Source organism: Acrocarpospora pleiomorpha (assembly GCF_009687885.1).
Lineage (GTDB): Bacteria > Actinomycetota > Actinomycetes > Streptosporangiales > Streptosporangiaceae > Acrocarpospora > Acrocarpospora pleiomorpha.
On the sequence record NZ_BLAF01000027.1, the window covers coordinates 85099 to 142240 of the forward strand.

Below are 57142 nucleotides of genomic sequence, written 5' to 3' on the forward strand. Positions count from 1 at the left end.
GGAACCGCCGCCGCTCCTGCCCTTCCTGCGCGGTCACTTTGATGACCTCGATGCCGCGCACCGCCTGGCTCAGCCCCGCGTTCAGGTCGCCGAACTGCTCGCGCATGCGGGTCGCCACCGGGTTGAGCTGCCGCATGTAATGCCAGAGCGAGAAGGCGAAGGCGACCGCGAAGACTGTGGGCACCAGCAGGAGGCGCGGGTCGATCACGCCGATGAAGAAGAAGGGCACCAGGCCGTTGAGCCCGGAGTCGACGATCAGATCGGCGCCCGGCGTGACCATGATGGAGAGCTGCCGGATGTCATTGGCGGCCCGGGCCATGAGATCGCCGACCCGTTGCCGGTTGTGGAAGGTCTGGCTCTTGCCCAGCAGGCTCACGTAGAGCTCGTCGCGGGCGTCACGCTCCAGCCGCTTGGCCAGAACCTCACTCGACAGCCGCGCGACGAGGTCGAACAGGCCACGAGCCGTCACGATCGCCAGCAGCCCGAGCGCGATCAGGCCCAACGCGGACGACGGCTCCCCCCGCTCTCCCAGCACGGCGTCGAAGGCCGCGCCGGTAAGCTGCGGAACCGCGGCGTTGAGCACCACCATGACCAGCGACCCGCCAAGGAACCCGACCAGATGCATCGGATGGCGGCGCAGATGCGACCAGAGCCACCGCACCGGCCCACGCCGGTCATACGACGGACCCGAAACGGAGAACTCCGAGCTACCGGTCGTCACAGCACGGCTCCCCTCGGCCACAGGTCAGCGACAACATCGAACCTGTTTTCTATCACCGACCCCCGACAGTTTCCCAACGGGTTTCCCGGCCCACGCCCCTAGCGGCTCACAAGGACGCAGGAGTCCCGCCACACCGCCAGCTGGGCGGGGTTGTCCAGCAGGTTGCGTACCAGGCAGGTGGTGGTCTCGCCGCCCGCCGCCAGCGGCAGGCTGACGAACGACTTGATCGGGGTCCTTCATGGCGCGTTCCACGTCGGCGTACTGGCTGATGATGTAGCTGCCGTGGCCTCGTGCCCGAGCAGGGAATCTGGTCAGGTGGGAACGGCACTGGTTCAATTGCCTCGCATCACGCACGCTCGGTCCATCAGGCCCAGCTGAGAGGCGTTTGAATGATCACGGGACGGGCTGGGGAACGCGAGGCGCTCGATCTTCTCGTGGCCCGGTTACGCGAGGGCCTGAGCGGGACCATGGTCCTGCGGGGGGACGCCGGCATCGGCAAGACCGTCCTGCTCGACCATATCGCCGCCCACGCGCCCGGCGTGCGCGTGCTCCGGGTGGCCGGAGTGAAAGAGGAGGCGGCGTTCGCGTTCGCCGCGCTGCACCGCCTGCTCCTGCCGCTACTGAAAGAGCCCAACGGGCTCGCCCCATCGCAGCGTACGGCCCTGCGGGTGGCCTGCGGCCTGGCCGACGGGCCGCCGGCCGACCGGTTCCTGGTGGGGCTCGGCGCCCTGAACCTGCTGGCGGAACTCGCCGCGCGGGAGCCGGTGCTGTGCTGTGTGGACGACGCCCAGTGGCTGGACGAGGAGTCGCTCGGCGTGCTGGCCTTCGTCGGCCGCCGGGTGCACGCCGAGGGCATCGGCCTGGTGTTCGCCGCCCGCCCCGACTTCCACGGGCTGGCCGGCCTGCCGGCCGCCGAGATCACCGGCCTGGCCGAGACCGACGCGCTGGACCTGCTGAACTCGGTCGTGGGCGGGCGGCTGGACGCCCGGGTGGCGGCCCGGATCGTGACCGCGACGGCCGGCAACCCGCTCGCCCTGACCGACCTGGGCCGGGAGCTGTCGGCCGACCAGCTGAGCGGCGGACTGTCGTTGCCTGACCCGCTGCCGGTGGGCCTCCGGCTGGAGGAGCACTACTTACGTCAGGTACGTGAACTGCCGCAGGCCACCCAGACCTGGCTGCTGCTGGCCGCGGCCGAACCCAGCGGGGACCTCGGTCACATCACCGGCGCGGCCCGGCGGCTGGGGATCGACGCCGACGCCACCGGACCGGCCGAGTCCGCGCGTCTGGTGGCGCTGCGGACCGCCGCGGAGTTCCGGCACCCGCTGATCCGTTCGGCGATCTACGGCGGCGCCACCAGCGTGGCGCGCAGGCACGCCCACAGCGCGCTGGCCGCCGCCACCACCCGCCCGGCCGACGCAGACCGGCGGGCCTGGCATCTGGCCGCCGCCTGCATCGGGCCCGACGAGAGCGTCGCCGCCGCGCTGGAACGCGCGGCCGACCGGGCCGGCGGTCGCGGCGGATTCGCCGCCCGCGCGACCTTCCTGGCCCGCGCCGCCGAGCTGACCCCCGAGGGAGCCGACCAGGACAGGCGCCGGATCACGGCGGCGGAGGCCGCGTTCAACGGCGGAGCGCCGCTGCAGGCCCAGACGCTCCTGGAGGCGCTGGACTTCGATTCGCTCGACGACGTCAGCCGGGGCCGGGTGCTGATGGTGCGGGCGACCGCGCCCATCTCCCTGGGCGCGCCGGGCGCGTTCGGCCAGGCGCCGGCATTGTGCCTGGCCGCCGCGAAGGCCTTCGCCGGCCAGGCGCCGGGGCTGGCCAACGACGCGCTGGTCAAGGCCGCGGAACGGGCCGTGACGGCCGAGCACCTCATCGAGGGCACCACGCTGGCGGAGATCGCCCAGGCCGGGCTGTCGCTGGTCGAGGCGGATCCGGTCATGCGCGCCTTCTCGGTGCTGATCCTCGACGGCTACGAGGCGGCCGTGCCGCATCTGCGGCAGGCGGTCGCCGCGCTGCTCGACCCGATCACCTCAGACGAGGAGCTCCTGCAGAAGTTCTCACTGGCCGTCACCATGGCCATGGTGCTGTGGGACGACGACGCGCAGTCCGCCCTCATGCGTAAGGCCGCGGAGGTCGCCCGCCGTACCGGGGCGCTGTTCTACCTCGACATCGCGCTGTACTGCTGGTCGATGCACGAGACCATCCTCGGTGACCTGGCGACGGCGGACGCGCTGGTGCGGGAGGACTACCACATTCGCTCGGCGATCGGCGCGACCGCCGACATGTGGGAGATCTACCGGCATCCGGAGCTGCTGGCGTGGCGGGCCGAGAACGACACGGTCCCGGCGGCGCTGCGGCGGTCGATGGAGGCGGCCACGCTGCTGGGCAACGGCGCGGTGGAGGCGATCGGCCGGATCGGCCTGAGCATTCTGACGCTGAGCCGGGGCGACTACATCGAGGCCAGCGCAATCCTTCAGGGCCTGGTGGGCAAGGACCGGATGGCCATGCACACGCGGTTGCTGCCCGACCTGGTGGAGGCCGCCGTCCGCGTCGGCGACCGGGTGCTGGCCGAGTCCGCCGCCGGCACGCTGGCGACTCGGGCGACCGCGAGCGGCTCGGCACGCGGGCTCGGCGTGCTGGCCCGCTCGCAGGCGCTGCTCGCCTACGGTGAGCACGCCGACGCGCTCTACCGCCAGGCGATCGGCCTGCTCGGCCAGGTCAGGGCACCCGGCGAGCTGGCCCGCGCGTACCTGCTGTACGGCGAGTGGCTGCGCCGGGGGAAGCGGCGCAGGGACGCTCGCGACCAGCTGAGCTTCGCGCTGTCCATGTTCGAGGAGATGGGCGCGGCCGGCTTCGCCGAGCGGGCCCGCCAGGAGTTGCTGGCCACCGGAGAGCGCGCCCGGGCCCGCTCGCCCGAGACGGCCAACCAGCTGACGCCGCAGGAGATGACGATCGCCGGGCTGGCCCGCCGGGGCGCCACCAACGCCGAGATCGCCGCCCAGCTGTTCATCAGCGCGAACACGGTCGACTACCACCTGCGCAAGATCTTCCGCAAGCTCGGGGTGACCTCCCGGCGCCAGCTCGCGCAGGCACTCGGCGACTGAGCCGATTCACGACTACGCGCTTCACGGGATTCGACGGACCGCCCCGCGGCTGAGGATCGAGCCCGTCCGCTGGTTCCGCAGACAGGAGCGCTCATGTCGTTCGTCACCGCCGCCGACGGCGCGCAGATCTTCTACAAGGACTGGGGGGCGGGGCGTCCGGTCGTGCTCAGCCACGGCTGGCCGCTCAACGCCGACAGCTGGGAGGCGCAGATGCTCTTCCTGGCCGGCCACGGCTACCGCGTCATCGCCCACGACCGCCGCGGCCACGGCAGGTCGTCCCAGACCTGGGACGGCAACGAGATGGACACCTACGCCGACGACCTGGCCACCCTGATCCAGACGCTCGACCTGCGGGACGCGACCCTGGCCGGGTTCTCCACCGGCGGGGGCGAGGTCGCCCGCTACGTCGGCAGGCACGGCACTGGACGGGTACGGCAGATCGCCCTGGTGTCCGCCGTGCCGCCGTTCATGCTGCGGACCGAGGACAATCCGGGCGGGGTGCCGATCGACGTCTTCGACGCCATCCGCGCCGGGTCGCTGGCCGATCGCGCCCAGCTCTACCGCGACCTGGCCGACGGGCCGTTCTTCGGCGGCAACCGCCCCGGCGCCGACCCCTCCCAGGGGATGCGCGACGCGTTCTGGCGGCAGGGCATGCAGGCCGGGCACCGGAACGCGTACGAGTGCGTGGCGGCGTTCTCAGCCACCGACTTCCGCCCCGATCTGGACGCCTTCGACGTGCCCACGCTCGTCATCCACGGCGACGACGACCAGGTGGTGCCGTTCGAGGTGGGCGGCAAGGCCTCGGCCGCGCGGATCAAGGACGCGGTGCTCAAGGTCTACCCGGGCGCACCCCACGGCATCACCGACACCCACAAGGAGCAGCTCAACGCCGACCTGCTCGAATTTCTCCGCTCCTGAGCCCGTCACCAGCGAACCCGGCCGCCGCGACCGCGGCGGTTCCGTCCGCGCACGCCGTCACCCGATAAAGGAGTGCCAATGAAACCCGACACGATTGTCCTGATTCACGGCTTCTGGGTTACCCCTCGCAGCTGGGAGCACTGGGTCACCCACTACGAGGCCAAGGGCTTCAAGGTGTACGCCCCCGCCTACCCCGGCTTCGAGGTCGAGGTGGAGGCGCTCAACGCCGACCCCACCCCGATCGAGCAGGTCACCGTCCCGCAGATCATCGAGTCGCTGGAGACGCTCATCGGCGGCCTGGAGACCCCGCCGATCATCATGGGCCACTCGGCCGGCGGCGTGTTCACCCAGATCCTGCTCGACCACGGGTACGGCGCGGCCGGCGTGGCCATCAACTCCGCGCCCACCGAGGGCGTCAAGGTGATCCCGCTGTCACAGATCAAGGCCACGTTCCCCGTGCTGAAGAACCCGGCTAACCGTCACAAGGCGGTCGGTTTCACGTACGAGCAGTGGAAGTACGCCTTCACCAACACCTTCCCCGAGGACGAAGCCCGCGCCACGTACGAGCGCTACCACATCCCCGCCTCCGGCAACATCTTCTGGGGCAGCGCGCTGGCCAACATCCACCCGGGCAAGGACGACAACTGGGTGAACTACCACAACGACGACCGCAAGCCGCTGCTGTTCATCGCCGGTGAGAACGACAACCTGATGCCGCCGAGCGTGCAGCGCTCCAACACCAAGCACTACAAGTCCAACACCGTGACCGAAGTGATCGAATACCCCGGCCGGGCCCACCTGATGCCCGCGGAAAAGGGCTGGGAAGAGATCGCGGACCGCGCCCTGGCCTGGGCTCTCGACCACTCCTGAGCTGGACTGGAGATCGAATCCCCGGAACGTCCCGGGGATTCGATCTCCATCCCCGACCCCCACCGGAGATGTTCCGTGACGACGGTCCGGTTCACCCACATCGGCGGCCCCACCGTGCTCATCGACGTCGGCGGCTGGCGGCTCCTGACGGATCCAACCTTCGACCCGCCCGGCCGTACCTACGCGTTCGGCTGGGGGACCTCCTCCCGCAAGCTCACCGGTCCCGCCGTCGCCCCCGCCGACCTGCCGCCCATCGACGCGATCCTGCTCACTCACGTGCACCACGGCGACAATCTCGACGACGCCGGCCGGGCCCTGCTGCCCACCGCCGGGGTGATCGTGACGACCCGCTCGGGCGCACCGGCCATCCCCGGCGCGGCCCGCGGCCTGCGCGCCGATGAGACGACACGCCTGGAAGCCCCCGGGCGGCCGGCCATCGACATCACCGCCACCCCGTGCCGGCACGGTCCCCCGCTGAGCAGGCCGATCGTGGGCGACGTCATCGGCTTCGCGCTCACCTGGCCCGGCCAGGCCCATGGCCCGCTCTGGATCACCGGCGACACCGTGTACACCCGCGCCGTCCAGGCCACGGCCACCCGGCTACGGCCCGGCACGATCCTGCTCCACCTGGGCGGCGTCGGTTTCCCGCTCACCGGCCCGCTGCGCTACACGATGACCGCCGAGCAGGCCGTCCGCCTCTGCGAGACGATCACCCCGCACACCGTGCTGCCGATCCACTATGAAGGCTGGCAGCACTTCCGGGAGAACCGCGAAGGCGTCCAGCGAGAACTGGCGACCCGCCCATCCGTGCTCCGCGACACCCTCACCTGGCTCCCCATCGGAGACCCCCTGGACATCACGGTGTGACCGGCTGCGCCTCAGCAGTCGCGGAGGCGGCCCATCACGTGGGCGTCCATAGGTCCAAGCGCAGGTAAGGCAGGCGATTCCATTACCGGCGGCTCCAAGTTGCTGCTTCCCATCTGGATGCGGTCTCACGTACGGTCAGGCCCGCCCGCTGGGCCGAAGGCGAGGCGGCCCAACGATGTTTGTCGCGCTGCACGATCTCCTCAACGGCGCCGCTGGCACATCTCGAGACGGGACAATCAAGCGTGAGGAAACTGGTCGCCTGCGTCGCACTGGCATCGCTAACGTCCTGCGGGCACAGCGAGGAACGCATCGTGCCCTCCCTCGCCGAGATGGAGCAGGTGGCCCGGACGGCCGGCCCGGACGACGGCACAACAACTCGGCCGCAGGAGATCGGGGGGATCGAGTTTCAGGCCATCTACCGAGAGGGCGACCGTGTCTATTTCCAGGTGGACGAAAACGGGCCCGGCGTGGACCCCTACGGCTACGTCTGGAGCCCTAAGCACGCACCGGTCGACGACTCCAACCCGTCGGTCGCTTCGTCTTTCGAGCACATCCAGGGTCCTTGGTATCGCTGGAGCGACAGCTACTGAGCCTTCCATCCTGATGGTTCGATCATCAGAAGGCTGAAGAGCGGTGCCGGAGGAGAAGAGGCTTCTGGCCGTCGGTTGTTACAACTTGTCAGCCACGGCCAGATCGGCCATTTGTGCTGCCTGCGAACACATCTCCACCCTTCAGCAGGGCCCACCATGCGGTCTGTCGACCAGGCACAGTGTCAACGCCAGGCGCCTTTCATGGTGTCCGGGTCAAGGTCGAGTTCCATGCTCATCATGTCGGCCGGCATGCGGCGGCTCGCGCCCTGCTCGGCGACCCGGGGCAGCGCCGCGTTGACGGTCGTGACCTTGCTTGTCGTGCCCAACTCGTCGGCGGCCGGCGCCAGGGCTTCGTCATCGATGTCGATCACTGTTTCTCACCTGCTGTCCAACTCTCCGCTACTGGGCGGATGCGTTGCGCCCTAGTATTCCGCGGTCCAGGCGCGTAACTGGTTCGGCACGTGAGGCTGGCGCTCGTTCACGGCGCGTTTTCCTGGTCGCGGTCGCCGCGAGGAGTCAGGCCGGTCGTCGTGCGGCGGGACTTGCGGACATGGTCGGCCGGTGCCGGGCTCAGGGCCATTGACGTGCCTTTGGGCGGCCATAGATGGCGGGGCGACGCCAGCGTGCCCACGTACGGGATCTCGTAAGTCCAGCCCTTGGCGGTGAGGCGGGTCAGAATGCCCCAGGCAGTCGCTTTGGAGATGCCGTGTTCGGTCATCAGCTGGCGCTGGGTCGTGACCCGCTCGTGTGCGGCGATCTTGCCGGTACGGATCATCTCGGCCAACTCCGTGGCGATCTGGGTGATCTGATCCTGCACCGACACACGCGGCGGCAGAACCGGCCCCGTGGGAACACCGACCACGAAACCGACACCAGGCACATTGTGTATCATTCGTCGATTTCGGAGCTCGCGCTGGATTCGTACAGCGGTGCTCCGGGGGATGGCATAGGCGATCATCAACTGCTGGACGCTGGGCATTCGCGCGCCCTCGCGTAGCTCGCCGCTGGTGATCCGCGTCGCCAGGATGTCGATGATCTCCCGTCGGCGGATGGCGAGGAGGGCTCCGCTGGGGCCGCCGGTCTTGCCGGATGGGACGACCCGCAACGCGGGAGCCGCACGCGATTCCGGCGCTTCAGTCTCGCGAGCGTCGTGCGAAATCATCTGCGCCGCACGACGCCGCTCGAATTCTGTCCGCGTATCCGTCATCTCTCTTTCTCCTCTTGAGTGAAGTACGACTTTCGGCGAGCACGCTTCACGCGGATTCCGCGAGCTGGAACCACACCACCTGGCCCGTCATCCCCTCATGCCAGCCCCACATTGAGGCGATTCGACTCACCAGCCACAGTCCTCTGCCCGCGCAGTCCTCTTCATCGAGATCCGTGACGACCTCGGGCTTACTGGTGGGCGCCCCCTGATCGATCACCTCCACCCGGACGATCCCCGCCTCCCGGCACACCACCACGGACACCGAGCCGCCCGGTTCACGCCCCGAATCCGAATGCCGGATGGCGTTCCCCAGTAATTCCGAGGTCAGCAGCAACACGTCATCGATCCGGGTGCACCCCGCGCTCACCAGCACGTCCCGGACGTATCGCCGGGCCAGCGGAACCGACTCCGCCACGCCGGGAAGATCCGCATACCACAGCACGCTCCGCGACAAAGCGACTGACACGCCCATAGGGAAACCCGTCCTCTCCGGCCAGATGTGACGTCACGTCATGTCCGACCCGATCATCTGGTGCATTTGTCGGATTGCTGTCATATCCGCATTGGCAAAATAATTCTGAGGGGTTCCAGATTGGCCAAAGACGCGCTTTATTAGTAGGCGAACACCTCGCACAAAGGTGTCACGAATAAGCCCGGCCGAATGGGGCTGGGTGTCAATAACCGTCAGAATTTGTCAGTACGCGGTGAGCGTGAAAGCAGGGGCGTGCATGGAAAATGATCTCGGTCCGCGACTTACCCCGGCCCAGCGATTCGGAAGGGAACTCTCGCGCGTCCGCAGAGAAGCGGGCCTGACCCAGGCACGTCTCGGCAAGCGCCTGGAATGCTCGTCCTCGCTGGTGGCGCACATCGAGATCGGCGACCGGAATCCCAAACCCGACTTCGCCGCCCGGTGCGATCAGATATTCGGCACGGGCAATCTTTTCAGCCAGCTCTGCCGGAACATCACGTCTCCCACCGGCCCGGAATGGTACGTCCGCTGGGCCGAACAGATCGAACCCGGCGCGCGCGTCCTGCGCAGCTGGAATCCGCTGCTGGTTCCCGGCCTGTTCCAGACCGAGGCGTACGCGCGGGCGGTCTTCCGCGGCGCCCTGGCCACATCGGAGCAAGAGGTCGAAGACGGCGTCAGCGCCCGCCTGCGCCGCCAGCTGATCCTGGAAAGGGAGAAAGCCCCCTCGGTGTGGGCGCTCATGGACGAGGGCGTGCTACGCCGCCTCATCGGAAGCCCCGAGATCATGTACGAGCAACTCGACCGCCTGGCGTCACTGGCCACCCGCCAGAACATCTTGATCCAGATCCTGGCCCCCGAAGCTCCCTGTACGGCGGGCTGGGCGTCGGCCTTCAGCATCGCCGAGTCAGTCAACGCTCCGACCGTGGCATCGGTTGAATCGGCAGGCCGTGGCGAGGTGTCAGCGGAGCACGAGTTCGTCTCCATGATGTGGAATCGATATGACAGGATACGAGCAGACGTGTGCCCGTCCACGCAGTCGCTCGACATGATCAAGGAAGCACGGGATCAATGGAAGCAAAGGATGTGATCAGCGTGGATCTCTCCAAGGCCGTGTGGAAGAAGAGCTCCCGCAGCGCCGACAATGGCGGAGAATGCGTCGAGGTCGCTGTCAACATCCCGGGAATCGTCGCCGTCCGCGACAGCAAGAACCCCGAAGGTCCCGCTCTCATTTTCACCCCCGCTGAATGGCGCGCCTTCCTCGGCGGCGTAAAGCACGGCGAATTCGATGCCGGGGTTTCACCGGGGCAATGACACCGCCGCCCGCTCGACCACGGCGGACGAGCATTTCGAGCAGGCCCAGGCGTGCTGCCCGGAACGGGCTGGCGCGTGCTGCGCCTGCCCGCCGGGACGTCGCTGGCTGCGGTCTGGCCGGACGCGGCATACAAGGCGTGATGAGGCTGCCGATCTCGGCGGGGGCTCGCCAACGGAGCCGTCTCGCTTAGCCAGCTGCGGGTGAGCGTCGGCACCCTCGGTTTCCAGCCACACGCTGACCGGGAAGCCCGGGTCGCAGACGTCGGCGGACCGGGACAAGACCAGCCACGATCGCTGCAGACGAAGTCGACCAGAAGTGATTGAACCTCCCGCCGCGCCACCCGAATTTCCGGATGGTTCGGCGGCGAGGTACCAGGAGCCGCCCTTCAGGACGAGACCGTAGGGCGCGCTTCAGGTGACCGCGCGCATGGCGGTGAGGGACGCCCGTGTGCTGGTCCGAGCATTCGTCAGCCGCTGCTCCGCGCCGGCCAGGCCGGGTTCGTCGAGCATCGCGGCGGCGGCCTCGGCAAGCTCGAGCATGGCGGATGCCATCATGCCGGAAGCGTGCCGGCCGTTGGACGTGGTGGCCTCCGCCGACAATGCCGACGCCGTCTGGCTCGTCTTCCTGGCTCGCTTGATCGCATCCTCCAGCCATGCCCGGCGCACCTCGCCCGCCTTGTCCGGCTCGCAGGTGGCGATGGCCTCCACGGTCAGTTCCCCAAGGATGCCCTGGCCGGTCACATACGTGCCTCTGCCGCGTTCTCGCCAGGTCTCCGTTTCGAGAGGGGTGGCTGAGTCTGAGCCGGATGCGGCGCGCGAGCGTGATCGGCTCGCGAAGATGATCAGGCCCACGATCACGCCGCCGACAACTATCCATTCCACCAGGCTCACTATTACTCTCCGTCGAGAACGGCCGCGGTTCCGCTCTTTGCCGCGGGTGCTTTTCATTGGGCCACGTCGAGCATGTCGGCCAGTGTCGCCACTCTCTTTCGCGCGTCAGTGAGGGCGATTCGTTCTCTCTCGACCTCGGCCAGCCCTCCATGCACGGTCTGGATCGCGTTGCGGTATAGGGAATTGATCCGTTCGCCTTGATCCTGGAGATACTTCAACAACGCGTCGACCCGGGTCTGAAGAATTGTCCTCGCTTGCTGGGCGTAGCGGTCAGCCAGTTGGTCGGCTTGACCGTCATTCCCGACAACCGCCGTCCACACCATCAGGCAGGCGTAGTTCTCAAGCAGCTTGTCCAGGGCCTCGCGGGAGTCGGCGTCCGATCCGAGCACCGTCAACGCGAGCTGCGTGAGCTTCTCGAAGATCTCCCTCCATATCTCCCCGGCCCATCCGCCAGGAGGGCCAGACGACCCCGTCAACGCCTGGCTGAAGATCTTCCGCAGCTGTGCGTGGATGCTGTCCAGCACCAGGATGACCACTCCCACCGGTCGCAGGTTCAGCGGAAGCTCCTCCCAGCGAAGATCGAGAAGCTCGTCGATTCCCGGATCCACGATGTTGAGGTTGGGCGGGGTCGCTCCGGTTCCGGCAAGGAGCTCCTGCCACGTTCCGTTGAGCTCCTGTTCGAACTTCTCCAGGTCGGGTAGGACGAGACCCCGAATGGTCTGGAGCCGCTGCTTGATGATCGGAAACACGTCATTCTCACTCCACCGCGTCATCTCCTGGCTCAGCCGATCGGTGAGTTCTTTGGAGATGAGCATGATGCGGGCGGTTGTCGCCTTTGGCATGATGCGGGCGGCTCTACTTCCCGGGGCAGGTGGCCGCGTGCCGCGCTTCTGCTTGGCCCAGATCGCGAGGCGCGCCTGACTATCTTGGAAATGGTCCAGCGCAAGGTCCCTGACTGGTTTGTCGAGCGACGTCAGGATGCTGCTATAGGCAACCTGTTTGATGCTGGCCGTCAGTTCTCGCAACTTGTCCACGGATTCGTCGATCGTGTGCTTGTGTGCCGTCAGGTCCGCAGCGTCGGCATCCAGCAACTTGTTCTGGTCGACGATGGTCTGGGTGAGGTCGTGAAGACGGCGGAGCAGGATCTTGCGGGGACGGGCGAGCTTCTTCTCGATCAGGTTGCCGTCGGCCAAGGATGCCAGATCCTGTTCGAGCCGGGCGAAAGCGTGCACACCAACGTAGCTTTCGCCGCGTCCGAGTCGGTCCTGGAGCGTGTTGTACGAGTCGATGAAGTAGACGCGCCCGCGCAGCAGGTCGATCACTTCAGCGGGTAGGTCTAGCGAACCCAGGAACCGCTCCCAGCGTCGGGGGAATCCTGTGTCGAGTTCTTCCTGCTGCTCGGGCCGGAGCGAGCCGAATTTGTTGACGGCCACGAACACGGAGCGGTGCTCCAGATCGAGGAGGGCATACCTCAGTCGTTCGCTCTCCACCGAACGCAGTGCGGTGTCCGCGTGGAGCACCAGGATGAGGGCGTCGCAGCTTCTCATGGCATCGTCGGCGATGGCATCGTGCGACATGAACCCAGCGCTGTGTCCGGGCACATCAATGTAGGCGATGCCGAAGCTGAGGATCTCCCGATCGGACTCGAGGATCGCCTTCATGTAGTCGATGTCGGGGGCGGCGGGTTCGTCGGCGTCCTCGGCGCTCTTCAACTTCCTGTTGCGTTCCAGAAATTCCTCGTGCGTGATTTCCTGCCGGTCACCCGCGGACGTCTCGATGATGATCCGCGGTGAGACCCCGTAACGAATCTCCGCGAGTCGGCTGGTCATGGGGTTCACGCCGGCGGGCAGCAGATCTGAGGCGAGCATGGCATTGATCAAGGTGCTTTTACCGTTGCTGAAGTCGCCGACCACGCCGATTCGGAAGGTGTGGTCGTCAAGAGATTTCGTGGCGCGATCGAGCGCCGAGAAGTCGGTACCCGACCGCACCCGCTTGGCGATCGCCTTCGCCTCCTCCACGGCCCTTTCGATCTCTTTGCGCGCATGCTCCCAGGCAGCCCAGTTGTTGGGGCCGCCGATCGGTGCATCGGGCGCGGGATTGTTCATCCAGGTCTCCAAGCTCTTTTGAGAATTCCGGCGAGATGTTCCATTGGCGATGAGCGCACGAGCGGGCGGTGGCTTGCCGCCCCGGCTATCTCGAGAGCGCGATGCGCGGCGGCCAGGCGGCAGGGAGGGCCGCTCTGGCCGCCGCGGCCCCCGACGAGGCGATGATCTGGGCGCGAATGCTAATTGCTCAAATGCCAGTGGTGGGTGGTGCGGAAGTGGTGTCGGGCAAGATTGCATTGGGGATCCGCTTGAATTACCTCCATCAGTGGCTGCAGGTAACGCACCTCTGGAGGAGTCGTTCGTCTATCTAGATGTACATGCGGCCGATGGCGTCTTGTATCCCAGATTTCTGGGATATCTGCGGGCCGGCGCCTAGACTTTGCGCATGAAAGCCGACATGGTTGGGTTCGAACAGAAGCTGGCCCGACAGCACAGTGCTCTTGACGTGCTCAGCGTTACCGCTTCAGAGGTTCTTAACCGGGTACCCGCGGATGTATGGTGCACTGTCCTGCTCGATCCCTCCACATTGCTTGACACTGGTGGCCAAAACGTGGCGGGTTTCCCCGATGAGTACCTCACCCGCCTGTTCGAGATCGAACATTTAGAAGCAGACGATCCGGGTAACCTGCGCGACCTCGCGAATAGCGCCGCTATGACCAGCCTGCTAAGCCGCTCGACGGCGGGTCGGCTCGATGTGAGCAAGTACTACCAGGAAATCCTGCGCCCCCAGGGACTCGGTGACGAACTACGCGTCGTCATGCGCGACGGCCCCCGCATCTGGGGAATGATCGTGATGTGCCGCGAATCCGGGGCGGCACCGTACACGGCCGCGGATGAGGCAGCCGCCGCCCAGGTGAGCCGCCCGGCGACAGTGGCGCTACGGCGCTCTCTGCTCCTGAGCGGGGTGGACGAGGGCAGGATCCCGGACGCACCAGGATTCATCGTGGTCGATCGAGACGCGACGGTCCGAACCGCATCGCGAACCGCGCTTTCCTGGCTTGAACTGCTCCAAGACGGCGCCCCGATTCAGGCCCGCCCCGTACGCGCGGTGATCTCCGCGGCGCGCCGGGCCGGGGTGGCGCGCTCTCGCGCCCTCACCCGGTCAGGCCAATGGGTGGCGCTTCAGGCGTGGTCGATGGATCAGGGCGAAGAGCAACTCGTCGCCATCTCCCTCGGCCCACCCGAACCCGGCGAGCTGACCGCGGTGATTCTCGGCGCGTACGGACTGAGCGAGCGGGAGCAGCAGATCACCCAGCAGGCCATGCGCGGTCACTCCACCGAACGGATCGCCGCGCATCTGAATATCAGCTCCCACACCGTTCAGGACCACCTCAAAAGCGTTTTCGTCAAGACCGGTCTGGGCAGCCGACGGGCACTAGTCGCGGACATCTTCTTCCGCCACTATTTGCCCGCTTTCGGCGACGGCCCGTTGTCGACCGACGGACGACGTTTCGCTTGAGCTTTGAAGCAGGAGGTCAGTGCCAGAGAGTGATCCTGGTGCCCTGCGGGACCTGGCCCACGGGGTTCTGGGCGATCACTCTGCGGCCGCCGACGACCTTGCGGACCTTGACATCGAAGCCGGCGGCCTGGAGTTCCCTGCGGGCGTCGTTGACATCCTTGAAGCGGACATCCGGCACGTTGACGAAGTCGGGGGCGGCGATGGACGGGTCGCGCTCCCAGGGCCAGAACGGGGTGTCGGGCCCTCTGGACACGGTCATGCAGATCTTGGTGGTGGCTTCCATCTCTGCGCCGCCCGCGGGATCCTGAGCGATCACCGTGCCGGCAGCCGCGTCATCGGTGACCTCGTTGACGCAGTCGGTGGGGTAACCCTTGCTGGCCAGGAACTGCTGGGCCTGGTCGCGCATCATGCCGGTCACATCGGGGGCGAGCAGCCCGGCGCTGACGACCAGAATGACCGAAGAACCCTTGCGGACACGCTTACCGACGACCGGGTCAGAACGGACCACCAAGCCACGGGCGATCTTGTCGCTGGCGGTCTTGCGGACGCGGGAGACCGTCAGACCGGCTTCGGAGATTCTCAGCCGCGCGTCGGCCTCGCTGAGGTTCTCGGTCTTCGGCACCGGGACGGTCTCCGGACCGGCCGACGCGATGATGGTCAGGACCGTGTCCTTGTCGACCTCCTGGCCGCTGGCCGGCTCGGTCTCCAGGACGATGTCCTTGGCCACCTTGCCGTCGAACCGGGCTTCGCCGATCTTGACCTGGAAGCCGAGCTTGCGGGCCTGCTGTTCGGCCAGCTTCACGTTCTGGCTGACCAGGTTGGGGACCTTCAGGGTCCGCTCCTGCGAGAAGTACCACCCGCTGAACGCGATCCCAACCAGCATCACCACGGCGAGCCCGGCGATGAACCAGATCGGCCGCGATTTCCTCTTGGCGCCTGGAGCGGCGGCGGGCAGGTCGAAGCTGGGCTGGATGGTCGTGTGCTGGACCGGGGCCTGGATGGCGGGGGCCGTGTGCTGCCCGCTGGTGCGGGCCAGGCCGCGGTGCGCCTCGACGGCCGCGATCAGCATGGCCGCCGCGTCGGCGGGCCGCCGGTCGGGCTCCTTGGCGGTGGCGGACAGCACCAGCTCGTCCAGCGCGGGAGGCGTCTCCGGCGCCAGCTGCGAGGGCGCGGGCACGCTGTCGTGCACATGCCGGTAGGCCACCGACATGGGCGACTCGCCCTGGTACGGCTGGTGCCCGGTCAGCAGCTCGTACAGCACGATGCCCGCCGCGTACACGTCGGCGCGCACGTCCGCGACGCCCGCCGTGACCTGCTCGGGCGACATGTACGCGATGGTGCCGATCATGATGCCGGACTTGGTCTGGTTGCTGGCCTCGATCGCGCGGGCCAGGCCGAAGTCGACGACCTTGACCCGGCCGTCCTCGGTCAGCAGCACGTTCTCCGGCTTGACGTCGCGGTGGATCAGCCCGGCCTGGTGGGCCGCGCCGAGGGCGGCCAGCACCGGGATCATGATCTCCAGGGCCTCCCGGGCGGGGATCCGCCCGCGCTCCCGCAGGACGTCGCGCAGCGTCTTGCCCGGGAAGTACTCCATCGACAGGTACACGTGGTCCCCGTCGGTGCCCTGGTCGAAGACGTGCACCACGTTCGGGTGCGACAGGGAGGCGACGGATTTCGCCTCGCCGATGAACCGCCGCACGAACTGCGGGTCCTCGGCCAGCGAGCGGTGCATCACCTTGACGGCGACCATGCGGTCGAGCCGGACGTCCAGAGCCAGGTAAACGGAGGCCATACCCCCCCGGGCGATCCGGGACTCGACGCGATAACGCCCGTCGAGCGTGTGCCCTACGAGTGGGTCGGTTAGCGTCGTGTCCACGGCCCAGAGTTTACGGGTGATTTGCCACCCCCAGGGCGGGGGAATCCCAAACCGAGACCCATAAAAAGCTTTACTGGCTTTTTGGATCGCTCCGGTCGCGCGCGGGCGAGGACGCTTCAGCGTAGCGGCGGCGGGGGATGCGGCCCGCCAGGCGCGCCCGCCGGCCGGCGCCGACCGCGTCGCGCATGGCGGCGGCCATCAGCTCAGGACGCCTGGCCCGGGTCACGGCGGTGGCCAGCAGCACGGCGTCGCAGCCGAGCTCCATCGCCAGCGCGGCGTCGCTGGCGGTGCCGATCCCGGCGTCCAGGATCACCGGCACCTGGGCCGACTCCACGATCAGCTCGATGTTGTGCGGGTTGCGCACGCCGAGCCCGGACCCGATCGGCGCGCCCAGCGGCATCACCGCCGCGCACCCGGCCTGCTCAAGCCGCCGCGCCAGGATCGGGTCGTCCCCGATGTACGGCAGCACCGTGAACCCGTCCGCGACCAGCCGTTCCGCGGCGTCGAAGGTCTCGATCGGGTCCGGCAGCAGGGTCCGCTCGTCGGCGATGACCTCGAGTTTGACCCAGTCGGTCCCGAGCGCCTCCCGGGCCAGCCGGGCGGTCAGCACGGCCTCCCCGGCCGTGAAACACCCGGCCGTGTTCGGCAGCACCCGGATGTCCCTGGCCCGCAGCACGTCCAGCACCGACCCCTGGGCGGCCGGGTCGAGCCGCCGCATGGCCACCGTGGTCAGCTCGGTCCCGGACGCCACCAGCGCCCGGTCCAGCACCTCCAGCGACGGCGCGCCACCGGTGCCCATGATCAGCCGGGACCCGAACTTCTCGCCACCCAGCACCAGCACGTCGTCAGCCACGTCATCCATGCCCGTCATCCTCCCTGCACCGCCGTCAGCACTTCGACCCGGTCCCCGTCGGCGAGCGCCGTGGCGTCCCAGGCCCCCCGCCGCACCACCTCGTCGTTGACGGCCACCGCCACGCCGCGCGTCTGCCCCGTCAGCGCCAGTACGGCATGCGCCACCGAAGCCCCCTCGGGCAGCTCGTGACCGCTGCCGTTGATCGTCACTCGCATCTGTTTCCTCGATCGAATCGGGCCGGGTCGCAGGCGGCCAGGCTCGGCGGCGGCGGAGCGCCGGTGAGCAGGGCGGCGACCGCGTCGGCCGTGATGGGCGAGAGCAGCACGCCCGCCCGGTGGTGCCCCGTCGCCACATACACCCCGGGCAGGCCGGTGGCACCGATGAGCGGCAGGTTGTCGGGGGTGCCGGGCCGGAACCCCGTCCTGGTCTCGGCGAGCTCCAGCTCGGCGATGCCGGGCACCAGGTCGCGGGCGTCCCTGAGCAGTTGGTAGACCCCGCCCGCGGTGACTCTCGGGTCGAAGCCCTGCTCCTCCATGGTCGCGCCGACCGTGATCTCGCCGTTCTCGCGCGGCACCAGGTAGACCGGCACGCCGTGCACCCAGCCCCGCACGCATCCGGTCAGGAAGCCGCGAGGGCCGTGCAGGCGCAGGATCTGGCCCTTGATGGGGCGGACCGGAAGGCCGGGCAGCAACGCCGCCGACCGGGCGCCCGTGGCGACCACGATCTGCTCGGCCCGGACGGCGCCCTCCGCCAGCCGTACCAGACCGGACTGGACTTTCAACGCCGGTTCCGGGACGAACGTGGCGCGCGCCCGGGCCAGCGCCGCGCACAGGGCGGGGGCGAGCAGGCGCGGGTCCACCCAGGCGTCGTCGCGGGCCAGCAGGCCGCCGCGCACCGACGGCGCCAGCATGGGTTCGCGTTTGCGGCATTCGCGGCCGGTCAGGCGCTCGACCCGCAGGCCCAGCGTCTCCTCGAAGCCGGCCAGGTCGTCCAGCTGGGCCAGGTCGTCGGAGTCGTAGGCGATCTCCAGCGTGCCGTCGGTGCGGTAGTCGACGGTCCGGCCGCTGGCCTCCTCCAGTTCGGTACGGAACGACGGCCACCGGGCCAGCGACTCCAGACCGAGCCGTAACAGCGGCTCCTCGGTGAAGGTGACCTCGCTGACCGGCGCCAGCATGCCCGCCGAGGCGTAGGTCGCGCCACGCCCGGGATCCGGGTCCACGACCGCCACCCGCAGCCCCCGCAGGGCGGCCCGCCAGGCGATGGCGAGGCCGACCACACCGGCCCCGACGACGGCCACGTCGAAATCGGTATTCTTGCCACTTTCCGAAACTGCGGATTCAGGCACCGCGCTCCCTTCGCCGGCATTATCCGGATCAGGTGTCATAGCGGTCGAGAACCTTGGAGAGTTCTCCTCTCAGCCCGGTCAGCCGGACTCCCGCGCGTCTTACCGCATCAGCCTACTCGGGTCCGCACCCGCAACGCACAACACGCCATTCACATAGTGTGCGCGGTACTTACCCAATTTGTTACCCAATCTCCATTGGCGAGTGCCCCCGTAGGCAATCTATGGTCAGGGCGTGGATCACGTAGTGGTGGTGGGAGCCGGCCTGGCCGGAATTCGGAGCATCGAGGCCCTGCGGGCCCACGGGTTCGTCGGCCGCATCACGCTCGTCGGGGAGGAGGCCCATCGCCCCTACGACCGCCCGCCGCTCTCCAAGGCCGTGCTGCTCGGCGCCGCCGACTCCTCGGTGGTCGACTCCGACCTGGACGCGCTGGACGTGACGCTGCGGCTCGGCACGGCCGCCAAGGGCCTGCGCGACGGCGTCGTGGAGACGACCGACGGTGAGCTCCAGTTCGACGGCCTGGTGGTCGCCACCGGGGCCACCCCGATCGTGCTCCGCGGGGAGGGCCACCAGCACGTCCTGCGGACCATCGACGACGCCCTGGCGCTGCGCGCCAAGCTGCTCCCCGAGACCCGGGTGGCGATCATCGGCGCGGGCTGGATCGGCGCCGAGGTGGCCACCGCCGCCGCCCGCGCGGGCTGCCAGGTGACCGTGGTCGAGGCCGACGACGCGCCGCTGGCCGGCGCCCTCCCCGTGGGCGCCTACACCATCCCGTGGTACGCGGAGGCGGGCGTCGAACTCCTCCTCGGCACCAAGGTCGGGACGGTCGACCCGGACGGCCTGACCCTGCTCACCGGCGACCGGATCGAAGCCGACGTGGTCGTCACCGGCGTGGGCGTGCGGCCCGCCGTGGCCTGGCTGGAGGGCTCCGACGTGGAGCTCGACAACGGCGTCCTGGTGGACGAGCACCTGCGCACGTTCGCCCCCAACGTGGTCGCCGTCGGCGACTGCGCCAACTGGTGGTCGCGCCGCTTCGGCCGCCGGATGCGGATCGAGCACTGGGACAACGCCCTCAACGGCCCCGACGTGGCCGCCGCCAGCCTGATGGGGGAATCCGCCGTCTTCGACCCGGTGCCCTACTTCTGGTCCGAGCAGTTCAACCACATGGTCCAGTACGCGGGCCACCACGCCGGCGCCCGCATGATCCTGCGCGGCGACCCGGAACGCGACGCCGGCTGGTCGGTCTGCTGGCTGACCGACGACCACCGCCTCACGGCCATCCTGACCGTCGACCGCCCGCGCGACTTACTCCAGGGCCGCAGGCTCGTCGAAAGCCGCCAGAGAGTCGACGTGGTACGGCTCGCCGACCCCGGAGTGACCCTGCGTGATTGCACTGTGGCTTAATCGAAGTGTTTCATGGCACGCGCCATGTGGTAATGGTGGTGGCGTGACGCTTACTGTTGCACAGATCGACCGAGAGACCGACCAACTGGTGGGGGACTGGCTTCCGCTCTCAACGGTCGCGAAGACGCTGGGCCTGAGCATCGGCCGGGCCAAGCAGCTCATCAAGGACAAGAAGCTCGTCGGAGTCCGCAGAGGCGGAGGCGAGCCGCAGATCCCGGCGGTTTTCCTGGCCGGAGACGATGTCATCAAGGGCCTGCCCGGCACCCTGACCGTGCTGGCGGACGCCGGATACGGCGAGGTCGAGTCCATTCGCTGGCTGTTCACCAGCGATGACTCGCTCCCCGGCGCGCCCATCGACGCGATCGTGGCGGGCCGCCACACGGAGGTCAAGAGGCGGGCCCAGGCACTGGGCTTCTAACGCCCGGGCTCCTGACGCCCGGGCTTCTCAGCGCATGACATCGTGGTCGGGTGACTGAAGACTCTTACGAAGGTGCCCGGCGGCGTCTTTCGCGTGCCCTCCTGTACCTGTGCACCGACGGCAGACGCGACCGCGGCGACCTGGACGAGTTCCTGGACGCCGCGCTCGCGGGCGGGGTGGACATCCTCCAGCTGCGTGAGAAGGGGCTGGAGGCGCGGGAGGAGCTCGCGCTGCTCGAACGGTTCCGCGCGGCCTGCGACCGGCACGGTGCGCTGCTGGCGGTCAACGACCGGGCCGACCTCGCGTTCGCGGCGGGGCTGGCCGGGTTCGCGCCCGACGTGCTGCACCTGGGCCAGGACGACCTGCCGGTCCCGGCCGCCCGGGCGATCCTGGGCCCCGGCGTGCTCATCGGCAGGTCCACCCACGCCGAGGCCGAGGCGTCGGCCGCCGCCGTCGAGCCCGGGGTCGACTACTTCTGCTGCGGCCCGATCTGGCCCACCCCGACCAAACAGGGCCGCCCGGCCGCCGGACCCGCCTTGCTCCGCCATGCCGCGGGCCTGGCCCGCCCGTGGTTCGGCATCGGCGGCATCAACCTCGCCAACCTCGACGAGGTCCTGTCGTACGGCGTGCGCCGCGTGGTCGTCGTCCGGGCCATCACCGAGGCCGACGACCCGAAGGCCGCCGCCGCCGAGTTCAAGCGCCGTCTTAGCCGGGCTTAGAGCGCCAACAGAATGAGCAGGTCGCCGCGTTACTCGCCGTTATCCGGCGCCGTTCACGCAGGTGACGGTTCTCGCCGCACCGGCGCCAAGAGCGGCGGCGGCATTCTGTTGGGCATTCTTAGCCGGGTGGCCGCGTTGGCCGGGTGGCCCGAGGTAGCTCGCGTTAGCCGGGTTCAGGTCCGGCGCGCGGTGGCGGCCACGGCGAGGGCCGCCAGGGCCTCGCGGGCGTCGGCGGTGATGCCGGCCGTCTGGAGGGAGTCCAGCGCGTCGCGGAGGTAGCGCCCGATCATGTCCTCGCAGTAGGCCAGCGCCCCCGTGTCCTCGATCACCGCGCGCAGCCGGGCCACCCCCTCGGCGTCCAGCTTCGGGTCGCCGAGCAGGTTCCGCACGTCGTGTGCCTGCGCCTTGGAGGCGGCGGCGAGCGCGCGCGCGATCAGCATGGTGCGCTTGCCCTCGCGCAGGTCGTCCCCGGCGGGTTTGCCGGTCTCGACCGGGTCGCCGAACACGCCGAGCACGTCGTCGCGGAGCTGGAAGGCGATGCCCACCTTCTGGCCGTACTCGGCGCAGAACCGGTCGATCCACGGCTCGCGCGAGCGGGCGGCCAGCACCATGCCGAGGCGGAGGGGCTGCTCGACGGAGTATTTGCCGCTCTTGTAGAGGGCCACCCGCAGCGCGCTGTCGAAGGTGTTCTCGCCGTGCGCCTGTTCGAGCAGGTCCAGGTACTGCCCGCTCATCAGCTCGGTGAGCATGTGGTCGTAGACCGGCTGGGCGGCGGCCAGGGAGTCGGCGGGCACGCCGCTGGTCCGCCACATCTCGCCGGACCAGATCAGCAGCAGGTTGCCGAGCAGGATGGCGGCGCCCTCGCCGAACTGGAGGGCCGAGCCGCTCCACTCCGCGTCCAGGTGCAGCTTCTCGAACCGGCGGTGGGCCGACGGCATGCCGCGGCGCAGGTCGCTGGAGTCCATGACGTCGTCGTGCACGAGCGCGCTGGCCTGCAGCAACTCCAGGGAGGCCGCCGCCGTGACCACCCCCGGGTCCACGCCGCCGCCCGCCGCCCGCCAGCCCCAGTAGCAGAAGGCCGGGCGCAGTCGTTTGCCTCCCGCCAGGAAGTCCTCCGCCGCCGACATCACCGAGATCAGGTCGGGATCGTCGAACGCGGGGCGCTGCCGGTCGAGGAACCGCTGTAGCGCGCGGTCCACGTCCGGGCGGATGAGCTCCAGCGGACCCGTGACTTTTGTCATGTATGAGAGGGTATCTTCCATTGATCCTTATCCCCTTCCCCCGGGGCGGATGGGCCGAAAAGGCACTAAAGATCATGAATGAGACATAGTGGATCTCGGCTTCCCGGGACGGACCTGTAACCTGTGGGGTATGTCTCTAGGTCTTCCGTCGCGATTGCCTGACCGTGTTCCGACGGTCAAGGACCTGCTCGCCGCCGGTGAGCGGTCCTTCTCGTTCGAGTTCTTCCCGCCGAAGACCGACGAGGGGGAGCGGCAGCTGTGGCGGGCGATCCGGGAGCTCGAGGCCCTGCGCCCGACCTTCGTCTCGGTGACGTACGGCGCGGGTGGCGGGAACCGGGATCACACGGTGTCCATCGTCGAGCGGCTCGCGCACAGCACGACGCTCACGCCTGTGGCGCATTTCACCGCGGTCAATCATTCCATTCGGGAATTGCGGCATTTGGTGGGGCGATTCGCGGACGCCGGAGTGCGCAACATCCTGGCCGTGCGGGGGGACCCGCCGGGGGATCCGATGGGGACCTGGGTGCGGCATCCGGAAGGGGTGGAGTATGCGGAGGATCTCGTCCGGCTGATCCGGCAGTCGGGGGATTTCTGCGTTGGTGTGGCGGCTTTTCCGTACAAACACCCGCGGTCGGCGACGATCGAGTCGGACACCGAGCAGTTCGTCCGTAAATGCCGTGCCGGCGCTGATTACGCCATCACCCAGATGTTCTTCAAAGCCGACGACTATCTCCGGTTGCGGGACCGGGTGGCGGCCAAGGGCTGCTATACGCCGATCATTCCCGGCATCATGCCGGTGACCCAGATGAGCACGATCGCCCGCTCGGAACAGCTGTCCGGCGCGCCCTTCCCGCCCGAGGTCGCCGCCCGCTTCGAGGCCGTCGCCCACGATCCGGAGTCGGTGCGCCGCCTGGGCATCGAACACGCCGCGGAACTCTGCCAGACCCTGCTGGACGAGGGCGCTCCCGGCATTCACTTCATCACCTTCAACCGCTCCAGCGCCACCCGCGAGGTTTTCCAGGCGTTGGTCCCCGCAGTCGTCTAGGCGAGGGTCTCGAACAGAATGCCGCCGCCGTCCTGCCGCCCGCGTTAAGCGACCAACTGCCATCGCTCTATGCGTTCTTCGGTCTCTCCGGCATAGCGTCCGGCACCTCGCTGCCACTCTTGGCGGGTCTTCGAAGTTGACCGGGAGCCGTTGGCCGACCTGGACCAGTGGACGTCTTCAGGCTCCGCTGACCTTGACCTTCTGGAGGGGCGAACTGCGGCCGAGCCGGGAGATTGAGACTCTTTCCCCGGCCAAGTTCGAAGAGCCCTCTTGGCGCCGGTGCGGCGAGAACCGTCACCTGCGTGAACGGCGCCGGATAACGGCGAGTAACGCGGCGACCCGCTCGTTCTGTCAGGCGCTCTAAGCGAGAGGGAGTCGCGTCCCGGCGATCGCGTACGTCTCGTATCCGCCGGGGAAGACGAACTCGGTCATCAGATCGAGGAAGCCGACGCTCCGATAGAGATGCCGGGCCGCGGTGGGTGCGTCATGCGTGGAGAGCACGGCGGTCCGCTCGGTCCGGTCCGCGCAGATGGCCTTGATCATCGCGCGTCCGATGCCCTTGCCCTGGAAGTCCGGCCGGACGTGGATCTCGGCCAGTTCGAGCGCGTTCCCGAACCAGTCATCCGCGATCACGGGCCCTGCCCGCTCGAATAGTGCCCGCCGCACCACGTCGTGCCACCACTGCCCCTGCGCCCCCCGGAACCCGTAGGCGAACCCCACGATCTCCGGCGCCGTTGCGAACACGCATACGAAATCCGGATAAGTCGCGTGATTGCGCATGATGGCCATGCGCCCGGAGAGCTGATCAGGGGGCGGCCGCATCGCCGCCGTGTAGATGTCGAGCACGGCATCCAGCGCCGCGACGAACGCATCCGCTCCATTTCGCCGCAATTCGATCACAGCTAGCCACCCTAGCAGTGCCGCGCGCGATGGCCGATCCGGCGGCGTGTAGTAAAGCAAGCAATTGCTTGACATCGCGCGGCGCCGCCTTCTAAGGTCGAGATGTCCGGTAGGGACGTTGTTTCCGCCCTAACCAGGACGCTTGGATCTGCTGTGCAATGAAATCGATCACCGATTTGGAAGTGCTCGGGATGGTTGCTGTGACGCATGAGCATGTGTCTGGTGAGTTGTTCCGTTCGGTGTTCCGCCACCACCCGGCGGGGGTCACCGTGGTGACGTTCGAGTCGCCGGGCGGGCCGGTGGGCTTCACCGCGACCTCGGTCGTCTCGGTGTCACTCGCCCCGCCGCTGCTGTCGTTCGCGATCGCCCACACCTCCTCCAGCCTGGAAGCGCTCTCCCAGGCCGACACCGCGCTCGTGCACTGGCTGGAGGTCGGCCACTCGCACCTGGCCACCCGGTTCGCGCGCAGCGCCGGCGAGCGCTTCAGCGACCCGGAGTCGTGGACCCCGCTCCCGTCCGGCGAGCCGTTGTTACGCGGGGTGGGAACCTGGGCGAGGTGCCGCCTGGCCGAGCGCTTCCAGGCGGGCGACCACACGATCGTCATCGGCCTGGTCGTGGAGGCCCAGGCGAACGGTGCGGCCGACAACGCCCCACTGGTCTACGTGGACGGCCGCTACCACGAGATCAGCCCGATCACCCCACGCCTCAGCTCACGCTGACCAGCTCAGCCAAGGCGAGCCGAGGTGAGCCGAGGTGAGCCGGAGCCAGCCGAGGTGAGCCGGAACCAGCCAAGGTGAGCCAGGTCAGCCGAGGTGAGCAAAGGTCAGCTGAGGTCGCGGCGGGGATACCGCGCGGGCCGCTCTGGCAGCGGGAACGCCGGGTGGGTCGCGGCCCTGGCCACCCGCACCTTGCGGGTGTGCAAAGGTCAGCCGAGGTCGCGGCGCGCATACCGCTCGAACCGCTCTGGCAGCGGGAACGCCGGATGTGTCGCGGCCCCGGCCACCCGTACCTGGCGGGTGTCCAGCAGCCAGCCTTCTCCCGATCGGGCCAGCGTGTCGACGTACCGTCCCCAGATGTGCAGCTGTTCGCCGTTGGCCGCGCTCTCGTGCCAGGCGTAGACGTAGCTGACGGCCGACGCGGCGTCGCCGGACAGCTCCACCCGGATGTTGGACAGGTGATGGTTGGTCGCGCGATAACGCCCCAGCCGGTCGGCGAAGAGGGCGCGCAATGACTCCCTGCCGGTGAACACCGCGCCGTTGCCGTAGTCGAAACAGGCGCCCTCGGTGAAGATGGCGGCCAGCTCGTCGACCTCGGCGCGGTCCACCAGGTCGCAGTAGGCGAGCAGCACGTCGGTGACAGCCTGCCTGTCGGTCGTCTCCCGCCAGTCGTTCATCGGGCCGCCTCTCGCTGTCCCTCGTCGGCGAAGCCGCGGAGGATGTCGGTCAGCCGGTCGTCCTCGACCGGCCACGGGTAGTAGGACGAGATCCGGTCCAGCCGTCCGGCGAACCGCTCGGCGCAGAGCTTCGGCATCTCCTCGGGCCGTCCCAGGACCGCGATGTGCCCCAGCAGCGTGTCGTCGATCAGGTCGCCCATCCTGGCCCACTCGCCCGCGCGGGACAGCTCGCGCAGCTCGGGCTGCAGCTCCTCGTATCCCACGCTGGCCAGCACGCGGCGGTAGGCGGGGGTGGAGGCGTAGAACGCGATCTGCTCCCTGGTCTTGCGCTTCATCGCCTCGAACTGCTCCTCGGTGTCACCCATCACCATGAAAATGGGACAGTAGAGCGACACCTGCGACCGCTCGCGCGAGCCCGCGGCCAGGCCGCGCTCCAGCGCGGGCAGGGTGACCTCGTCCAGGTACGCGGCGGTGGTCATGCCGTGCAGGATCAGGCCGTCGCACAGCTCCCCGCCCAGCTCGGTCATCCGATCCCCGACGGCGGCGATCATCACCGGGATGGGCAGCTCGTGCCGGTCCGGCGTGAACACCGGCGACATCAGGGTGTGCCGGTAGTAGGGCCCCTCGTAGTTCAGCCTCGTCCCGGTGCGCCACGCGCTCCAGATCGCGTCCAGCGCGGTGAGGAAGTCGCGCATGCGCGCCACCGGGCTGCCCCACGGCATGGAGAAGCGCCGCTCGACGTGCGCCTGGATCTGGGTGCCCAGGCCCATCACGAAGCGTCCGCCGGACAGCGCGGCCAGATCCCACCCCAGGTACGCGGTGGACATCGGGTTGCGCGCGAAGGCCACCGCGATGGCCGTGCCGACGGTCGTCCCGCTGGTGGCCATGAGGGCCGCCTGTGACTGCAGGAAGGCGTCGGTCACGCTCTCGCTCGCCCACACGCCGTCGAAGCCGGTCCGCTCGGCCCACGCCGCGGCGGGGCCGCAGACGGCGGCGGAGGAGCCGATCAGGCCAAGGTCGATCTTCATCGGGCGTCCTTCGGTAGTCCCAGCACGCGCTCGCCCACGGCGTTGCGCATGATCTCGTCGGTGCCGCCGCCGACCCGCAGGCCGGGCAGCCCGAGGATCAGCTCCGACCAGGCGTAGGTGCCCCACTCGCCGGTGTCGGCGACCAGGGCGGCGCCGAGCACGTCCGCGGCGATGTCCCCGGCCCGGCGCAGCAGGTCGGTGAGGATCAGTTTGGTGACGGCCAGTTCAGGGCCCGGGGTCCCGGCGGCGAGCATCCGGGCGGTGGTCTCGCGCGCCGCCCAGCTCCTGATGTGCAGGTCGGCCAAGGCGTCGCGGATCCGCGTGTCCCCGGCCGCGCCGGTGTGCCTGACCAGGTCCACCAGGCGGGCGAGGAACTCCTCATCGAGCCCGCTCTCCAGGCCGATCGCGCCGCGCTCGTTGAGCAGCACGTCCACCACCACCCGCCAGCCCTGGTCCACCTCGCCGAGGCGGTGGTCGTCGGCCACGTACACGTCGGTGAGGAACACCTCGTCGAAGGAGGCGCCGCCGGTCAGCTGCCGGATCGGGCGGATCTCGACGCCGGGCGCCCGCATGTCGACCAGGAAGGTGGACAGCCCGGAGTGTTTGGGCGCGTCGCGGTTGGTCCGGGCGATGCACAGCCCCAGGTCGCTGTAGTGGGCGCCGGAGCTCCACACCTTCTGCCCGTTGAGGACCCACCCGTCGCCGCGCCGCTCCGCCCGGGTGGCCAGACCGGCCAGGTCGGAGCCCGCGCCCGGCTCGGAGAAGAGCTGGCAGGCCAGGAGCTCGGCGGTTCTGAGGCGGCGCAGGTAGGTGGTCTTGAGGAAGTCCGAGCCGTGGGTGAGCAGCGCGGGGCAGAACGTGGAGACGCTGAACCGGGTGTAGCCGTCGTCGGGGAGGTCGTACTGCGATTCCAGCTCGCGGAACGCGGTCGCGTACGGGGTGGGCAGCTCGCGCCCGCCGTAGGCGGCCGGGCCGTTGATCCAGGACAGCCCGGCCCGGTCGAGGGCGGCGCGGTAGTCCTTGAGGCGGGCGATCTCCTCCTGCTCGCCCTCGGCCCGCTCGGCGACCACCGAGACCCGGTCGTCGCCCTGGCCCCAGACCGGGCGGCCGGTCCCGCCGGAGCGGCGGGTGGTGTAGGAGCCGAGGAATTCGGCCGCCTCGCGGTGGAACTCCTCCTCCGATAGCCGGTTCATGGTCCTCCTGGTCGGTCGGGCGGCTGTTTGCTCTCGCCGTCCGGGTCTGGCTATGCTAGCAAAGCAATCGCTTGATTTACACGCTCACGGGACGCGTACCAGGACCAAGAGGAGCCTTGATGAGCGGAATCACCTCCTACGGTGTGTACGTCCCGGCGTACCGGCTCGACCGGGGGGAGATCGGCGCCTCTCTCGGGCAGCCGGGGCTGAGCGGTGCGCGCGCGGTGGCCGGGCACGACGAGGACAGCACCACGCTCGCGGTGGAGGCGGCCCGGCGCGCGCTGCGACGCGCGCCCGGATTCGCGGCCGCCGAGCTGTGGTTCGCCAGCACCCGCCCGGCCTATCTGGAGCGCAGCAACGCCGCCGCGATCGCCATGGCACTCGGCCTGCCCGAGGAGCTGGCGGCCTTCGACGCGGGCGGCGCCATCAGGTCCGGCGCGGGCGCCCTGCGGGCGGGCCTGCGCGGCGGCGGAGCGGTCGTCGCGCTGGCCGATCTGAGGTACGGGCTGCCCGGCTCGGAGGACGAGCTGCTCGGCGGCGACGCGGCCGCCGCCTTCACCACGGGGGACGATCCCGTCGCGGAGCTGCTGGGCGGGGCGGCCCGCACCATGGAGCTGCTGGACCGCTGGCGGGCTCCCGGCGCGATCCGCACCAGGACCTGGGAGGAACGGTTCGGCGTCGAGGACTACCTGGAGGCCGTCGAGGCGGTGACCGCGGCGGCGGCCAAGGAGGCGGGGCTGGAACCAGACGAGATCGACCACGTCGTGATCAGCGGTCCGCACGCGCGGGCCGTGCGGGAGGCGCGCCGCCGCTTCGATCCGGCCCGGCTCACCGCCGGGCTCGCCGCCGACACCGGCTACGCGGGCGCGGCGGACTTCGGCGTCCGGCTCTGCGCCGCGCTGGACCAGGCCGAGCCGGGGCAGACGATCCTGGCCGTGCTGGCCGCCGACGGGGCCGACGCGTTCGTGTTCCGCGCCACGCCGAAGCTGGCCGCCTACCGGGCGGCCGTCCCGCCGGAGCCCCGCGCGGTGCTCCCGCTCCGCTACGCCGACTACCTCACCTGGCGGGGCCTGCTCGACCGGGAGCCGCCGCGGCGCCCCGAGGCCAAGGCCCCCGCCCCGCCCGCCTCCTGGCGGAACATGCGCTGGAAGTTCTCCTTCACCGCGGCCCAGTGCGCCGCCTGCGGCACCAGGAACCTGCCGCCGCGCCGGGTCTGCCTCGGCTGCGGGGCCGCCGACCGGGGCGAGCCGGTGTCCCTGCGCGACCTGCTCGGCACCGTGGCGACCTTCACCGACGACTGGCTCTCGGAGTCGGTCCAGCTCCCGGCCAAGGCGGTGGCCGTGGATTTCGACGGCGGCGGCCGGTTCGAGTTCGAGATGACCGACGCCCCCGGGCGCGAGGTGGCCATCGGGGACCGGGTGGAGCCCGTCTTCCGGCTCGCCGGCGTGGCCGCCAACGAGATCCGCAACTACATCTGGAAGGTTCGCCCCCACGAGGAGGAGTCCTGATGCCCGCCCACGCCCTGAAGAACCCGGTGGCCGTCGTCGGCATGAGCTGCACCCGATTCGGCGAGCTCTGGGACAAAGACGTCGACGACCTCCTGGTCGAGGCGACCCTCGGGGCCGTGGGGAGCGTGCCCGGCCTGGAGCTCGGCGACGTGGACGCCTTCTGGCTCGGCACGATGACCTCGGGCGTCTCCGGCCTCACCCTGACCCGGCCGATGAACATCGCCGACCGCCCGGTCACCCGGGTGGAGAACATGTGCGCCACCGGCTCCGAGGCGTTCAGGAACGCCTGCTACGCCGTCTCCTCAGGGGCGTACGACACGGTGATGGCGGTGGGCGGCGAGAAGCTGAAGGATTTCGGCTTCTCCGGCCTGGAGATGCCCAGCGTGCCCGGCGACGGCACGCCCGCCAACCTCAGCGCGCCCGCCATGTACTCGATGATCGTGCCGTCCTACGCGCGCCGCTACGGGATCTCCGAGGAGCAGGTCAAGGAGGCCATGACCCACATCGCCTGGCGGAACCACGCCAACGGCGCGCTCAACCCGCGCGCGCAGTTCCGCAAGGGCGTGCCGAAGCAGGTCATCGCGCGCGCCCCGGCCATCGCCGGGCGGCTGAGCGTCTTCGACAGTTCCGGGGTGGCCGACGGCGCCGCGGCGGCGGTCATCGTCCGGGCCGAGGACGCCCGCAAGTACACCGACCGTCCGCTGTACGTGCACGCGCTCGCGCTCAGCGCCGGCTCCGCGACCGGGCGCAACGACGACCGGTACGACTACTCCGACCTGCCCGAGGTCGTCAACTCCAGCCGGGTGGCGTACGAGCAGGCCGGGATCACCGACCCGGCCACCCAGATCTCGCTGGCCGAGGTGCACGACTGCTTCACGCCGACCGAGCTGGTGCTGATGGAGGAACTCGGTTTCTCGGCCCGCGGCCGGGCCTGGGAGGATGTGCTGGCCGGGCGGTACGACCTGGGCGGCGCGCTGCCGGTCAATCCCGACGGGGGCCTGAAGAGTTTCGGCCACCCCGTCGGCGCGAGCGGGCTGCGCATGCTGTTCGAGATGTGGCTGCAGTTCCGGGGCGAGGCCGGGGAACGTCAAGTAGTCAACCCCGGGTTCGGCCTGGTGCAGAATCAAGGAGGTAGTCCCGGCGCGCTCGTGAGCGCCGTCTCGATCGTGTCGGATCGAGCGCCCTGAGCCACCGGGGCGAACCCGCCGAAATTTCCCTGACCGTTGTTCAGTTGAGGTAGGACACTCGATGACCCCTCCAGGAAAGACCACCAAGAGCGCTACCGGGAACCGGCGCAAGTCGACCGGATCGCCCATCGGGCAGGCGCGCAAGGAGAGCGTCCTGCTCGCCGCGGCCAAGGTCTTCGCCGAGAAGGGCTTCTCCAGCGCGACGGTGCGCGACGTGGCGGACGAGGCGGGCATGCTCTCCGGCAGCCTCTACTACTACTTCGACTCCAAGGAGGCGATCGTCGAGCAGGTGCTCCTGGAGTACCTGGACACGGTGATCAAGGAGTATCGTGCCGCGGTCGCGGACGCGGCGGGTCCCGCCGAGGCGCTGCGGGAGCTGATGGCGCGGGCGCTGCTGAGCGTGGCCCGCAACCGCTACCAGGTCCTGATCCTGCAGAACGACTGGCACTACGTGCAGGACTTCCCGAGCATCGCCCGCGGCCAGAACGAGATCGCCCAGATCTGGATGGACGTCATCGACGCCGGCATGGCCGAGGGCTCCTTCCGTAAGGAGTTCAGCTCGCGCATGGTGTACCGGACCGTGATGGGCGCCGTGCAGGCCATCATCCGCTGGTTCGACCCCCACGGGTCCATCAGCATCGACGAGATCATCCACATCGAGACCGAGCTGCTCCTGAACGGGGTGAACGTCCCGGCCCGTTGAAGCCGGGGCCGCCCCCGGCCGGGGCCGCGGTCTGATCCAAGATTGAAGCAATTGCTTGCTCGACAGCACGAAAGGACCCGCATGAGGGAGGACGCGGCGCTCCGCGCCGAGTTCGGGGAGACCGTCGGCCGGTTCCTCGACGCCCGCAGCCCGGTCGCGGTCAGCCGGGAGTCCCTCGGCGGGCCTGGCGAGCCGCTGTGGCGGGCGCTCGCCGAGGAGCTGGGCCTGCCCGGCCTGCTGCTGGACGAGCGGGCGGGCGGCCAGGGCGGATCCATCGCCGACCTGGGGGCCGCCCTGATCGAGGCCGGCCGGGTCGGGCTGCCCGCCTCGCTCCTGGTCACGGCCGGGCTGGCCGTGCCGCTGCTGGCCAGGTCCGGCGCCGAGCCGGGCCGCGAGCTGCTGGCGGAGATCGTGGCCGGGCGCGCGGTGGTGGCCCTGGCCCTGCACGAGGACAGTGCCGGGCTGGCGCTGGACGCGCCGGTGACCGAGGTGGAGCAGTGCCGGATCTCCGGGCGCAAGCAGTTCGTCGCGGCCGGCGAGGCGGCGACCCACTACATCGTGCTGGCCCGCACCGCTCTGGTCCTGGTCGAGCGCGGCGCGGACGGCCTGCTGGTCGAGCCGATGCGGGCGCTGGACCACGGCCGGGGCCTGGCGGTCCTGACCCTGGACCGGACCCCCGGGCAGGTGCTGGCGGAGGGCGCGCGGGCGCGTGAGCTGGCCGCGCGGGCGTTCACCGAAGGCGCGCTGCTGACCGCGGCGGACGCCCTCGGCATCGGCGAACGATGCCTGCGGCTGGCCGTCGACTACGCCAGGACCCGTACCCAGTTCGGCCGCGCCATCGGCTCCTTCCAGGCGATCAAGCACAAGCTGGCCGACATGTACGCGGAGCTGGCCACCGCCAGGTCGGCGGTGGAATGCGCGCTCGACCAGGCCGCCGCCGCGGAACCGGGCTGGGAGCTCACCGCCTCCATGGCCAAGGCGCGGACCGGCGACGCCGTGCTGCACGTGGTCAGGGAGGCCATCCACGTGCACGGCGGGATCGGGTTCACCTGGGAGCACGAGCTCTCCCACCACTTCCGGCGCGCGCTGACCGGCTTCGCCCTCTTCGGCACCCCCGCACACCACCGCGACCTCGTCGCCCGCGCCCTCGGAGTGTAGCCATGTCCGACATCCCGTCCAGCGTCGTGCTGCGCGAGGTGGGCCCGCGCGACGGGCTGCAGAACGAGCTCCCGGTGCCCGCCGCGCGCAAGGCCGAGCTGATCGCGGCGCTGGGCACGACCGGCCTGTCCCGCATCGAGGCGGTGGCGTTCGTCCACCCCAGGGCCATCCCGCAGATGGCGGACGCGGCCGAGGTGTGGGCCGCGGTGGCGCCTGCCCCCGGCGTCGGGTACTCGGCGCTGGTGCCCAATCTGAACGGTGCGCGCCGCGCGCTGGCCGCCGGTTTCACCGACCTGGAGGTCGTCGTGTCGGCCTCCGAGACGCACAACCTGCGGAATGTGAACCGCACCCCGGAGCAATCACTCGACGGGATCGCCGAGGTGATCGACTTCGTCCACGGCAGCGGCGCGACCTGCCAGGTGATCGTCGCGACCGCGTTCGGCTGCCCGTACGAGGGCGAGGTGCCCGCCGAGCGCGTCGCCGCGTTCGCCCTGCGCGCCGTCGCCGACGGGGCCGACTCGGTGTGCTTCGGCGACACCACGGGGATGGGCTCGCCGCCCCGGGTCCGGCGGCTGACCGGCCTCTTCCGCGACCAGGCCCCCGACACCCGCCTCGCCCTGCACCTGCACGACACCCGGGGCACCGGCCTGGCCAACCTGGTCGCGGGCCTGGAGCTGGGAGTGGCCGAGTTCGACGCCAGCGTGGGCGGCCTCGGCGGCTGCCCGTACGCGCCGGGGGCCACCGGCAACATCGCCAGCGAGGAGGCGGTCTACCTGCTCCAGGAGCTGTCCGTGCACACGGGCGTGGACCTGGAGGCGTTGCTGGAGGTGGCCGCCCTGGCGCAGGAGATCGTCGGCCGCGAGCTGCCGTCCCGGCTGCTCAAGGCGGGCCCGCGAACCCGGTTGAGCGTTTGAACGGAGATACGGCATGCCCCTGGACCCCGGCTACATCGGCAGCACGGTAGGCCCTTTCACGACTGAGTGGACCGCCCGCGAGACGCTGCTCTACGCGCTCGCCGTGGGCGCCGGCGCGCAGGATCCCGGCGCGGAACTCCAGTTCACCACCGAGCACAGCGCCGGGTTCGCGCAGCAGGTCATCCCGAGCTTCGCCGTGCTCCTCGGCCACCACGGCGGGCTGCCCGAGATCGGCACGTATGACCAGGGCAGGGCCGTACACGCCGAGCAGCACTTCCAGCTGGAACGCCCGCTTCCCCCGGCGGGCCGGGCGGTGTCCACGGTCACCGTCACCGACATGTGGGACAAGGGCAGGGACGCCCTGGTCTGGACCGAGACCCGGACGGCCGACGCGGAGACCGGGGAACCGCTCGCGGTCGCGCGCTCCTGCGCCTACCTGGGCGGGGCGGGCGGCTTCGGCGGGGAGCGCGGGCCCCGCACGGAGTGGTCGCCACCGGATCGCGAGCCGGACGCCGTGATCCGCCTGGCGACCCGGCCCGACCAGGCGCTCCTCTACCGGCTTACGGGCGACCGTAACCCGCTGCACTCCGACCCGGCCTTCGCCGCCAGGTACGGCTTCGCCCGGCCGATCCTGCACGGCCTGTGCACCTACGGCTTCACCGCCCGCGCGATCGTCAACGAACTCTGCGCGGGGGACGCCTCCCGGCTCAGGGGCATGTCCGGGCGCTTCTCCCGGCCGGTGCTGCCGGGGGAGACCCTCTCGGTGGCGCTGTGGCGCGACGGCGCCGAGGTGAGCTTCCTGACCTCGGCCGATGGCGGCACGGTCATCGACCGCGGCGGCGCCGTCCTGACCGGACCGTGACCGAAAAGCAGCCGCCGACCCCTTGCCTGTCCGTTCTCACCTCACACATAATCAAGCAGTTGCTTTAAAAGCAAGCATTTGCTTTACAGCATCGGGGGTCCGGTTGTTGGGGCCTTAACCCAGGAGGGCGCATCGTGTCTCGTCAAACCACCGCAAGGAGAGGAACACGCCTGGCCGTCGTCAGTGCCGCGCTCTCCGCCGTCATGATCCTCGCCTCGTGCGGCACGTCCGGCGACGACGCCCCGGGCGCGGCGGCCGAGGGCCAGGTCTACAAGGTCGGCTTCCCCGCGCTGCTCACCGGCGCCGCCGCGTTCGCGGGCAAGCCCATCGTCCAGGGCGCGGAAGTCGCCGTCGAGGAGATCAACCAGACCGCGTTCCTCGGCCAGGGCGCGACCGTCGAGCTGAAGGTGGAGGACATCAAGTCCGACCCGGCCAAGGCGATCGCCCTCTACCGCCAGTACGCCACCGAGGGCGCGGCCGGAGTGCTCTGCTGCGGCCTCTCCAACGAAGCGGGGGCGCTGGCCCCGGTCATCCGGCAGAGCAAGGTGCCCGCCATCGTCACCTCGGCGATCCTGGAGGGGCTCGCCTCCCCGCCGCACCTGTTCCGCCCCGTCGTCCTGCCCTCCTCCCCGGGCGGCGTGTACGACAAGTTCGTCGACAGCATGGCGAAGGCGGAGGCGTACAAGACGGCCGTCGTGGTCGTCAACGGCGACGTGGACGCCATGGTCGCCGACGGCAAGGTGTGGCAGGCGGCGCTGGAGCGCAACGGCGTCAAGGTGCTGGAGACCATCGCGGTCGGGTCCGCCGACCGGGACTTCACCGCCACCGCCACCCAGATCGAGGCCCAGGCCCCGGACGTGGTGGTCGCCAGCACGCTGGGCACGCCCACCGCGCTGCTGGCCCGCTCGCTCCGCGACCGCGGCTACGACAAGCGCATCCTGTCCAGCTACGGCGCCTCCGGGCCCGCCCTGTTCGACGCCGGCGGCGCCGGCCTGGCAGGGCTGGCGTTCGCGACCCCCTTCGCCGCCGACCACCCCGTCAATGACACGGCCAAGAAGTTCACCGAGCGCTACCGGGCCAAGTTCAACGCGGCCCCCGACATGTTCGCCGCGCAGGGCTACACCGCGATGTGGCTGCTGGCCATGGGCCTGAAGAACGCGGGCGCCGGCGCGGCCCCCGAGGCGGTCGGGCAGGGTCTGGCGAAGGTCGCCACGCAGGAGTCCGTCTACGGCGGCCTCCGGTACGAGGGCGGCCAGGCGATCCTCGAATCGCCCGGCGTCTACCTGGAGTGGACCGCGGACGGCAAGTTCAGCGCGATCGGCAACGGCTGAAGGACATCCTCGTGGAGTTCGGCATAGCGTGCGACATCACCGCCGCGGGCCCCGGCCTGCTCGGCGAGCTCGAGGCGGCCGCCGAGGCCGCCGAGCGGTCGGGGTTCGCCTCCTGGTGGGCGAGCGGCGACCGGGAGCAGGCCGCGTCCGGCGGGCACGACGCGGTCCTCGCGCTGCAGTGCGTGGCGCGGGCGACCAGCGGGCTCGGGATCCGGCTCAGCGGGGACGTGCTCGCCGCCCGGAGCCCGGCCGTGCGCGCCAAGCAGGTCGCCACGCTGGACTGGTTCAGCGGCGGCCGGCTGGAGTACGGGCTCGACCTGGGCGGCGACCAGGACGCCGAGCAGCGGACCGCCGTGGCGCACCTGGCCGCCATGCGGGCCCTGTGGTCGCAGCCGAGAGCGACCTACGAGGGCGAGCGCGTCGTGTTCCGCGGCGCGATCGCCCTCCCCCGGCCGGCGGGCGGGGGCGTGAAGGTGCACGTCCGCCACGGTGACCGTACGGTCCTGCGGCTGCTCGCCGGGCACGCGGACGGCTGGCTCGGCTGGCTGGTCCCGGCGGGCGCGCTGCGCGCGGCGCTCGCCGGGCTGGCCGAGGCGCTCGGCGAGGCCGGCCGGGAGCGGGTCAGGCGCACCTGGCTGGTGCCCAGCCACGAGTTCGCCCAGGCCAGGGAGATGCTCGCCGCGGACCCCACGCTGGACGTGGACGAGCTGGTCGCGGTGTTCGCCGCGCTGCCCACGCCCGAACACGTGCGGGCCCTGATATGAGCGATCGGAAAGGAGCGGCGATGCGGGTCGGCCTGGTTGACCTGTTCGACGGATCACCGCAGCGGGACCTGGCCTACCTGCGCGCGTTCGCGCGGACGGCCGAGGAGGCCGGCTTCTCCTCGCTGTGGCTGCCCGAACACCTGGTCTTCTTCGAGGACTACGAGTCCGCCTACCCCTACCCGGCCGCGCCGAACCCGGCCAACCCCGAGGTGGCCGAGGTGCACACCTACGGAGAGGGCACGCCCCGGGTGGAGGCGGCCCAGGAGCAGGGGCTGCTCGACGTGCTCCAGACGGCCGCCGAGCTGTGCCGCCACACCACGCGGCTGCGCGTCGGCTCATCGGTGCTGCTGCTGCCGCTGCGCGACCCGCGCCTGCTCGTCCGCGAACTGGCCACGCTCGACCTGCTCACCGGCGGGCGCTTCGACCTGGGCGTCGGGGTCGGCTGGTCGGCGGAGGAGTACGCCGCCGCCGGGGTGCCCTTCGCCGAGCGCGGCGCGCGCTTCGAGCGCAACCTGGCCGCCATCCCCGAACTGTGGGCTTCCGGGCGCCCGCTGCCCCGCGTGCTGGTGGGCGGCCAGTCCCGGCCGGCCATCCGCCGCGCCGCCAGGTACGCCACCGGCTGGTACCCCTGGAACCTCACCACCGGCGACTTCGCCCGCCACCTGGCCGAGATCGAGGCCGGCCTGCGCGAGCACGGCCGATCCCGCGCCGACTTCCACGTCATCGCCGGGCTCCGCTTCCACGGCGCCGTCGCCGACCTCCGCCCGGCCGTGGAGCGCTACCTGGAACTCGGCGCCGACAGCGTGAACCTCTCGCTGCGCATGACACCCGAGACCTACCCCGCCACCATGCGCGAGGTCTCCCGGGCTCTCGGGCTGGCCGCGTGACCCGGGACGTGACGGAGTTCCGGGCTCGGGCGCGGGAGTGGCTGGCCGGGCACGTCCCGCGCGAGCCGCTCGGCCCGTACACCAGCCCCGAGGGGTTCGAGCGGCACCGCGCGTGGGAGCGGGTCCTGTTCCAGGGCGGCTACGCCGCCGTCGACTGGCCCGAGGAGTACGGCGGGCGCGGCGCGGACCTCTTCCACACCATCGCCTTCGCCGAGGAGTACTACCGCGCGGGCGCCCCCGCCCGGGTCAACATGGGCGGCCTCTACCTGCTCGGCCCGATCCTGATGAAGTACGGCACCCCGTCGCAGCGCGCCCGCTGGATCCCCCGGCTGCTGTCCTGCGAGGACATCTGGTGCCAGGGGTTCAGCGAGCCCGAATCCGGCTCCGACCTGGCCTCGCTGCGCACCCAGGCCGTCCGCGAGGGCGAGGAGTTCGTCGTCAACGGCCAGAAGATCTGGACCTCGCTGGGCGCCTTCGCCGACTGGATCTTCGCGCTGGTGCGCACCGATCCGGAGGCGGGCCGGGAGAACAAGCACCGGGGGATCACCTTCCTCTGCGTGGACCTGCGCTCGCCCGGGGTGGAGGTCCGCCCGCTGGCCATGGTGGACGGCACCGAGGGCTTCGCCGAGGTGTTCTTCACCGACGTGCGGGTGCCCGTCGCGAACGCGGTGGGGGAGATCGGCGACGGCTGGCGGGTGGCGATGTCCACGCTCGGCTTCGAGCGCGGGGCCGTCTTCGGCGACCACGCCAAATACTCGGCCGACGTGGCGTCGTTCGCGGAGCTGGTGCGGGCGCGCGGCCTGGCCGGCGACGCGCTGGCCCTGGACGAGCTGGGGCGGCTGTTCGTCGAGACCGAGGTGTACCGGGCCAACGTGTACCGGCTGGCGGAGCTGGCCGAGGGCGGCGCCGATCTGGACGCGCGGGCCAGCGTCAACAAGCTCTTCTGGACCGAGACGCAGCACCACATCTTCACGGCGGGGCTGGATCTGATGGGCGGGCTGGCCGCCCTGGGCGGCGGCTCGCCCGCGGCGCGCGCGGCGCTCACCCCGAGGGCCGCCGAGGCCTGGGCGGACTGGCATCACCGGTACTGGTACGCCCGCGCCGCCATGATCTTCGGCGGCACCTCCGAGATCCAGCGCAACATCATCAGCGAACGCCTGCTCGGCCTGCCCAGGGAGCCCCGGTGATGAACGTTCCCCTCGATGAGGAGCAGCGTGACCTCCTCGAGCTGACCCGCCGCCTGCTGGCGGAACACGCGGGCGAGCCGCACCTGCGCCGCCGGATGGACCTGGACGCCGCCCACGACCCGGGCTTGTGGCGGCGGCTGGCCGGGATCGGCCTGACCTCGGTCGTGCTGGACGAGCGGTGGGGCGGGGCCGGTCTTGGCGAGCACGTGCTGGCCCCCGTACTCCATCTCCTGGGCGAGTTCGCCGTCCCGGAACCCATCCTGGAAACGATTACAGGCGCCCTCCTGATCCAGGAGTCCTGCCCTGAGGACTTCGCCTCGACCTGGCTCCCACGCATCGCCTCCGGCGACGCCCTGGTGTCCTTGTCCTTCGGCGCACGCACCCCGGTCGTTCCTTACGCGGCCTCGGCAGACCTGCTCCTGCTCTGCGACGGCGACGTAACCGCCGTCGAACAGACCGCGCTGGTAGTTGAGCGACAGGATGCCGTTGATCCGCTTCATCCCCTCTACCGGGTCGCCGGAGAAGGGCGACTGGTGAGCACGGACGCTGAAGCCGTGGAACGGGCGTGGACGCGGTTGGTGGCGGGTAGCGCCTGCTTGCTCACTGGAGTGAGCACGCGGCTGCTCGACATGACTGTGGGGTATGTGAAGACGCGGCACCAGTTCGGCCGGCCGGTTGGGTCCTTTCAGGCGGTTAAGCACAAGCTGGCGGATGTTGCCACGGCAGTGGATCTTTCACAGGCCGCGGCCTTCGCGGCGTTTCGTGACACTGCCGCCCCCGATGCCGCGATCAGGGCTGCCGTTGCCAAGGCTTATGCGGGTGAGGCGGCCAAACCGGCTGATGTCGCGGCGCTTCAGTTACATGGAGGGATCGGGTTCACCTTGGAGTATGGCCTGCAGTTCTGGCTGAAACGGTCGATGTCGGTGTCGGCCATGTATGGCACCGTCAGAGAGCACCGCCGCGCCCTGGCTGAACGGCTGCTGGCCCGATGAACCTCCCCGAGCTGGGATTCTGGCGCATCGCCCGAAGGTTCCCCGCGAACGTCGCGGCCGTCGAACCGGACGGAACCCAGGTCACGGCGCGCGAACTGCTGGCTCGGGTGAACCGCGTCACCCGACTGCTGCGCTCGCTGGGCCTGACGCACGGGGACCGGGTCGCGCTGGTGGCCGCCAACGAGGTCGCCGCGCTGGAGACCGTGCTCGCCTGTCACCAGGCCGGGTGGTATCTGGTCCCGGTCAACACCGCGCTCAGCGCCGCCGAGATCGCCCACATCATCGGTGACTGCGTGCCCGGCGCGGTGGTGACCTCCCCGAAATACGCACCCACCGTGCGCGCCGCCCTCGACCAGGCGGGCATGGGCGGGGAACGCCGGTTCGCCACGGCACCCGCCGACGGCTTCCGTGTGCTGGCCGACGCCGCCTCGCCGTACCCGGGGGAGTGGGTCGAGGATCGCGCGGCCGGTGCCTTCATGGCCTACACCTCCGGCACCACCGGACGCCCGAAAGGCGTGCTGAGGGCCCTCGTCACCGGCGACCCCGACGATGTCTTCGCCGCCGGCGCGGCCTGGCAGCTGGGCATGTTCGAGGTCGAGCCGTTCAAGGACGGCACCCACCTGGTGACCTCCCCGCTGTCCCACACGGCGGTGAACGGGCTGGCGCTGACCTCGCTGCACCTGGGACACCGGGTGGTCCTGATGGAGCGGTTCGACGCCGAAGGCATGCTCCGGCTGATCGAGCGAGAGCGGGTGACCACGACACACGTGGTGCCCACCCAGATGCACCGGCTCCTCGCCCTCGATCCAGAGGTCCGCGGATCCTACGACATATCCAGCATGCGCAACCTGATCCATGGCGCAGGCCCCTGCCCACCGGCGGTCAAACGCGGCATCATCGACTGGTTCGGCCCGGTGGTCTACGAGTACTACGGGGCCAGCGAGGCCGCCGGGACGGTCATCTCCGCCCGCGAGTGGCTGGCCAGGCCGGGCAGCGTCGGCCGGGCCCAGCCGGGCGCCGCCGTCCGGATCATGGACGAGCACGGGCGCGAGCTCGGCCCCGGCGAGCGGGGCCGGGTCTACCTGGAGATGGGCCCCCGGGCCTTCGAGTACCGGGGCGACCCGGACAAGACCAGGTCCAGCGTCGTCGACGACTACGTGACCGTGGGCGACCTCGGTTACCTCGACGAGGACGGGTACCTCTTCCTGCTCGGCCGGACCGCCGAGGTGATCGTCTCCGGCGGGGTCAACGTCTACCCGGCCGAGGTGGAGGCCGCGCTGCTGGAACACCCGGGAATCGCCGACGCCGGGGTCGTCGGGGTGCCCGACCAGGAGTGGGGCGAGATCGTCTGCGCGGTGATCCAGCCGACCGAGGCCGCCCGCGAGCACGCCGCCGGACCCGGCTTCCGCGAGGAGATCATCGCCTTCTGCCGCGATCGGATCGCCGGGTTCAAGCTGCCCCGGCGGATCGAGGTGGTGGACAGCCTCCCGCGCGGCGCGAACGGGAAACTCCGCAAACACCTGCTGCTGCCGAACGGAGATCCGGGTGAAACCCCTGCCCCTGCCCACCCCTGACACCGCCGCGTTCTTCGCGGCCGTGGACGCGGGCGAACTGAAAGTGCCCCGGTGCGGCGCGTGCGGCGGCTTCTTCCTCTACCCGCGCGCCTACTGCCCGGCCTGCACGTCCGACCAGGTGACCCTGGAACCGGTCTCCGGCCGGGCCACCCTCGAGTCGTACGTGATCAACCACCGGGCCGCGCCCGGCTTCGAGGACGACGTGCCGTACGTGGTGGGGGTCGTCCGCCTGGCCGAAGGGCCCACGCTGTTCGCCGGGATCGCCGGGGAACCGGTCATCGACGGCGAGCTCGAAGCGTTCTTCGAAGCCCGGGGCGAGCGGAAAGTCCTCCGATTCAGAAAGGCGGCCGGATGAGCCTCCGGGGCAGGATCGCCGTCGTCGGCGCGGCCGAGACCGGCCGCATCGGCAAGGTGCCCGACATGTCCGCGCTGGAGCTGCACGCCCAGGCGGCCGTCAACGCGCTCCGCGACGCGGGCCTCACCCCGAAGGACGTGGACGGCGTGGCCTCGGCGGGGGAGTCGCCCGTCGACGTGGCCGACTACCTGGGGATCGTCCCGGAATACCTGGACGGCACCAACGTCGGCGGCAGCTCCTTCATGCTGCACGTGCGGCACGCCATGGCCGCCATCGCCTCCGGGCTCTGCGCCACCGTGCTGGTCACCCACGGCGAGTCGGGACGCTCCCGGGTGGGCATGGTCCCGTGGGCGCCCGCGCCACAGTCGTTCATGGCGCAGTTCGAGGTCCCGCACGGCCCGCTCGGCGCGCCTTCGCTGTTCCCGATCGGCGTGCGCAGATACATGCACAGGTACGGGATGACCGAGGAGCAACTGGCCATGGTCCCGGTCGTCCAGCGCCAGTGGGCGGCGCGCAACCCACGCGCCAGGCTCCGCGACCCCATCACGGTCGAGGACGTTTTCGCCTCGCCCGTGATCGCCGACCCCATCCACCTGCTGCACTGCTGCCTGGTCACCGACGGCGGCGGCGCGCTGGTGCTCACCTCGGCCGAGCGTGCCCGCGACCACCGCGCGCCCGTCTACGTGCTGGGCGCGGGCGAGTCCAGCGAGTCCTCGGTCGTCTCGGGGCTGCGCGACCTGACTTCCTCCCGCGCCATCGAGCTGGGCGGCGCGGCGGCCATACGCCAGGCCGAAATCTCCCACGGCGACGTGGACCACCTGATGATCTACGACGCGTTCGCGCACGTCCCCGTGTACGGCCTGGAGGACCTCGGCTTCGTGAAGCGGGGCGAGGCGCCCGCCTTCATCGCCGAAGGGAACACCGCGCCCGGCGGCCCGCTGCCGATGAACACCAACGGCGGCGGCCTCTCCTACACCCACACCGGCATGTACGGCATGTTCGCCATCCAGGAATCGGTGCGCCAGGTGCGCGGAACCGCGGCCGCGCAGGTCCCCGGGGTCGAGGTCAGCCTGGTCACCGGAGTCGGCGGCATGTTCATGAGCTCGGGCACGCTGGTGCTGGGCAGTGCCCGAGCGCTCTGACCTACTCCCTCTGACCTACTCCCCGGGCAGGAACTTCACCAGCGCGGTCCGCCTGGCGCGGCAGACCACGACGTCGTCCTGGTTGAGGCCCCGGTGCTCCAGCGTCACGATGCCCTGGCCCGGCCGCGACGCGGACGGACGCTTGTCGATGATCTCGCTCTCGCAGTACAGGGTGTCCCCGATGAACACCGGCGCGGGGAAGGCGATCTCGCCGAAGCCGAGGTTGGCCACCGTGGTCTTCTGGGTCAGGTCGCCGACCCCGATCCCGCCCACGATGGCCAGCGTGAGCAGGCTGTTCACCAGCCGCTGCCCGAACTCGCTCTCGGCCGAGCGGACCGCGTCCAGGTGCAGGGTCTGGGTGTTCATGGTGATGCTGCAGAACAGCACGTTGTCGGCCTCGGTGATGGTTCGGCCGGGTTCGTGCTTGAAGATGTCACCGACGTGCATCTCCTCGAAGTAGAGCCCGCGCCTGGTGTGTACGGTCACGCTTTTTCCTCATTTCGTCAGTCCGGCCCGGTGATTGGGGTGGGCGATATGGGCGAGCGACTCGGCGCGCTCAGTCGTGGTCTTGCCGCGCAGCCAGGCGACGCCGTACTCGGTCACGACCGCGTCGGGTGTGTGCCGGGGGATGGTGGCCACCGCGCCGGGGGCCAGGGCGGGGACGATCCGGCTGTGTTTCCCGTCGGGGGTGGTGGACGCCATGGCGATCACGGACAGGCCGCCGGGGGAGCCGTGGGCGGACTCGGCGAAGTCGGCGGCGCCGCCGACCCCGCTGACCTGCCTCTCCCGCACGGTCTCGGCGTTGACCTGGCCGAGCAGGTCGACCTCGACGGCCGAGTTGACCGACACCAGGCCGGGCAGGCCGCCCAGGTGACGCGGCGTGTGGCCGGTGCGGCTGTCGAAGACGCCGATGGAGGGGTTGCCGTCGGCGAACTCCATCAGCGTGCGGGTGCCCATGAGCTCCACGGCCGAGACGGCGGGGCCGGGCATCATGTCCAGCGGGCTGAGCACGCCCTGCTGGAAGAGCGCCACCATGGCGTCGGTGGCCATGCCGACCACCCGGACGCCGCGCAGGCCGCTGCCGGCCAGGGCGTGAATGAGGGACTCGGGGACCGAGCCGAGGCCGAACTGCAGCACGGGCCGGTCCGGCAGCAGGTCCAGCACGTGCGCCGCGATGCGGTCGCCGAGGGGGTCGCGGGCCGCCTCGTGGTACTCGCACATCGGGGTGTCGGCCTCCACCAGCGCGGTGAGCTCCGAGACGTGCACGGCGGTGTCGCCGTGGGTGCGGGGGACCAGCGGGTCGACCTCGGCGAGCACCACCTTCGCCCGGGTGACCGCCGCCCTGACGTAGCTGGCCGAAGGGCCCAGGCTGCAGTAGCCGTTGCGGTCCGGCGGGGAGACCCGTACCAGCGCGGCGTCGGTGCGCCAGTGATCGAGCAGGGCGGGGACGGCGGAGGCGCGGGCGGGCACATACTCGGCGGCGTGCCTGGCCGGGCCGTACGGATGCCAGGTGAGGTAGCGCAGGTGGCCCTCGCGCACCGCGTCGAGGAACGGGTAACCGCCCAGTTGCAGCCCCGAGTAGAGGGTGGGGGCGGGCAGCAGGTCCGCGGTCTCGCCGAGGGCGCGGAGCAGGGTCTCCGGGGTGCCGCAGCCGGGTGCGCCCACGACGCGGGCGTTCTCGGGGAGCAGGCGGATGGCCTGGCCCGGCGGGAGCGTGGCGGGAAGTGGCATGAAGGGCGGCCAATCGTCGTGCGGGCAACGCCTAACCGTAGTGTCGGAGAGATAGTGAAGCAAGTGCTTGATTTACCTTGACACGGATCGCGCGACCTGGATAGCTTCCGGTAAAGCGAGCGCTTGATTTGTGGGTTCCCGGAGGAAGCGTGACCCTAGTCATCCAACAACTCGTGAACGGCCTCGCTCTCGGTGCCGTCTACGCTCTCTTCGGCGTGGGTTTCGCGCTGATCCTCACCAAGATGGGCATCCTGAACGTCGCCCACGGCACCTTCGCCACCTGGGGCGCGTTAGTCGCCTACTTCGCGGTGGCCGAGCTGGGCCTGCCCTTCCCCCTCGCGCTGGCGGCCGGCGTGCTGGCCGCCGGGATCATCGGCGTGCTGACCGACCTGGTGGCCTTCGAGCCGCTGCGCCGCCGGGGCGCCGGCACGTTCGCGCCCATCATCTCCTCCATCGGGATGTGGATCGTGCTGCTCACCGTGGCGCAGGCGGTCGGCGGCGGCTCCGCGACCAGCTTCCCCGACCACGCGATCCCGGCCGGGCCGATCCGGCTGGGCGGCCTGGTGATCCTCCCGGCGCAGCTGCTCACCATCGCCGCCGCGCTGCTGGTCGCCTTCGGGTTGCACCTGGCGCTCGTCAGGACTCGGTTCGGCGCCGCCGTGCGCGCGATCTCCGCCGATCCGAGGTCGGCCACCATCGTGGGGGTCAACGCGGCCCGCACGCTCCGGGTGGTCGCCTTCACCGCGGCGGCCATCGCCGGTCTGGCGGGCGTGCTGGCCGGTCTTTCCTCCAACAACGTCTCGTTCGACCTGGGCGAGGCGCTGCTGCTCAAGGGCTTCGCCGCGGTGGTCGTCGGCGGGTACGGCGACATCCGCGGGGCCGCCCTGGCCGGTTTCCTGATCGGCATCCTCGAAGTGGTCAGCGCCCAGTACATCTCCTCGGGCTTCCGCGACGCGATCACCTTCGGGGTGCTGCTGGTCATCCTCGTGGCCCGGCCCCAGGGCATGTTCGGCGAGCGCCGGCTGGTGCGCGCATGAACCTCGCGGCCTGGAACACGACCCTGCAGTTCGCGGGGGTCAGCGCGCTCTTCGCGCTCAGCGTCTACGCCTCCCTGTGGACCGGCGTGCTCAGCCTGGCGCCCGTCTTCTTCGGCGCGGTCAGCGCCTTCACCTTCGGGTGGGCCACGATGACGCTGGGGCTGCCCCCGGTGGCGGCGCTGGCGCTCGGCGCCGTGGGCGGCGGGCTGCTCGGGGTGCTCACCGCCTTCCTGGTGCTGCGGCTGGAGAGCCACTACCTGGCGATGGCCACCATCGCGCTGGTCCTCATCGGCCGGGTGCTGGTGATCAACATGGAGGGCTTCACCGGCGGCGTGGCGGGCACTTTGGCCCCCGGCGACCTAGGGACCTGGTTCTGGTGCCTGGGCTGCCTGGGGGCGGCCGCGTACGTGCTGGCCCGGCTGCGCGGCTCCCGGTTCGGGCTGGCGGCCTCGGCCGTACGGGAGGATCCGGCTGTGGCGCAGTCGCTGGGGATCTCCCCGCGCGCGGTGCAGCTGGTGGGCTTCACGCTCTCCGGCGTGTTCGGCGGGGTCGCGGGCGTGCTCCAGGCGAGCTTCCTGCAGTTCATCGGCCCGGACACCTTCTACACGCACCTGGGCTTCACCACCCTGGCCGCCGTCGTCCTCGGCGGCGCCTACCACTGGCTCGGCCCGATCATCGGCGCCGTCGTCTTCACCGCGCTGCCCGAGCTGCTGCGCGGCCCGCTGGGCGAGTTCGACTCCATCGTCACGGGCCTGCTGCTGGTCGTGATCATCGTCTACCTGCCCAGGGGGCTGGTCGATCTACGGCGGTTCCGTCTATTGCGGGGCCGAGGGAAGGCGGTGGTGTCGGAATGAACGCGATTGAGGTCGAGGGCCTGGTCAAGACCTTCGGCGGGCTGCGCGCGGTCGCTGAGGTGGACCTGCTCGTTCCCGAGCGGAGCATCTACGGCCTGCTCGGCCCGAACGGAGCCGGGAAGACCACCGTCGTCAACATGATCAGCGGTTTCCTGTCGCCGGACCGGGGTGTGATCCGGGTGCACGGGCGGGAGACGCACGGGCTGCCGCCGTACCGGATCGCTCGGGAGGGCGTGGCCCGCACCTATCAGAACATCCGCCTGTTCCCGGGCATGACCGTGCTGGAGACCGTCGCCACCGGCGCCTACCACCGGCGGCGCTCCACCATCCTGGGGGCCGTGCTGCTCAGCCGCGCCGAGCGGAGGGAGCGGGCCGAGGTCACCGCGAAGGCGCTCGCGCTGATCGAGCGGGTGGGCATCACGGCCTCGCCCGGCGCGCTGGCCGAGACGCTCTCCTACGGCGACCAGCGGCGGGTGGAGCTCTCCAGGGCGCTGGCCGCCGAGCCACGGGTGCTGCTGCTGGACGAGCCCACCGCCGGGATGAACGACGCCGAGTCCCGGCAGATCGGCGAACTGCTGCTGGGTCTGCGCGCGGAAGGGCTGACGCTGGTCCTGATCGAGCACAACATGCGGCTGGTCGAGGAGTTCTGCGACGAGGTCACCGTGATGAACTCCGGCGCCGTGCTCGCCGTCGGCACGCTCGCGGCGTGCCTGGAACAACCCGATGTCAGGGAGGCCTATTTTGGCAAGCGATCCGATGCTCGCCGTATCGAAACTCTGCGCCGCGCACGGCGTGGTTGAGGCCGTCCGCGACGTCGACGTCCAGGTGCCCCAGGGGGCGCTGGTGGCGCTGGTCGGGGCCAACGGCGCCGGCAAGACCACCACCCTGAACTCGATCGCCGGGCTGCACAAGCCCTCCTCCGGCCGGGTCCTGGTCGGCGGCAGGGACGTCACGGGCTGGCCCTGCCACCGGCTGGTCAGGGCGGGAGTCGCGCTGGTGGCCGAGGGCCGCCGGGTGGCCCCCTCGCTCACCGTGCTGGAGAACCTGGAGCTCGCCTCGTACGCCAAGCGGCGCGACAAGGCCGACTTCCAGCAGCAGATCGGCCGGGTCTACGACCTGTTCCCCGTGCTGGCGGAGCGGCGCGGCCAGTACGCCGGGCTGCTGAGCGGCGGCGAGCAGCAGATGCTGGCCGTGGGCCGGGCCCTGATGACCCGGCCGGACGTGCTGGTCCTGGACGAGCCGTCCATGGGCCTGGCCCCCTCCATCGTGGACGTGCTGTTCACCACCATCTCCACGCTGCACGAGACGGGCTCCACCATCCTGCTGGTCGAGCAGAACGCGGAGCTGGCCCTGGCCGTCAGCGACTACGTCTACGTCATGCACCGGGGCCGGATCGTCGCCGAGGGCGAGCCGGACGAGCTGCGCTCGCGCCCCGAGATCATGACCGCCCTGTTCGGCTAGAAAGGCACCCCTGTGAACGAGATCAGACTGGACGGCCAGGTCGCCGTCGTCACCGGCGCCGGCCGGGGACTCGGCCGCGCGCACGCGCTGCTGCTGGCCGAGCGCGGCGCGGCGGTCGTGGTGAACGACGTCGGCGCGGCGCTGGACGGCGTGGGCGCCGAGCTGACGCCGGCCGGGCAGGTGGTCAAGGAGATCACCGAGGCGGGCGGCAGCGCGGTGGCCGACGCCACCGACATCAGCACGCCGGAGGGCGCCCAGCGGGTGGTCGACCGTGCGATGGAGACATTCGGGCAGCTCGACATCCTGGTCAACAACGCCGGGATCCTGCGCGACCGGACGATGGCCAAGCTGACCCGCGACGAGGTGGACCCGGTGCTCGCGGTGCACCTGGGCGGGACCGTCTGGATGACCAAGGCCGCCTGGCCGGTCTTCACCGCGCGGCGGTACGGGCGGATCGTCAACACCACCTCCGCCGCCGGTCTTTTCGGCAACTTCGGCCAGACCGCGTACGCGGCGGCCAAGGCGGCCATCGTCGGCGTCACCAGGACGCTGGCCCTGGAGGGGGCCCGCCACGGCATCGCGGTCAACGCCATCGAGCCGGGCGCGCGCACCCGGATGACCGAGGACCTGCTGGGCGAGCTGGCCGACCGGCTCGACCCCGGGCTGGTCTCGCCGCTGGTGGTCTGGCTGGCCGACCCCGCCTGCGACGTCACCGGCGAGGTGTACAACGTGGGCGGCGGCCGGGTGGCGCGGGTGGTCGTCGCGCAGACGCCGGGCTACTTCTCCCGGTCGGTGTCGCCGGAGGAGATCCGCGACAACTGGCACCGGATCAACGACCTGACCGAGGCGACGGTCGTCGAGACCTTCCAGCAGGAGCTGGACCTGCTGGTACGGCACCTGTCCTGACTCACACGGCACTGATGTAAAGCAAGCGTTCGATGTAAAGTAAAGCAAGCGTTTGATAAACTTTCGTCCCGGACACCTAACCACACGAGGGACAAGCGTGAAGTTCACCTATTTCCACCTGATGCCCTTCGACGGGCTGCCAGAGGATTTCGCCCAGAAACACCGGAGCGTCTGGGTCGACATCGACCCCCGCCTCATGGACGTGCGGCGCATCCACCACCTCTACAACGACTACCTGGACGAGCTGGAGCACGCGGCGCGCACCGGCTTCGACGCCATCGGCGTCAACGAGCACCACAGCAACGCCTACGGCCTGATGTCGAGCCCGAACATGATGGCCGCCTCGCTCGCCCGCCGTACCGCGGACACCGACGCCAAGATCCTGGTCATGGGCGACGCGGTGCCGCTGTACAACCCGCCCATCAGGATCGCCGAGGAGCTGGCCATGCTCGACGTGATCAGCGGCGGCCGCCTCATCACCGGGTTCCCCCTCGGCAGCAGCCAGGACACCAACTACGCCTACGGCATCAAGCCCGCCACCGTGCGCGAGCGGTACTACGAGGGTTTCGAGCTCATCCTCAAGGCCTGGCAGTCGCAGGAGGTGTTCAGCCACAACGGCCGTTACACCAAGCTCCGCTACGTCAACCCCTGGCCGAAGCCGCTCCAGCAGCCGCACCCGCCGATCTGGGTGCCCGGCAGCGGCTCCCTGGAGACCATGGACTTCGCCATCCAGCGCGGCTTCCCGTTCTTCTTCCTCTCCTACTTCGGCACCGAGTTCTCCGGCTCGATGTTGCGCCGCTTCTGGGAGCGGGCCGAAGCCGCGGGCGTGGACGACAATCCGTACCGGGTGGGCATGTTCCAGCCGATCCTCGTCGCCGACACCGACGAGGAGGCCGAGCGCCTCTACGCCGACCACGTGAAGTACTTCTACCGCCGGTGCACCCACACCTACCCCGGCTTCGCCGAGGCCCCCGGCTACAAGAGCGTCGAGTCGCTCGCCGCGGTGCTCCCGCCGCCCGGCGCCAAGTCGACCGCCCGGCCGGACAGCTTCCGCGCGGCCAGGGACTACGAGTGGGCGGACTTCATCAACCTCGGGATCATCATCGCGGGCAGCCCCAGCACGGTCCGGGAGAAGCTGGAGCACCTGTCCGCGACGAATCGCATCGGCAACTGGATCGCCCTGATGCACATCGGCGACATGCCGCGCGAGAAGGCCATGAACAACATCGAGCTGTTCGCCACCAAGGTCAAGCCCGGCCTGTCGGGGGTCTTCTCCCAGTACGAGCACCACTGGTGGCCCAAACCCATCCCCGGCTTCGAACCGGCCAGGGTCGCTCCCGTGGAGGTGGCGGCGCGATGAGGCACACCTTCGAAGGCCCGCACCAGGGCGACGTCACCGTCGTCGACGAGCACGGCACCCCCGGCGGCCCCGTCGTGGTCTACCTGCACAGCGAGTGGGGCGCGTTCGAGGAGCCCCCGCTCTCCGGCGAACTGCTGGCCTCCGCCCGGGTCCTGGTCGCGCACCTGCCCGGGTGGGGCGTCTCCACCTCGGTCCGCGCCGCCTCCAGCCTGCCCGATCTGGCCCTGACCCTGTGGTGGGCGCTGGACCGGCTGGAGGTGGGTGACGTGCGCCTGGCCGGGCACGGGCTAGGGGCCACCTTGGCCGCCGAGATGGCCGTCGCTCAGCCTGCCCGGGTCGGCGCCCTCGCGCTGATGGCCCCCTGGGGCATGTTCGACGAGGCCGACCCCGGCGCCGACATGTTCGCGCTGCTGCCCAGGGACCTCAACCCGCTGATCTACGCCGACCCCGAAGGACCGGTCGCGGGCGCGCAGCAGCCCAGGCCCGCCGACGCGCACGAGACCGGGCTGGCCGTCATCCGCCGGGTCCAGGTGCTCGGGGCGGCGAGCAACTACCTGTTCCCCATCCCGGACACCGGGATCGCCGAGCGGCTCTACCGGCTCGCCGGGGTTCCCGTGCTGCTGGTGTGGGGGGCGCGGGACGGCGTGGTGCCGCCCTCGCTGGCCGGGCTGTGGTCGGATCATCTGCCGCACGCGCGCAGCGAGGTCGTGGCCGACGCCGCGCACATGGTCCCGTACGAGTCGGCGGACGCGCGCAAGCTCGTCGGCGAGTTCCTCACGGGCGCCACGTGAGCGGTGCCCTCGGGACCGGCTTCGACGACCCCGACCACACGCTGATCGCCGAGGCGGTCCGCGAACGCTGCGCGGAGTTCCCCGACGAGTACTGGGCCGCCTGCGACGCCGAGCACCGCTTTCCGTGGGAGTTTTTCACCGCCATGGCCGAGGGCGGCTGGCTGGGCATCGCCCTGCCGGAGGAGTACGGCGGCGCCGGCCGGGGCGTCACCGAGGCGGCGATCCTGCTCCGCGAGGTCGCCGCCTCCGGGGCGGCCATGAACGGCTGCACGGCCCTGCACATGAACCTGTTCGGGCTGCAGCCCGTGCTCAAGTACGGCAACGAGCGGCTCAGGAAGACGTTCCTGCCCCCGGCCGCCGAGGGCAGACTGCACGTCGCCTTCGCGGTCACCGAACCGGACGCGGGCACCGACACCTCCCGGATCAAGACGGTGGCCGAGCGGGACGGCGGCGGCTGGGTGATCTCCGGCCAGAAGATCTGGACCAGCAAGGCGCTGGAGTCCGACGTCGCGCTGATCCTGGCCCGCACCGCCCCCGCTCCCGGCGACGAGCGGCGCAGGTTCGACGGCCTCAGCCTGTTCCTGATCGACCTGGACCGCGCGCACGTCGACATCCGGCCCATCCCCAAGGCCGGGCGGAACGCCGTCGCCAGCTGCGAGACCTTCTACGACCGGCTGCCGGTCGAGGGCTGGCGGCTGGTGGGCGAGGAGGGGAAGGGCTTCAAGCACATCCTGTCCGGCCTCAACCCTGAGCGCATCCTGATCGCCGCCGAGGCGGTCGGCATCGGGTACGCGGCGCTCCGCCGCGCCACCGAGTACGCCCGGGTGCGCGAGGTCTTCGACCGGCCGATCGGCGCCAACCAGGCCATCAGCCATCCGCTGGCCGACGCCTATGCCCGCCTGGAGGCCGCGTGGCAGATGACCATGGTGGCGGCCCGGCGGTACGACGCGGGCCTGTCCTGCGGGGCCGAGGCCAACATCGCCAAGTACCTGGCCGCGCAGGCCGGGTACGACGCCGCCGACCGGGCCGTGCAGACTCACGGCGGGCTCGGGTACGCCCACGAGTTCCACGTCGAACGCTACTGGCGGGAGGCGCGGATCATGCGGCTGGCGCCGGTCAGCCAGGAGATGTCCCTGAACTTCATCGCGCAGCAGGTGCTCGACCTGCCGCGCTCGTACTGAGGAGGGGGCCTTCTCATGACTGTTGACGGCAGGCTGGCCGGGCAGGTCGCGTACGTGCTGGGCGGCGGCAGCCACGGACCCGCCCGCGACGGCGAGGCGCTTCCGATGGGCAACGGCCGGGCCATCGCGCTCCGCCTGGCCGCCGAGGGCGCCACCGTCGTGGTGGGCGACATCGACCTCGGCCGGGCCCAGGCCACCGTGGACGCGCTGGCGACGCCCGGCCTGGCGGTCGCGGTGGACGCCTGTGACCCCCAGTCCTGCCAGGCGGCCGTGGAGACCGCGCTCGACGCGTACCGGCACCTGGACATCGTGGTGTGCAACGTGGGCATCTCCGGGCGGGAGCCGCTCAAGGCGCAGACCCTCTCGGAGTGGGAGTATTCCGAGGCGGTCAACGTGCGCTCGCACTGGCTCACCGCCCAGGCGGCGCTGGAATCCATGCTGGCGCGCTCGCGGGGCGCGTTCGTCTTCGTCGGCTCCACCGCCGGGCTGCTGAGCAGCCGCCGGTCGTTGTCGTACGAGGCCACCAAGGCGGCGCAGCTGGCCGTCATGCGGCACATCGCGGTCCGGTACGCCGCCCGCGGCATCCGCGCCAACGCGGTCGTGCTCGGCGTCATCGACTCCCCGCTGGTCCGGCGCGAGTTCGGGGCGGAGGGGGCGCCCGCCCGCGCGGCCGTGGTCCCGATGGGCCGCGAGGGCACCCCCGAGGAGGCCGCGGCCGCCGTCGCCTTCCTGGCCTCCGACGACGCCGCCTACGTCACCGGCCAGAGCCTGATCGTCGACGGCGGCGTCAGCGCCTCCTGGCCCAGCCCTCCGAAGGGATGACTCTTATGCGAAGCGACGTGGTGATCCGGGGGGTCGGTATGACCCCGTTCGGCAAGTTTCTCGGCTCCTCCATGAAGGACATGGGCCGGCGGGCGGCGTTGGCCGCGCTGGAGGACGCCGGGATGGAGGTCGGCGACATCCAGGCGGTCTTCTTCGCCAACGCGCTCGCCGGTCTGATCACCGGCCAGGAGAGCATCCGGGGCGAGACCGTGACCTATCCTCTCGGGTTCGGCACCATCCCCGTGCACAACGTCGAGAACGCCTGCGCCTCCGGGGGCAACGCGCTGCATCTGGCGTGGCTCTCGGTCGCCTCCGGCCTGTACGACACCGTGCTGGCGCTGGGAGTCGAGAAGGCCAACCACGAAGACCGCGCCCGCACCTTCCGCGCGTTCGGCGCGGGCATGGACGTCGAGGACGGCTTCGCCGTGGGCGACGGCGCGGGGGAGGACCGCAGCCCGTTCGTCGACCGGCAGGCGCGCTTGGCGCAGACGTTGTTCGGCGAGCGCGGCGTGACCATGGATGGGCTGGCCCGGGTGACCTCGCGGTCGCTGGAGAACGCCCGGCTCAACCCGATGGCCCATCGCAGGTTCGGCGGGTCCCCCGAGGACGTGCTGAAGGCCCGGGTGGTCGTCGATCCCCTCACCGTGCTGATGAGCTCCCCGATCAGCGACGGGGCCGCCGCCGCCGTGGTCACCCGGCGGCCCGGGGATCGCGACGTCCGGATCCTGGCATCCCGGCTGGCCACCCGCCCGCCCAAGGGCACGGCGGGGCCTGGCGCGGCGAAGGCGGCGGGGCTGGCGGCGTACGAGCAGGCGGGGCTCGGCCCCGGGGACGTCGACTTCGCCGAGGTGCACGACGCGTCCGTCGCGTACGAGCTGCTCACCTGGAGCGAACTCGGGCTGTGCGCGCCCGGCCAGGAGGAGGAGTGGGCCATGACGGGCGTCACCGAACGTTCGGGCGCGATGCCGGTGAACGTCTCCGGCGGCCTCGTCGGGCGCGGTCACGCCCTCGGGGCCAGCGGCCTCGCTCAGGTCCACGACATCACCCAGCAGATCCGGGGGGAGGCGGGCGAGCTCCAGCTGCCCCACGTCCGCGTCGGCCTGGCCCAGATCGGCGGGGGCGTCATCGACTGGGAGACCGCCGCCTCCACCGTGCACATCCTGGCCGGGGCGTGACCCGGTGGCCGCGACTGACATGGGCCTGAACGTGCACCCCACGGTGATCGATGCGCACATGCACATCCTGGACGCGTCCTGGCTGCCGGAAGGGCTGCGCTGGGCGTGGGCCCGGCAGGCGGTGGGGCGTAGCCACCCGGAACGGGACCCGGCCGACGTCTTCCCCCGGGTCGCCCAAGGGCAGAGCGACCCGTCCGGCGCGCTCACCATCGCGGCCTTCGACCGCGCCGGGGTCGCCGCCGGGCTGATGCCGGTCGTGGACTGGACCATCGTCGGCCGCCCCGCCGGCGAACATCTGCCCATCCGCGATCTCCATGCCCGCTGCCAGTCCCTTGCCGACGTGTATCCCGGCCGGCTCTTCTTCTGCGCGGGCATCGACCCTCGCCACCCGGACGCGGCCGAGATCCTCGACCACGCGGCCCGGATGGGCGGCTGCCGGGGGGTGAAGCTCTACCCGGCAGCCGGTTGGGACCTGGCCGATCCGGCGCACACCTGGCTGTTCGAGCGGCTGGCCGAGCTGGACCTGCCCGTGGTCGTGCACACCTCCCCGCTTGGCGGCGACCCGCTCCAGACCGTGCGCTCCCGGCCCGCCGAAGTGGCTTCGCTGCTGGCCCGCCACCCCACCCTCACCGTCGTCTTCGCGCACGCGGGACTGGAAGCCTGGTGGGCGGAGGCGCTGGACGCGGCCACCGGCTGGCAGCGGGCCTATCTCGAACTGTCTCTCTGGCAGCGCTGCGCGCTGACCGACTACCCGGAGTTCCGCCGGCGCCTGGCCCGGATGCGCTCCCAGCTCGGCGCGCACCGGCTGCTCTTCGGTTCCGACATCATTCGCGGCGAGAAGTCCGACCCCCACGGCGATGAGCTCCTGACCTGGATCGATAGGGTCACCAGCCTGGCGGAGCCGTACGCCGGGGAGCCGCCCGTCCTGTCCGCGGAGGAGCTCGCACTGTTCCTGGCCGCCAACGCGGTCCGTGTCTACAACCTCAAGGAGCATCGATGAGCGACACGATGGGTGAGATCTTCGAAAAGGCCGGTCGGCGGTTCGGGTTCAGGGTGGCGGTCGAGTCGCAGGGCGAGAGCCGTACCTTCGCGGAGGTGGTGGCGGCTGGGCGGCGGCTGGCCCACGCGCTGCGGTCGCGCGGGCTGGCGCCGGGGACGCATGTGGCCGCGCTGCTGGAGAACCGGATCGAGTCCCTTGAGGTGTATGTCGGGCTGGCGATCGGCGGGTACCCCGTGGTGCACGTCAACGACCGGCTCACCGCCGAGGAGATCGACTACGTGCTCACCGACTCCGGGGCTCAGGGGCTCGTGCACACCGACGGGGTCGCCGCGACCGTCGCGCGTACCCGGTCGGCGGCGGGGCTGACGGCGTGGCTGGCCATCGGCTCAGCCGTCCCTGACGGAGCCGAGTCCTACGCGGAGGCGCTGCGCGGTTCGTCTTCCGAGGCGTTGCCGCTCACGGCCACCCCTGCGGACATCGCCATCATCGGCTACACCAGCGGGACCACCGGCTTTCCCAAGGGCGCGCTCGCCTCGCACCGGGCCGTCGCGGGGTGCGTCAAGCTCGTCCCGTACGCCTACCGCCTGCCGTTGCACGGGCACTGCGCCTTTCCCGGCGGCTGGTCCTTCGTGTCCGGCATCTGGGGCGTGATTTTTCCGCATTTCTACACCGGCGGCACGGTCTCCTTCATTCCTGGCGCCACCCCCGAGCAGTGGGGCGCGCACATGGCCGAGCGCGGGTCCACCTTCACCCTGGGGCTCACCCCGCTGATCCCCGGCCTGATGGAGGCGCTGCGGCTGTACCCGGAGGTGCTCGACACCCTGCAGACCGTGCTGCACTCGGGCGGCCCGCTGCCGCCGGAGCTGGCCGGGAAGCTGGTGGACCTCATCGGCGACCGCCTGGTCGAGACGTGGGGCATGACCGAGGTGGTCGGGCCGATCACCATCACCAACCGCGCCGACTGGACGGGCCGCAGCCAGGCCAAGGACATCTTCGCCTCGGTGGGCCGCCCGCTGCCCACGGCCGCGGTCCGGGTGGTGGACTCCGACCGCGAGCCGGTCCCCGTGGGGGAGGTCGGCGAGCTCGTCATCGAGTGCGACACCATGTTCTCCGGATATCAGGGCCAGCCGGAGAAGACGGCCGAGGTCTTCAGCGACGGCGAGTACTACACCGGCGACCTGGGTTACCAGGACGAGGCCGGGTACTTCTACGTCACCGGGCGCTCCAAGGAACTGATCATCACCGGGGGCGCCAACGTGTACCCGGCGGAGGTCGAGCGGGTGCTGCTCACCATGGACTCGGTGGCGGACGCCGCCGCCTTCGGCCTGCCCGACGACCGGTGGGGTGAGGCCGTCTCGGTCGCCGTGGTGGTCAAGCCCGGGGAGACGCTCACGGAGGAGCAGATCGTCGAGTACGTCCAGGAGCGGCTCGCCTCGTACAAGAAGCCGCGGAGGATCTTCTTCGTGGCGGCGTTGCCTCGCAATTCCAGTATGAAGGTGATGAAACACGTGCTGCGCGAGACGTTCCTGAACCCCGAAGGGAGCGCGCTGTGAAGATCGGCATCAGTGAGTGGTACCCGGGGGCCGGTTCCCGCGCCGGGCGCTGGTCCATCGAGTCGGCCCAGCTCATCGAGGAACTCGGCTTCCACTCGGTGTGGCTGCCCGAGCATGTGGTCTTCATGCCGCGTTATACCTCTCGGTACCCGTACGAGCAGGCGGGCGCGGTCGAGGTCAACGCCACCAGAGGCGTGCACGACCCGCTCGTCCTGGCGGGCGCCATCGCCGCCGCCACCTTGCGTCTTAGGATCGGCACGTACGTGATGGTCGTCCCGCAACGCAACCCCGTCGTGACCGCCCGCCAGATCGCCACCGTCGACCAGCTCTCCGGCGGCCGCTTCAACTTCGGCGTCGGCGTCGGCTGGTCCGCCGAGGAGTACGCCGTCCTCGACGTCCCCTTCGAACGCCGCGGCGCCCGCATGGACGAATACCTCCGCGCCATGAAAGCCACCTGGTCCGACGACGAACTAACCGAATTCCACGGCGAGTTCGTCGACTTCCCCCCTTTGTACGCCTTCCCCAAACCGATCCAGCGCCCCCACCCCCCGATCATCGTCGGCGGCAACAGCCCCGCCACTCTCCGCCGCATCGTCGAACTCGGCGACGGCTGGGCCGGCTACAGCCAGAGCTACGACGACATCGCCCGCTTCACCGAAGAACTGGAGAACGCCCTGACGGCCGCGGGCCGCAGCCGCGCCGAGGTCTCCCTGCGCGTCGGCCGCCGCGCCAAGGGAAAGACGGAGCAGGACTGGGAGGACGACGCCACCTACATCCGCCGC

57 protein-coding genes and 1 riboswitch (2 of these 58 running past the window's edge) are annotated in these 57142 nt (G+C 70.4%); of the genes, 40 read left to right on the forward strand and 17 right to left on the reverse strand.

The genetic code is table 11. The features are described from left to right. A protein-coding gene (locus Aple_RS24095; RefSeq protein ID WP_246264739.1) for an ABC transporter ATP-binding protein crosses the window boundary here: on the reverse strand, positions 1-721 show its 5' end (the start). Its footprint begins 1103 nt before the window's first position; only the first 721 of its 1824 coding nucleotides appear in the window; its start codon is at positions 719-721; its stop codon lies off the left edge, out of view. A 389-nt stretch (positions 722-1110) separates the two neighbouring features. Between Aple_RS24095 and Aple_RS24100 the strand changes: the two genes are divergently transcribed. From Aple_RS24100 to Aple_RS24120, 5 genes are all read left to right on the forward strand, one after another. Next, on the forward strand, positions 1111-3825 hold the full coding sequence (locus tag Aple_RS24100; protein ID WP_155346952.1) for a helix-turn-helix transcriptional regulator: 2715 nt from the start codon (positions 1111-1113) through the stop codon (positions 3823-3825). Positions 3826-3918: 93 nt separating this feature from the next. Further along, positions 3919-4743, forward strand: coding sequence for an alpha/beta fold hydrolase (locus tag Aple_RS24105; RefSeq protein WP_155346953.1), 825 nt, complete (start codon positions 3919-3921; stop codon positions 4741-4743). Positions 4744-4821: 78 nt separating this feature from the next. After that, positions 4822-5613, forward strand: a complete 792-nt coding sequence (locus Aple_RS24110) for an alpha/beta hydrolase (protein WP_155346954.1) — start codon at positions 4822-4824, stop codon at positions 5611-5613. A gap of 75 nt (positions 5614-5688) precedes the next feature. Continuing rightward, positions 5689-6480 carry an MBL fold metallo-hydrolase gene (locus Aple_RS24115; RefSeq protein ID WP_155346955.1) on the forward strand — a complete coding sequence of 264 codons (792 nt, stop codon included), beginning with the start codon at positions 5689-5691 and terminating at the stop codon, positions 6478-6480. Positions 6481-6722: 242 nt separating this feature from the next. Beyond that, on the forward strand, positions 6723-7070 hold the full coding sequence (locus Aple_RS24120) for a hypothetical protein (protein WP_155346956.1): 348 nt from the start codon (positions 6723-6725) through the stop codon (positions 7068-7070). A gap of 182 nt (positions 7071-7252) precedes the next feature. Here Aple_RS24120 and Aple_RS24125 read toward each other — a convergent pair whose 3' ends face one another. From Aple_RS24125 to Aple_RS24135, 3 genes are all read right to left on the reverse strand, one after another. Continuing rightward, a complete protein-coding gene (locus Aple_RS24125; protein ID WP_155346957.1) occupies positions 7253-7441 on the reverse strand; it encodes a hypothetical protein in 189 nt (62 codons plus the stop codon). A gap of 107 nt (positions 7442-7548) precedes the next feature. Then, a complete protein-coding gene (locus tag Aple_RS24130) occupies positions 7549-8277 on the reverse strand; it encodes a GntR family transcriptional regulator (protein WP_155346958.1) in 729 nt (242 codons plus the stop codon). Positions 8278-8323: 46 nt separating this feature from the next. Continuing rightward, a complete protein-coding gene (locus Aple_RS24135; protein WP_170321636.1) occupies positions 8324-8743 on the reverse strand; it encodes an ATP-binding protein in 420 nt (139 codons plus the stop codon). Positions 8744-9005: 262 nt separating this feature from the next. Between Aple_RS24135 and Aple_RS24140 the strand changes: the two genes are divergently transcribed. Both Aple_RS24140 and Aple_RS24145 read left to right on the forward strand, forming a co-directional pair. Beyond that, a complete protein-coding gene (locus Aple_RS24140; RefSeq protein WP_155346960.1) occupies positions 9006-9833 on the forward strand; it encodes a helix-turn-helix domain-containing protein in 828 nt (275 codons plus the stop codon). After that, positions 9815-10057 carry a DUF397 domain-containing protein gene (locus tag Aple_RS24145; RefSeq protein WP_246264740.1) on the forward strand — a complete coding sequence of 81 codons (243 nt, stop codon included), beginning with the start codon at positions 9815-9817 and terminating at the stop codon, positions 10055-10057. The genes Aple_RS24140 and Aple_RS24145 overlap by 19 nt, the downstream gene beginning before the upstream one ends. A 411-nt stretch (positions 10058-10468) precedes the next feature. Here the strand turns inward: Aple_RS24145 and Aple_RS24150 are convergent, their stop codons facing one another. Together Aple_RS24150 and Aple_RS24155 are read right to left on the reverse strand one after the other, a co-directional pair. Next, on the reverse strand, positions 10469-10939 hold the full coding sequence (locus Aple_RS24150; protein WP_155346962.1) for a hypothetical protein: 471 nt from the start codon (positions 10937-10939) through the stop codon (positions 10469-10471). A gap of 62 nt (positions 10940-11001) precedes the next feature. After that, positions 11002-13053: a dynamin family protein gene (locus Aple_RS24155; protein WP_170321637.1), complete on the reverse strand. Its 2052-nt coding sequence runs from the start codon at positions 13051-13053 to the stop codon at positions 11002-11004. A 550-nt stretch (positions 13054-13603) separates the two neighbouring features. Here Aple_RS24155 and Aple_RS24160 point away from each other — a divergent pair. Then, complete coding sequence (locus tag Aple_RS24160) at positions 13604-14512, forward strand: helix-turn-helix transcriptional regulator (protein WP_170321638.1); 909 nt, start codon at positions 13604-13606, stop codon at positions 14510-14512. Between the two features lie 16 nt (positions 14513-14528). On the opposite strand, the gene pknB is transcribed toward Aple_RS24160, so the two are convergent. The 4 genes from pknB to thiO form a co-directional block, all read right to left on the reverse strand. Continuing rightward, positions 14529-16388 (reverse strand): Stk1 family PASTA domain-containing Ser/Thr kinase, encoded by a 1860-nt coding sequence (gene pknB, locus Aple_RS24165; RefSeq protein WP_155346965.1) that lies wholly within the window; start codon positions 16386-16388, stop codon positions 14529-14531. A gap of 70 nt (positions 16389-16458) precedes the next feature. Next, positions 16459-17259, reverse strand: coding sequence for a thiazole synthase (locus Aple_RS24170; RefSeq protein WP_373869620.1), 801 nt, complete (start codon positions 17257-17259; stop codon positions 16459-16461). Beyond that, the gene (thiS, locus tag Aple_RS24175) at positions 17256-17456 is read right to left on the reverse strand and encodes a sulfur carrier protein ThiS (RefSeq protein WP_155346966.1); all 201 of its coding nucleotides are present in this window, start codon (positions 17454-17456) and stop codon (positions 17256-17258) included. Before thiS ends, Aple_RS24170 begins: the two co-directional genes overlap by 4 nt. Next, positions 17447-18586, reverse strand: a complete 1140-nt coding sequence (thiO, locus tag Aple_RS24180; RefSeq protein WP_155346967.1) for a glycine oxidase ThiO — start codon at positions 18584-18586, stop codon at positions 17447-17449. Before thiO ends, thiS begins: the two co-directional genes overlap by 10 nt. Beyond that, positions 18575-18690, reverse strand: a riboswitch (TPP riboswitch). (Overlaps the previous gene by 12 nt.) Before the next feature lie 128 nt (positions 18691-18818). On the opposite strand from thiO, the gene Aple_RS24185 reads away from it, so the two are divergent. The 3 genes from Aple_RS24185 to thiE are packed head-to-tail and all read left to right on the forward strand — an operon-like array spanning position 18819 to position 21125. Next, positions 18819-19988, forward strand: coding sequence for an NAD(P)/FAD-dependent oxidoreductase (locus Aple_RS24185; protein ID WP_155346968.1), 1170 nt, complete (start codon positions 18819-18821; stop codon positions 19986-19988). Between the two features lie 43 nt (positions 19989-20031). Beyond that, positions 20032-20406, forward strand: a complete 375-nt coding sequence (locus tag Aple_RS24190) for an Rv2175c family DNA-binding protein (protein ID WP_155346969.1) — start codon at positions 20032-20034, stop codon at positions 20404-20406. 50 nt (positions 20407-20456) lie between these two features. Continuing rightward, complete coding sequence (gene thiE, locus Aple_RS24195; protein ID WP_155346970.1) at positions 20457-21125, forward strand: thiamine phosphate synthase; 669 nt, start codon at positions 20457-20459, stop codon at positions 21123-21125. A gap of 173 nt (positions 21126-21298) precedes the next feature. On the opposite strand, the gene Aple_RS24200 is transcribed toward thiE, so the two are convergent. Continuing rightward, positions 21299-22366 carry a polyprenyl synthetase family protein gene (locus tag Aple_RS24200; protein ID WP_155346971.1) on the reverse strand — a complete coding sequence of 356 codons (1068 nt, stop codon included), beginning with the start codon at positions 22364-22366 and terminating at the stop codon, positions 21299-21301. Positions 22367-22496: 130 nt separating this feature from the next. Here Aple_RS24200 and metF point away from each other — a divergent pair, with 130 nt between their 5' ends. Then, positions 22497-23411, forward strand: coding sequence for a methylenetetrahydrofolate reductase [NAD(P)H] (metF, locus tag Aple_RS24205; protein WP_155346972.1), 915 nt, complete (start codon positions 22497-22499; stop codon positions 23409-23411). A gap of 360 nt (positions 23412-23771) precedes the next feature. On the opposite strand, the gene Aple_RS24210 is transcribed toward metF, so the two are convergent. Next, positions 23772-24311, reverse strand: a complete 540-nt coding sequence (locus Aple_RS24210) for a GNAT family N-acetyltransferase (RefSeq protein WP_246264741.1) — start codon at positions 24309-24311, stop codon at positions 23772-23774. A gap of 200 nt (positions 24312-24511) precedes the next feature. Here Aple_RS24210 and Aple_RS24215 point away from each other — a divergent pair, with 200 nt between their 5' ends. After that, positions 24512-25030: a flavin reductase family protein gene (locus Aple_RS24215; protein ID WP_218038494.1), complete on the forward strand. Its 519-nt coding sequence runs from the start codon at positions 24512-24514 to the stop codon at positions 25028-25030. A 206-nt stretch (positions 25031-25236) separates the two neighbouring features. On the opposite strand, the gene Aple_RS24220 is transcribed toward Aple_RS24215, so the two are convergent. Genes Aple_RS24220 through Aple_RS24230 form a run of 3 tightly spaced genes read right to left on the reverse strand, consistent with a single transcriptional unit; the run spans position 25237 to position 27925 of the window. Beyond that, complete coding sequence (locus Aple_RS24220) at positions 25237-25704, reverse strand: nuclear transport factor 2 family protein (RefSeq protein WP_155346975.1); 468 nt, start codon at positions 25702-25704, stop codon at positions 25237-25239. Then, entirely contained in the window at positions 25701-26732 is a 1032-nt protein-coding gene (locus tag Aple_RS24225) for a TIGR03617 family F420-dependent LLM class oxidoreductase (RefSeq protein WP_155346976.1), read from the reverse strand. The genes Aple_RS24220 and Aple_RS24225 overlap by 4 nt, the downstream gene beginning before the upstream one ends. Beyond that, positions 26729-27925, reverse strand: coding sequence for an acyl-CoA dehydrogenase family protein (locus Aple_RS24230; RefSeq protein ID WP_155346977.1), 1197 nt, complete (start codon positions 27923-27925; stop codon positions 26729-26731). The genes Aple_RS24225 and Aple_RS24230 overlap by 4 nt, the downstream gene beginning before the upstream one ends. Positions 27926-28044: 119 nt before the next feature. On the opposite strand from Aple_RS24230, the gene Aple_RS24235 reads away from it, so the two are divergent. The 14 genes from Aple_RS24235 (at position 28045) to Aple_RS24300 (ending at position 42489) form a co-directional block, all read left to right on the forward strand. Next, on the forward strand, positions 28045-29433 hold the full coding sequence (locus tag Aple_RS24235; RefSeq protein ID WP_155346978.1) for a zinc ribbon domain-containing protein: 1389 nt from the start codon (positions 28045-28047) through the stop codon (positions 29431-29433). Next, the gene (locus Aple_RS24240) at positions 29433-30620 is read left to right on the forward strand and encodes an acetyl-CoA acetyltransferase (protein ID WP_155346979.1); all 1188 of its coding nucleotides are present in this window, start codon (positions 29433-29435) and stop codon (positions 30618-30620) included. The genes Aple_RS24235 and Aple_RS24240 overlap by 1 nt, the downstream gene beginning before the upstream one ends. Before the next feature lie 61 nt (positions 30621-30681). Continuing rightward, on the forward strand, positions 30682-31323 hold the full coding sequence (locus Aple_RS24245; RefSeq protein ID WP_155346980.1) for a TetR/AcrR family transcriptional regulator: 642 nt from the start codon (positions 30682-30684) through the stop codon (positions 31321-31323). An 81-nt stretch (positions 31324-31404) separates the two neighbouring features. Continuing rightward, positions 31405-32481: an acyl-CoA dehydrogenase family protein gene (locus tag Aple_RS24250; protein WP_155346981.1), complete on the forward strand. Its 1077-nt coding sequence runs from the start codon at positions 31405-31407 to the stop codon at positions 32479-32481. A 2-nt stretch (positions 32482-32483) separates the two neighbouring features. Next, entirely contained in the window at positions 32484-33395 is a 912-nt protein-coding gene (locus Aple_RS24255; protein ID WP_155346982.1) for a hydroxymethylglutaryl-CoA lyase, read from the forward strand. Between the two features lie 13 nt (positions 33396-33408). Continuing rightward, the gene (locus Aple_RS24260; protein WP_155346983.1) at positions 33409-34257 is read left to right on the forward strand and encodes a MaoC/PaaZ C-terminal domain-containing protein; all 849 of its coding nucleotides are present in this window, start codon (positions 33409-33411) and stop codon (positions 34255-34257) included. 134 nt (positions 34258-34391) lie between these two features. Further along, a complete protein-coding gene (locus tag Aple_RS24265) occupies positions 34392-35588 on the forward strand; it encodes an ABC transporter substrate-binding protein (RefSeq protein WP_155346984.1) in 1197 nt (398 codons plus the stop codon). Positions 35589-35599: 11 nt separating this feature from the next. Next, positions 35600-36352, forward strand: coding sequence for an LLM class flavin-dependent oxidoreductase (locus tag Aple_RS24270; protein ID WP_170321639.1), 753 nt, complete (start codon positions 35600-35602; stop codon positions 36350-36352). A gap of 20 nt (positions 36353-36372) precedes the next feature. Then, complete coding sequence (locus Aple_RS24275) at positions 36373-37239, forward strand: LLM class flavin-dependent oxidoreductase (RefSeq protein ID WP_170321640.1); 867 nt, start codon at positions 36373-36375, stop codon at positions 37237-37239. Beyond that, positions 37236-38426, forward strand: coding sequence for an acyl-CoA dehydrogenase family protein (locus Aple_RS24280; protein ID WP_170321641.1), 1191 nt, complete (start codon positions 37236-37238; stop codon positions 38424-38426). Before Aple_RS24275 ends, Aple_RS24280 begins: the two co-directional genes overlap by 4 nt. Further along, positions 38426-39418 carry an acyl-CoA dehydrogenase family protein gene (locus Aple_RS24285; protein WP_155346988.1) on the forward strand — a complete coding sequence of 331 codons (993 nt, stop codon included), beginning with the start codon at positions 38426-38428 and terminating at the stop codon, positions 39416-39418. The genes Aple_RS24280 and Aple_RS24285 overlap by 1 nt, the downstream gene beginning before the upstream one ends. Then, entirely contained in the window at positions 39415-40992 is a 1578-nt protein-coding gene (locus tag Aple_RS24290) for an AMP-binding protein (protein WP_155346989.1), read from the forward strand. Before Aple_RS24285 ends, Aple_RS24290 begins: the two co-directional genes overlap by 4 nt. Further along, positions 40964-41347, forward strand: coding sequence for a Zn-ribbon domain-containing OB-fold protein (locus tag Aple_RS24295; protein WP_155346990.1), 384 nt, complete (start codon positions 40964-40966; stop codon positions 41345-41347). Before Aple_RS24290 ends, Aple_RS24295 begins: the two co-directional genes overlap by 29 nt. Continuing rightward, complete coding sequence (locus Aple_RS24300) at positions 41344-42489, forward strand: thiolase C-terminal domain-containing protein (protein ID WP_155346991.1); 1146 nt, start codon at positions 41344-41346, stop codon at positions 42487-42489. Before Aple_RS24295 ends, Aple_RS24300 begins: the two co-directional genes overlap by 4 nt. Before the next feature lie 15 nt (positions 42490-42504). On the opposite strand, the gene Aple_RS24305 is transcribed toward Aple_RS24300, so the two are convergent. Together Aple_RS24305 and Aple_RS24310 are read right to left on the reverse strand one after the other, a co-directional pair. Further along, a complete protein-coding gene (locus tag Aple_RS24305) occupies positions 42505-42975 on the reverse strand; it encodes a MaoC family dehydratase (protein ID WP_246264742.1) in 471 nt (156 codons plus the stop codon). 9 nt (positions 42976-42984) lie between these two features. Beyond that, entirely contained in the window at positions 42985-44220 is a 1236-nt protein-coding gene (locus Aple_RS24310; protein ID WP_155346992.1) for an acetyl-CoA hydrolase/transferase family protein, read from the reverse strand. A 149-nt stretch (positions 44221-44369) separates the two neighbouring features. Here Aple_RS24310 and Aple_RS24315 point away from each other — a divergent pair, with 149 nt between their 5' ends. From Aple_RS24315 to Aple_RS24375, 13 genes are all read left to right on the forward strand, one after another. Continuing rightward, positions 44370-45257 (forward strand): branched-chain amino acid ABC transporter permease, encoded by an 888-nt coding sequence (locus Aple_RS24315; RefSeq protein ID WP_170321642.1) that lies wholly within the window; start codon positions 44370-44372, stop codon positions 45255-45257. Beyond that, positions 45254-46111, forward strand: coding sequence for a branched-chain amino acid ABC transporter permease (locus tag Aple_RS24320; RefSeq protein ID WP_155346994.1), 858 nt, complete (start codon positions 45254-45256; stop codon positions 46109-46111). The genes Aple_RS24315 and Aple_RS24320 overlap by 4 nt, the downstream gene beginning before the upstream one ends. Then, complete coding sequence (locus tag Aple_RS24325; RefSeq protein WP_155346995.1) at positions 46108-46911, forward strand: ABC transporter ATP-binding protein; 804 nt, start codon at positions 46108-46110, stop codon at positions 46909-46911. Before Aple_RS24320 ends, Aple_RS24325 begins: the two co-directional genes overlap by 4 nt. Beyond that, positions 46853-47572, forward strand: coding sequence for an ABC transporter ATP-binding protein (locus tag Aple_RS24330; RefSeq protein WP_218038495.1), 720 nt, complete (start codon positions 46853-46855; stop codon positions 47570-47572). The genes Aple_RS24325 and Aple_RS24330 overlap by 59 nt, the downstream gene beginning before the upstream one ends. A gap of 12 nt (positions 47573-47584) precedes the next feature. Next, positions 47585-48478, forward strand: coding sequence for an SDR family NAD(P)-dependent oxidoreductase (locus Aple_RS24335; protein ID WP_155346996.1), 894 nt, complete (start codon positions 47585-47587; stop codon positions 48476-48478). A 97-nt stretch (positions 48479-48575) separates the two neighbouring features. Beyond that, entirely contained in the window at positions 48576-49838 is a 1263-nt protein-coding gene (locus Aple_RS24340) for an LLM class flavin-dependent oxidoreductase (protein ID WP_155346997.1), read from the forward strand. Further along, the gene (locus Aple_RS24345; protein WP_155346998.1) at positions 49835-50629 is read left to right on the forward strand and encodes an alpha/beta fold hydrolase; all 795 of its coding nucleotides are present in this window, start codon (positions 49835-49837) and stop codon (positions 50627-50629) included. Before Aple_RS24340 ends, Aple_RS24345 begins: the two co-directional genes overlap by 4 nt. Further along, entirely contained in the window at positions 50626-51810 is a 1185-nt protein-coding gene (locus Aple_RS24350; protein WP_174889868.1) for an acyl-CoA dehydrogenase family protein, read from the forward strand. Before Aple_RS24345 ends, Aple_RS24350 begins: the two co-directional genes overlap by 4 nt. Before the next feature lie 15 nt (positions 51811-51825). Next, positions 51826-52632, forward strand: a complete 807-nt coding sequence (locus Aple_RS24355) for an SDR family NAD(P)-dependent oxidoreductase (protein WP_155346999.1) — start codon at positions 51826-51828, stop codon at positions 52630-52632. A 5-nt stretch (positions 52633-52637) separates the two neighbouring features. Next, the gene (locus Aple_RS24360; RefSeq protein WP_170321643.1) at positions 52638-53807 is read left to right on the forward strand and encodes a thiolase family protein; all 1170 of its coding nucleotides are present in this window, start codon (positions 52638-52640) and stop codon (positions 53805-53807) included. Positions 53808-53811: 4 nt separating this feature from the next. Further along, the gene (locus tag Aple_RS24365; RefSeq protein WP_155347001.1) at positions 53812-54807 is read left to right on the forward strand and encodes an amidohydrolase family protein; all 996 of its coding nucleotides are present in this window, start codon (positions 53812-53814) and stop codon (positions 54805-54807) included. Beyond that, positions 54804-56360: a class I adenylate-forming enzyme family protein gene (locus Aple_RS24370; RefSeq protein ID WP_155347002.1), complete on the forward strand. Its 1557-nt coding sequence runs from the start codon at positions 54804-54806 to the stop codon at positions 56358-56360. Before Aple_RS24365 ends, Aple_RS24370 begins: the two co-directional genes overlap by 4 nt. Then, positions 56357-57142, forward strand: the 5' portion of a protein-coding gene (locus Aple_RS24375) for an LLM class F420-dependent oxidoreductase (protein ID WP_155347003.1). It continues 105 nt past the right edge of the window; 786 of the gene's 891 nt are visible here — the first part of the coding sequence; the start codon lies at positions 56357-56359; its stop codon lies beyond the right edge, outside the window. Before Aple_RS24370 ends, Aple_RS24375 begins: the two co-directional genes overlap by 4 nt.

Excerpts from the sequence above, each read along its gene's own strand:
- Aple_RS24100 (WP_155346952.1), top strand. The coding sequence starts at position 1,111 with ATGATCACGGGACGGGCTGGGGAACGCGAGGCGCTCGATCTTCTCGTG.
- Aple_RS24105 (WP_155346953.1), top strand. The coding sequence starts at position 3,919 with ATGTCGTTCGTCACCGCCGCCGACGGCGCGCAGATCTTCTACAAGGAC.
- Aple_RS24110 (WP_155346954.1), top strand. The coding sequence starts at position 4,822 with ATGAAACCCGACACGATTGTCCTGATTCACGGCTTCTGGGTTACCCCT.
- Aple_RS24130 (WP_155346958.1), bottom strand. The coding sequence starts at position 8,277 with ATGACGGATACGCGGACAGAATTCGAGCGGCGTCGTGCGGCGCAGATG.
- Aple_RS24140 (WP_155346960.1), top strand. The coding sequence starts at position 9,006 with ATGGAAAATGATCTCGGTCCGCGACTTACCCCGGCCCAGCGATTCGGA.
- Aple_RS24145 (WP_246264740.1), top strand. The coding sequence starts at position 9,815 with ATGGAAGCAAAGGATGTGATCAGCGTGGATCTCTCCAAGGCCGTGTGG.
- Aple_RS24155 (WP_170321637.1), bottom strand. The coding sequence starts at position 13,053 with ATGAACAATCCCGCGCCCGATGCACCGATCGGCGGCCCCAACAACTGG.
- Aple_RS24170 (WP_373869620.1), bottom strand. The coding sequence starts at position 17,259 with ATGACGGGCATGGATGACGTGGCTGACGACGTGCTGGTGCTGGGTGGC.
- thiS (WP_155346966.1), bottom strand. The coding sequence starts at position 17,456 with ATGCGAGTGACGATCAACGGCAGCGGTCACGAGCTGCCCGAGGGGGCT.
- Aple_RS24200 (WP_155346971.1), bottom strand. The coding sequence starts at position 22,366 with ATGACAAAAGTCACGGGTCCGCTGGAGCTCATCCGCCCGGACGTGGAC.
- metF (WP_155346972.1), top strand. The coding sequence starts at position 22,497 with ATGTCTCTAGGTCTTCCGTCGCGATTGCCTGACCGTGTTCCGACGGTC.
- Aple_RS24220 (WP_155346975.1), bottom strand. The coding sequence starts at position 25,704 with ATGAACGACTGGCGGGAGACGACCGACAGGCAGGCTGTCACCGACGTG.
- Aple_RS24225 (WP_155346976.1), bottom strand. The coding sequence starts at position 26,732 with ATGAAGATCGACCTTGGCCTGATCGGCTCCTCCGCCGCCGTCTGCGGC.
- Aple_RS24230 (WP_155346977.1), bottom strand. The coding sequence starts at position 27,925 with ATGAACCGGCTATCGGAGGAGGAGTTCCACCGCGAGGCGGCCGAATTC.
- Aple_RS24235 (WP_155346978.1), top strand. The coding sequence starts at position 28,045 with ATGAGCGGAATCACCTCCTACGGTGTGTACGTCCCGGCGTACCGGCTC.
- Aple_RS24240 (WP_155346979.1), top strand. The coding sequence starts at position 29,433 with ATGCCCGCCCACGCCCTGAAGAACCCGGTGGCCGTCGTCGGCATGAGC.
- Aple_RS24245 (WP_155346980.1), top strand. The coding sequence starts at position 30,682 with ATGACCCCTCCAGGAAAGACCACCAAGAGCGCTACCGGGAACCGGCGC.
- Aple_RS24250 (WP_155346981.1), top strand. The coding sequence starts at position 31,405 with ATGAGGGAGGACGCGGCGCTCCGCGCCGAGTTCGGGGAGACCGTCGGC.
- Aple_RS24255 (WP_155346982.1), top strand. The coding sequence starts at position 32,484 with ATGTCCGACATCCCGTCCAGCGTCGTGCTGCGCGAGGTGGGCCCGCGC.
- Aple_RS24260 (WP_155346983.1), top strand. The coding sequence starts at position 33,409 with ATGCCCCTGGACCCCGGCTACATCGGCAGCACGGTAGGCCCTTTCACG.
- Aple_RS24275 (WP_170321640.1), top strand. The coding sequence starts at position 36,373 with ATGCGGGTCGGCCTGGTTGACCTGTTCGACGGATCACCGCAGCGGGAC.
- Aple_RS24285 (WP_155346988.1), top strand. The coding sequence starts at position 38,426 with ATGAACGTTCCCCTCGATGAGGAGCAGCGTGACCTCCTCGAGCTGACC.
- Aple_RS24290 (WP_155346989.1), top strand. The coding sequence starts at position 39,415 with ATGAACCTCCCCGAGCTGGGATTCTGGCGCATCGCCCGAAGGTTCCCC.
- Aple_RS24300 (WP_155346991.1), top strand. The coding sequence starts at position 41,344 with ATGAGCCTCCGGGGCAGGATCGCCGTCGTCGGCGCGGCCGAGACCGGC.
- Aple_RS24310 (WP_155346992.1), bottom strand. The coding sequence starts at position 44,220 with ATGCCACTTCCCGCCACGCTCCCGCCGGGCCAGGCCATCCGCCTGCTC.
- Aple_RS24320 (WP_155346994.1), top strand. The coding sequence starts at position 45,254 with ATGAACCTCGCGGCCTGGAACACGACCCTGCAGTTCGCGGGGGTCAGC.
- Aple_RS24325 (WP_155346995.1), top strand. The coding sequence starts at position 46,108 with ATGAACGCGATTGAGGTCGAGGGCCTGGTCAAGACCTTCGGCGGGCTG.
- Aple_RS24345 (WP_155346998.1), top strand. The coding sequence starts at position 49,835 with ATGAGGCACACCTTCGAAGGCCCGCACCAGGGCGACGTCACCGTCGTC.
- Aple_RS24355 (WP_155346999.1), top strand. The coding sequence starts at position 51,826 with ATGACTGTTGACGGCAGGCTGGCCGGGCAGGTCGCGTACGTGCTGGGC.
- Aple_RS24360 (WP_170321643.1), top strand. The coding sequence starts at position 52,638 with ATGCGAAGCGACGTGGTGATCCGGGGGGTCGGTATGACCCCGTTCGGC.
- Aple_RS24370 (WP_155347002.1), top strand. The coding sequence starts at position 54,804 with ATGAGCGACACGATGGGTGAGATCTTCGAAAAGGCCGGTCGGCGGTTC.